The 57671-nt window shown below is 71.9% G+C and carries 45 protein-coding genes (2 of these 45 cut by a window edge); 24 read left to right on the top strand and 21 right to left on the bottom strand.

The annotated features are described in order from the left end of the window. The 4 genes from glnII to ACWCPM_RS21185 form a co-directional block, all read left to right on the top strand. Positions 1 to 564, top strand: partial view of a glutamine synthetase gene (glnII, locus tag ACWCPM_RS21200; RefSeq protein ID WP_450977770.1) — the 3' portion only. 465 nt of this gene lie to the left of the window's left edge; only the last 564 of its 1029 coding nucleotides appear in the window; its start codon lies off the left edge, out of view; its stop codon occupies positions 562 to 564. 385 nt (positions 565 to 949) lie between these two features. Next, positions 950 to 1660: a winged helix-turn-helix domain-containing protein gene (locus ACWCPM_RS21195; protein WP_450977769.1), complete on the top strand. Its 711-nt coding sequence runs from the start codon at positions 950 to 952 to the stop codon at positions 1658 to 1660. An 80-nt stretch (positions 1661 to 1740) separates the two neighbouring features. Next, positions 1741 to 2742, top strand: coding sequence for an SDR family oxidoreductase (locus tag ACWCPM_RS21190; protein WP_450977768.1), 1002 nt, complete (start codon positions 1741 to 1743; stop codon positions 2740 to 2742). Positions 2743 to 3065: 323 nt separating this feature from the next. Beyond that, the gene (locus ACWCPM_RS21185) at positions 3066 to 4652 is read left to right on the top strand and encodes a DUF1996 domain-containing protein (RefSeq protein ID WP_450977767.1); all 1587 of its coding nucleotides are present in this window, start codon (positions 3066 to 3068) and stop codon (positions 4650 to 4652) included. Between the two features lie 70 nt (positions 4653 to 4722). Here the strand turns inward: ACWCPM_RS21185 and ACWCPM_RS21180 are convergent, their stop codons facing one another. Then, complete coding sequence (locus tag ACWCPM_RS21180; protein WP_450977766.1) at positions 4723 to 5163, bottom strand: hypothetical protein; 441 nt, start codon at positions 5161 to 5163, stop codon at positions 4723 to 4725. Between the two features lie 163 nt (positions 5164 to 5326). Between ACWCPM_RS21180 and ACWCPM_RS21175 the strand changes: the two genes are divergently transcribed. Together ACWCPM_RS21175 and ACWCPM_RS21170 are read left to right on the top strand one after the other, a co-directional pair. Then, positions 5327 to 7246, top strand: a complete 1920-nt coding sequence (locus tag ACWCPM_RS21175) for a hypothetical protein (RefSeq protein ID WP_450977765.1) — start codon at positions 5327 to 5329, stop codon at positions 7244 to 7246. Positions 7247 to 7630: 384 nt separating this feature from the next. Then, positions 7631 to 8320 (top strand): TetR/AcrR family transcriptional regulator, encoded by a 690-nt coding sequence (locus ACWCPM_RS21170; protein WP_450977764.1) that lies wholly within the window; start codon positions 7631 to 7633, stop codon positions 8318 to 8320. Here the strand turns inward: ACWCPM_RS21170 and ACWCPM_RS21165 are convergent. The 7 genes from ACWCPM_RS21165 to ACWCPM_RS21135 all read right to left on the bottom strand — a co-directional run bounded on the left by ACWCPM_RS21165 (position 8317) and on the right by ACWCPM_RS21135 (position 20995). Further along, on the bottom strand, positions 8317 to 8691 hold the full coding sequence (locus ACWCPM_RS21165; RefSeq protein WP_450977763.1) for a 5-carboxymethyl-2-hydroxymuconate Delta-isomerase: 375 nt from the start codon (positions 8689 to 8691) through the stop codon (positions 8317 to 8319). The genes ACWCPM_RS21170 and ACWCPM_RS21165 overlap by 4 nt on opposite strands. Before the next feature lie 50 nt (positions 8692 to 8741). Continuing rightward, positions 8742 to 14141: a pullulanase-type alpha-1,6-glucosidase gene (gene pulA, locus ACWCPM_RS21160; RefSeq protein WP_450977762.1), complete on the bottom strand. Its 5400-nt coding sequence runs from the start codon at positions 14139 to 14141 to the stop codon at positions 8742 to 8744. Positions 14142 to 14358: 217 nt separating this feature from the next. After that, positions 14359 to 15744, bottom strand: coding sequence for an alpha-amylase (locus ACWCPM_RS21155; RefSeq protein WP_450977761.1), 1386 nt, complete (start codon positions 15742 to 15744; stop codon positions 14359 to 14361). Between the two features lie 160 nt (positions 15745 to 15904). Then, a complete protein-coding gene (locus ACWCPM_RS21150) occupies positions 15905 to 17587 on the bottom strand; it encodes a glycoside hydrolase family 13 protein (protein ID WP_450977760.1) in 1683 nt (560 codons plus the stop codon). A 160-nt stretch (positions 17588 to 17747) separates the two neighbouring features. Then, positions 17748 to 18656 (bottom strand): sugar ABC transporter permease, encoded by a 909-nt coding sequence (locus ACWCPM_RS21145; protein ID WP_450977759.1) that lies wholly within the window; start codon positions 18654 to 18656, stop codon positions 17748 to 17750. 13 nt (positions 18657 to 18669) lie between these two features. Further along, positions 18670 to 19620, bottom strand: coding sequence for a carbohydrate ABC transporter permease (locus ACWCPM_RS21140; RefSeq protein ID WP_450977758.1), 951 nt, complete (start codon positions 19618 to 19620; stop codon positions 18670 to 18672). Positions 19621 to 19726: 106 nt separating this feature from the next. Next, positions 19727 to 20995 (bottom strand): extracellular solute-binding protein, encoded by a 1269-nt coding sequence (locus ACWCPM_RS21135; protein ID WP_450977757.1) that lies wholly within the window; start codon positions 20993 to 20995, stop codon positions 19727 to 19729. Positions 20996 to 21372: 377 nt separating this feature from the next. On the opposite strand from ACWCPM_RS21135, the gene ACWCPM_RS21130 reads away from it, so the two are divergent. Both ACWCPM_RS21130 and ACWCPM_RS21125 read left to right on the top strand, forming a co-directional pair. Continuing rightward, positions 21373 to 22470 carry a LacI family DNA-binding transcriptional regulator gene (locus ACWCPM_RS21130; protein WP_450977756.1) on the top strand — a complete coding sequence of 366 codons (1098 nt, stop codon included), beginning with the start codon at positions 21373 to 21375 and terminating at the stop codon, positions 22468 to 22470. 68 nt (positions 22471 to 22538) lie between these two features. Further along, on the top strand, positions 22539 to 23393 hold the full coding sequence (locus tag ACWCPM_RS21125) for a phosphatase PAP2 family protein (protein WP_450977755.1): 855 nt from the start codon (positions 22539 to 22541) through the stop codon (positions 23391 to 23393). A 45-nt stretch (positions 23394 to 23438) separates the two neighbouring features. Here the strand turns inward: ACWCPM_RS21125 and ACWCPM_RS21120 are convergent, their stop codons facing one another. Then, on the bottom strand, positions 23439 to 26438 hold the full coding sequence (locus ACWCPM_RS21120) for a bifunctional [glutamine synthetase] adenylyltransferase/[glutamine synthetase]-adenylyl-L-tyrosine phosphorylase (RefSeq protein ID WP_450977754.1): 3000 nt from the start codon (positions 26436 to 26438) through the stop codon (positions 23439 to 23441). Positions 26439 to 26494: 56 nt separating this feature from the next. On the opposite strand from ACWCPM_RS21120, the gene ACWCPM_RS21115 reads away from it, so the two are divergent. Next, complete coding sequence (locus ACWCPM_RS21115) at positions 26495 to 27094, top strand: pyridoxamine 5'-phosphate oxidase family protein (RefSeq protein WP_450977753.1); 600 nt, start codon at positions 26495 to 26497, stop codon at positions 27092 to 27094. Continuing rightward, positions 27094 to 27543, top strand: coding sequence for a VOC family protein (locus tag ACWCPM_RS21110; protein ID WP_450977752.1), 450 nt, complete (start codon positions 27094 to 27096; stop codon positions 27541 to 27543). The genes ACWCPM_RS21115 and ACWCPM_RS21110 overlap by 1 nt, the downstream gene beginning before the upstream one ends. Before the next feature lie 69 nt (positions 27544 to 27612). On the opposite strand, the gene panB is transcribed toward ACWCPM_RS21110, so the two are convergent. After that, positions 27613 to 28488, bottom strand: a complete 876-nt coding sequence (gene panB / locus ACWCPM_RS21105) for a 3-methyl-2-oxobutanoate hydroxymethyltransferase (RefSeq protein ID WP_450977751.1) — start codon at positions 28486 to 28488, stop codon at positions 27613 to 27615. 202 nt (positions 28489 to 28690) lie between these two features. Between panB and ACWCPM_RS21100 the strand changes: the two genes are divergently transcribed. From ACWCPM_RS21100 to ACWCPM_RS21085, 4 genes are all read left to right on the top strand, one after another. After that, the gene (locus ACWCPM_RS21100; protein ID WP_450977750.1) at positions 28691 to 30295 is read left to right on the top strand and encodes an MFS transporter; all 1605 of its coding nucleotides are present in this window, start codon (positions 28691 to 28693) and stop codon (positions 30293 to 30295) included. 217 nt (positions 30296 to 30512) lie between these two features. Next, on the top strand, positions 30513 to 31145 hold the full coding sequence (locus ACWCPM_RS21095) for a TetR/AcrR family transcriptional regulator (RefSeq protein WP_450977749.1): 633 nt from the start codon (positions 30513 to 30515) through the stop codon (positions 31143 to 31145). Between the two features lie 184 nt (positions 31146 to 31329). Further along, complete coding sequence (locus tag ACWCPM_RS21090; RefSeq protein WP_450977748.1) at positions 31330 to 32382, top strand: endonuclease/exonuclease/phosphatase family protein; 1053 nt, start codon at positions 31330 to 31332, stop codon at positions 32380 to 32382. Positions 32383 to 32515: 133 nt separating this feature from the next. Continuing rightward, on the top strand, positions 32516 to 33730 hold the full coding sequence (locus ACWCPM_RS21085) for an MFS transporter (protein ID WP_450977747.1): 1215 nt from the start codon (positions 32516 to 32518) through the stop codon (positions 33728 to 33730). A gap of 183 nt (positions 33731 to 33913) precedes the next feature. On the opposite strand, the gene ACWCPM_RS21080 is transcribed toward ACWCPM_RS21085, so the two are convergent. The 3 genes from ACWCPM_RS21080 to ACWCPM_RS21070 form a co-directional block, all read right to left on the bottom strand. Continuing rightward, positions 33914 to 35668, bottom strand: a complete 1755-nt coding sequence (locus tag ACWCPM_RS21080; RefSeq protein ID WP_450977746.1) for an NAD+ synthase — start codon at positions 35666 to 35668, stop codon at positions 33914 to 33916. Between the two features lie 226 nt (positions 35669 to 35894). Then, positions 35895 to 36521 carry a DUF305 domain-containing protein gene (locus ACWCPM_RS21075; protein ID WP_450977745.1) on the bottom strand — a complete coding sequence of 209 codons (627 nt, stop codon included), beginning with the start codon at positions 36519 to 36521 and terminating at the stop codon, positions 35895 to 35897. Between the two features lie 22 nt (positions 36522 to 36543). Next, positions 36544 to 37209: a DUF3105 domain-containing protein gene (locus tag ACWCPM_RS21070; RefSeq protein ID WP_450977744.1), complete on the bottom strand. Its 666-nt coding sequence runs from the start codon at positions 37207 to 37209 to the stop codon at positions 36544 to 36546. Between the two features lie 301 nt (positions 37210 to 37510). On the opposite strand from ACWCPM_RS21070, the gene ACWCPM_RS21065 reads away from it, so the two are divergent. The 4 genes from ACWCPM_RS21065 (at position 37511) to ACWCPM_RS21050 (ending at position 43518) form a co-directional block, all read left to right on the top strand. Then, complete coding sequence (locus ACWCPM_RS21065; protein ID WP_450977743.1) at positions 37511 to 38872, top strand: glutamine synthetase family protein; 1362 nt, start codon at positions 37511 to 37513, stop codon at positions 38870 to 38872. A 190-nt stretch (positions 38873 to 39062) separates the two neighbouring features. After that, a complete protein-coding gene (locus ACWCPM_RS21060) occupies positions 39063 to 41537 on the top strand; it encodes a SpoIIE family protein phosphatase (protein ID WP_450977742.1) in 2475 nt (824 codons plus the stop codon). 119 nt (positions 41538 to 41656) lie between these two features. Beyond that, positions 41657 to 42676 carry an ATP-binding cassette domain-containing protein gene (locus tag ACWCPM_RS21055; RefSeq protein WP_450977741.1) on the top strand — a complete coding sequence of 340 codons (1020 nt, stop codon included), beginning with the start codon at positions 41657 to 41659 and terminating at the stop codon, positions 42674 to 42676. Continuing rightward, positions 42673 to 43518 (top strand): ABC transporter permease, encoded by an 846-nt coding sequence (locus tag ACWCPM_RS21050; protein ID WP_450977740.1) that lies wholly within the window; start codon positions 42673 to 42675, stop codon positions 43516 to 43518. The genes ACWCPM_RS21055 and ACWCPM_RS21050 overlap by 4 nt, the downstream gene beginning before the upstream one ends. A gap of 41 nt (positions 43519 to 43559) precedes the next feature. Here ACWCPM_RS21050 and ACWCPM_RS21045 read toward each other — a convergent pair whose 3' ends face one another. Further along, the gene (locus tag ACWCPM_RS21045) at positions 43560 to 47255 is read right to left on the bottom strand and encodes an AfsR/SARP family transcriptional regulator (protein ID WP_450977739.1); all 3696 of its coding nucleotides are present in this window, start codon (positions 47253 to 47255) and stop codon (positions 43560 to 43562) included. 164 nt (positions 47256 to 47419) lie between these two features. On the opposite strand from ACWCPM_RS21045, the gene ACWCPM_RS21040 reads away from it, so the two are divergent. Continuing rightward, positions 47420 to 48220, top strand: a complete 801-nt coding sequence (locus tag ACWCPM_RS21040; protein WP_450977738.1) for a site-2 protease family protein — start codon at positions 47420 to 47422, stop codon at positions 48218 to 48220. On the opposite strand, the gene ACWCPM_RS21035 is transcribed toward ACWCPM_RS21040, so the two are convergent. The 3 genes from ACWCPM_RS21035 to ACWCPM_RS21025 form a co-directional block, all read right to left on the bottom strand. Then, the gene (locus ACWCPM_RS21035; RefSeq protein ID WP_450977737.1) at positions 48210 to 48422 is read right to left on the bottom strand and encodes a hypothetical protein; all 213 of its coding nucleotides are present in this window, start codon (positions 48420 to 48422) and stop codon (positions 48210 to 48212) included. The genes ACWCPM_RS21040 and ACWCPM_RS21035 overlap by 11 nt on opposite strands. 62 nt (positions 48423 to 48484) lie before the next feature. Next, positions 48485 to 49207 (bottom strand): NADPH-dependent F420 reductase, encoded by a 723-nt coding sequence (gene npdG, locus ACWCPM_RS21030; protein ID WP_450977736.1) that lies wholly within the window; start codon positions 49205 to 49207, stop codon positions 48485 to 48487. 38 nt (positions 49208 to 49245) lie between these two features. Further along, positions 49246 to 50319: a sialidase family protein gene (locus ACWCPM_RS21025; RefSeq protein ID WP_450977735.1), complete on the bottom strand. Its 1074-nt coding sequence runs from the start codon at positions 50317 to 50319 to the stop codon at positions 49246 to 49248. A gap of 288 nt (positions 50320 to 50607) precedes the next feature. Between ACWCPM_RS21025 and ACWCPM_RS21020 the strand changes: the two genes are divergently transcribed. Beyond that, positions 50608 to 51210 (top strand): hypothetical protein, encoded by a 603-nt coding sequence (locus ACWCPM_RS21020; protein WP_450977734.1) that lies wholly within the window; start codon positions 50608 to 50610, stop codon positions 51208 to 51210. Positions 51211 to 51481: 271 nt separating this feature from the next. Beyond that, a complete protein-coding gene (locus tag ACWCPM_RS21015) occupies positions 51482 to 52789 on the top strand; it encodes an MFS transporter (RefSeq protein WP_450977733.1) in 1308 nt (435 codons plus the stop codon). Here the strand turns inward: ACWCPM_RS21015 and ACWCPM_RS21010 are convergent, their stop codons facing one another. Beyond that, positions 52790 to 53023, bottom strand: a complete 234-nt coding sequence (locus ACWCPM_RS21010; RefSeq protein WP_450977732.1) for a hypothetical protein — start codon at positions 53021 to 53023, stop codon at positions 52790 to 52792. It lies immediately after the preceding gene. A 59-nt stretch (positions 53024 to 53082) separates the two neighbouring features. On the opposite strand from ACWCPM_RS21010, the gene map reads away from it, so the two are divergent. Both map and ACWCPM_RS21000 read left to right on the top strand, forming a co-directional pair. Then, positions 53083 to 53940: a type I methionyl aminopeptidase gene (gene map / locus ACWCPM_RS21005; RefSeq protein ID WP_450977731.1), complete on the top strand. Its 858-nt coding sequence runs from the start codon at positions 53083 to 53085 to the stop codon at positions 53938 to 53940. Between the two features lie 176 nt (positions 53941 to 54116). Next, complete coding sequence (locus tag ACWCPM_RS21000; RefSeq protein WP_450977730.1) at positions 54117 to 54764, top strand: biliverdin-producing heme oxygenase; 648 nt, start codon at positions 54117 to 54119, stop codon at positions 54762 to 54764. 137 nt (positions 54765 to 54901) lie between these two features. Here the strand turns inward: ACWCPM_RS21000 and ACWCPM_RS20995 are convergent, their stop codons facing one another. Next, complete coding sequence (locus ACWCPM_RS20995) at positions 54902 to 55105, bottom strand: hypothetical protein (RefSeq protein ID WP_450977729.1); 204 nt, start codon at positions 55103 to 55105, stop codon at positions 54902 to 54904. A gap of 100 nt (positions 55106 to 55205) precedes the next feature. Beyond that, positions 55206 to 55850, bottom strand: a complete 645-nt coding sequence (locus ACWCPM_RS20990; protein WP_450977728.1) for a PhzF family phenazine biosynthesis protein — start codon at positions 55848 to 55850, stop codon at positions 55206 to 55208. A gap of 233 nt (positions 55851 to 56083) precedes the next feature. On the opposite strand from ACWCPM_RS20990, the gene ACWCPM_RS20985 reads away from it, so the two are divergent. Continuing rightward, entirely contained in the window at positions 56084 to 57091 is a 1008-nt protein-coding gene (locus tag ACWCPM_RS20985) for a hypothetical protein (protein WP_450977727.1), read from the top strand. A 47-nt stretch (positions 57092 to 57138) separates the two neighbouring features. Here ACWCPM_RS20985 and ACWCPM_RS20980 read toward each other — a convergent pair whose 3' ends face one another. Then, positions 57139 to 57671, bottom strand: the 3' portion of a protein-coding gene (locus ACWCPM_RS20980; RefSeq protein ID WP_450977726.1) for a bifunctional DNA primase/polymerase. It continues 205 nt past the right edge of the window; 533 of the gene's 738 nt are visible here — the last part of the coding sequence; its start codon lies off the right edge, out of view; its stop codon occupies positions 57139 to 57141.

The raw sequence follows: 57671 nt of genomic DNA, 5'->3' as shown, positions 1-57671 counted from the left end.
CACCTGGAGAACTGCCTGAAGGCGGGCCTGGGCCTGTCCGGCATCAACGCCGAGGTCATGCCCGGCCAGTGGGAGTTCCAGGTCGGCCCGCTGTCCCCGCTGGAGGTCTCCGACCAGCTGTGGGTGGCCCGCTGGCTGCTCTACCGCACCGCCGAGGACTTCGGCGTCTCCGCCACCCTGGACCCCAAGCCGGTCAAGGGCGACTGGAACGGCGCCGGCGCGCACACCAACTTCTCCACCAAGGCGATGCGCGAGGGCTACGACGCGATCATCACCGCGTGCGAGTCGCTCGGCGAGGGCTCCAAGCCGCTCGACCACGTCAAGAACTACGGCGCCGGCATCGACGACCGTCTGACCGGCCTGCACGAGACCGCCCCGTGGGACAAGTACTCCTACGGCGTCTCCGACCGCGGTGCCTCGGTCCGCATCCCGTGGCAGGTCGAGAAGGACGGCAAGGGCTACATCGAGGACCGTCGCCCGAACGCCAACGTCGACCCCTACGTGGTGACCCGTCTGCTGGTCGACACCTGCTGCTCCGCCCTGGAGAAGGCCGGCCAGGTCTGATCCGTCCGCTCCGCCGTGGCCGCTCCGCGCGGTCGCGTGCTCGGCTCCTTCAGGGGGCGTCCGCCGAACCGGTGGGCGCCCCCTGTGCCGTGGGCGTCGGGCGGCGGGAACCGGCCAAGGAGGAGTCCGAGGTGTGAGAGGCCGGTCCGGTTCCGGGCGGCGTCTGCTTCAATGGCGTACATGGTCGGCTTCCAGAGGTTCTCCGCGACGGGTCGCCATGACCTCGAGCCCTTCTGGCCCTCCCGTCAGCACCACGACTTCGACCGGGTGTGTTGCCGCGCGACGACCGCGCCGGCCCTCTGACGCCGTCCCACGGCCCTCGGTGCCTGCGCGAACAAGGCCCTCTCCCCTGACGGACCTCTCGCGCGAAATGAGCTGACCTCCCATGGCGATCCCTGGTTCTGTGTCCCGCCCCGTCTCCCCTGTCGCCCCCGTCTCCCGCCCTCTCTCCCCCGCCTCCGCTCCCACTCCCGCTCCCGGCGGCCCCCGGCACCGGCTGCGAGCCGTCGACCCGGACGAGGTGAGGGGCGTCCCGGGCCTTGCGGACCTCCTCCCGCCGGGTGCCACCTGGCTGCCCGCACCGCAGGAGACCCTGCCCTCCCTCCCCGGGCGGCCACCCATGGTCGGGTACCTGGTGCTCGTCCCCGCGGACCGGCAGCCGCTTCTCCCGCCGTCGGCGGTGAGCGGCCCCATGTCCGCGGAGCTCCTCATCGGCACCGGCACGGACACCGGCGCCCTCACCGGAACCAGCACCGGCCCCGGCACCGGCACCGGCACCGGCACCGGCACCGGGGCGGACCTCGACACTCCCATCCGTGTCGACCGCCAGCGGCGCACGGCCGAGGTGGCCGGGCGGGAACTCGACCTCACCTACCTGGAGTTCGAGCTGCTCGCCCATCTGGTGGCGCACCCCCACCGGGTGCACACCCGGGACCAGCTGGTCACCACGGTGTGGGGCTACGGGCACATCGGCGACGGCCGCACGGTCGACGTCCACATCGCCCGGCTCCGACGCAAGCTGGGCGCGGAGCACCGGCACGCGATCCTCACGATCCGGCGGGTGGGCTACAAGTACGCGCCGCTCACTAAGAACTGACGGTCCGTCGCACCGCCCCCTGTCTGCCCTCGGCAGAGCGCGCTTCCCCCCGCGCCCCGCCCCGGGGCAGAGTCCACCCCATGAGACTGCTGATGCTGGGTGGTACGGAGTTCGCGGGGCGGGCCGTCGTCGAGGCCGCCCTCGGACGGGGCTGGGACGTCACCGTCTTCCACCGGGGCGGACACGCGGCCCCGCCCGGTGTCCGCGAGGTGCTCGGCGACCGCACCGCGCCGCACGGGCTCGGCGGGCTGGCGGACGGCGAGTGGGACGCCGTCGTCGACACCTGGTCGGCGGCGCCCCGGGCGGTGCGGGACACGGCGCGGCTGCTGCGGGGCCGCGCCGGCCGGTATGTGTACGTGTCGAGCTGCTCGGTGTACGCCTGGGCACCGCCCGCCGGGTACACCGAGGACGCGCCGCTCGTCGAGGGCGCCGAGGCCGGCGCGGACCACACCGACTACGCCCGCGACAAACGGGGCGGCGAGCTGGCGGTCGTCGAGTCCTTCGGCGCGCGGCGTTCGCTGCTGGTGCGGGCCGGGCTGCTGCTCGGGCCGTACGAGAACGTGGGCCGCCTGCCCTGGTGGCTGAACCGGATCGCCCGTGGCGGGCCGGTGCTGGCGCCGGGCCCCCGCGAGTTGCCGGTGCAGTTCGTCGACGTCCGCGACCTCGCCGAGTGGATCCTGGACGGGGTGGAGCGGGAGCTCGACGGTCCCTACAACCTGACCGGCCCCCGCGGGCACACCACCATGGGTGAGCTGCTCCAGGCGTGCGTACGGGCGACCGGCGCGGCGGCGGAACTGCGCTGGACCGCGCCCGAGGTGGTGCTGGGCGCGGGGATCGAGCCGTGGAGCGGGTTGCCGGTGTGGGTGCCGCCGGGCAGCGGGCTGCACGACGCCCTGCACGGCGCGGACGTGTCCCGCGCGCTGGCCGCCGGCCTGCGCTGCCGCCCGGCGGGCGAGACCGTGGCCGACACGTGGCGCTGGCTCGGGGAGATCGGCGGGACGGCACCGCAGCGCCCGGACCGACCCCCGGTGGGCCTCGACCCGGAGACGGAGGCGAAGGTCCTCGCGGGCGACGGGGTGTAGGTCGGGGCGGCCGAGGAATGGGGCCGCGGCACACCGCGTCGCGTCGGATCGTGCGGGCGCGGAAGCCGCCGAGGAGCGCGGACACCGGCGGGCACGGCGCGGGCCCCGCCCCGCGGCGATCGCGGCACCCCACCCGTTCACTCGCCGTGGAACACCGGCAACTCGTGGTGTTCCAGGGGCTGTTGATGCACAGAGTCCTCACGAACTTCTCAACTATTTCCGGGACGGTTGAACACCCGTGGGACGCGTCGCGTATCTGAGGGAGCCGCTTCACTCCTGTCGGGCGCCTCGATGCTGCCCCGCAAGGAAGTCAGAGGAGTTCCATGGGACGCAACACACGCAAACGCCGTACGCCGCTGGCCACCAAGGCCATTGCCGCATCGGCTGCCCTAGCGCTCGGTGGGGGCGGGCTTGTCTGGGCCAACTTCTATGCCTCGGCGGACGAGGACAACGGCTGGAACAGGACGAAGGCGACCGCGGCCCAGGTGGCCACGATCGACTGCCCCGACGTCGGCCAGCAGATCTCCGAGGTGCCGGACCAGGCCCGTGGGGAGGTGGACGGCGAACTGGCGACGCTCGACCAGCAGATCACCGAGGCCTACCAGCGGCTCGCGGCCACGCGGGACGCGCAGGCGAGGGACGGGAGCTTCGTCCAGAACACCATCCTCGGCCCGCTCAAGGACCGGCGGCAGGTGATCATCGACCGCATCCAGCTGGAGATCAACCGGGCCGGCGGCAGCGCCTCCGAGCAGTTGGACAGCCTGTCCCCCTGCACCGGAAAGCCCGCGCAGACCACCGACGGTCAGCAGGGCGACGGGCAGAACGGTGACGGCCAGCAGGGCGACGGCGATCAGAACGGCGACGGCCAGCAGGACGGCGGGGACCAGAACCAGGGCGGCGACGGCCAGCAGGACGGCGGGGACCAGAACCAGGGCGGCGACGGCCAGGAAGGCGACGGCCAGCAGGGCAACGGCGGCCAGGCCGGCAACGGACCGGTGGCCGCGGACTTCCAGGACATCACCACCGTCCAGCCGAACTCCCGCAACCTGCCGAACGGGCTCGCCGCGAACGGCCGGGGCGGCTCACGGGGCAGCTTCACCACGAAGTGCGGCACGAACTCGAACGACAACCACAACACCGACAACGTGATCGTCGCCCCGGGTGTCACCAACGGCGCCCACCACCTGCACGACTACGTCGGCAACCAGAACAACGACGCGTTCGCGAGCGACGACGACCTGGCGGCCGCCGACACCACCTGCCAGAACCGGGGCGACAGGTCGTCGTACTTCTGGCCGGTGCTGCGTCTGCAGGACGGCTCGCAGGACTTCGACCAGAACAACGCCGGCGGTGGCACCGAGGGCAACGTGGGCACGATCCTTGAGCCCAAGGTCGCCCAGCTGAAGTTCGTCGGCAACAGGACCGGCCGGGTCGTCGCGATGCCGCGGGCCCTGCGCATCATCACGGGTGACGCCAAGTCCTTCGTCAACGGTCTGGCGAACGCCAACACCGCCTGGACCTGCACCGGCTTCGAGGACCGCCAGCTGACGGACAAGTACCCGCTCTGCCCCGGCGGCAGCGACGTGGTCCGCCTGTCCAAGTTCCAGAGCTGCTGGGACGGCCAGAACATCGACAGCGCCAACCACCGCACGCACGTGGCGTTCGTCCAGGGCAACGGGGCCTGCCCGAACGGCTTCCGGGCCATCCCCCAGCTCCAGGTCCGCCTGGTGTACGACGTTCCCACGCCGACCATCGAGAACGGGGTGGTTCAGAACCCCTTCGCGGTGGACTCGTTCCCGGAGCAGTTGCACAAGCCGATCACCGACCACAACGACTTCATCAACTTCTTCTCCCAGAAGACGATGAACAAGATGGTCAACTGCATCAACAGCGGCCGCAAGTGCCAGTGACGCGGCGGTAGCACCACGAAGAACCGGCGGCGGGAATGTCCCGCCGCCGGTTCTTCGTGTGCGCGAGAGGTCAGTGATCCGTGTGCGTGGCCCCGCCGGACTTCTCGTGGGACTTCTCGTGCACCGAGTGGTCGGTGCCCTCCTCGATGTCCCCGCCGAGCGTGGTCTGCAACGCGCGTACCACCGGGGTGTCACCCACGGCGACCCACTTGCGGCCGACCAGGTAGTGACCGCCGTAGTCCTTCGCCCCGTTGATCCACTCCCGCTGGCCCCGGTCCGTGGCGAAGGTCGCGAGGACGAACTTGCCGTCGGTGTTCTTGCAGATGGCCTGTCTGATCTCGTCCGCGTCGGTCTGCATGTCGGGCGCGCACTCCACCTCGGCGGCCAGGTGCTCCAGGCTGCCGGTCGCCGTCTCCGGTACGGCCGTCCGGTCGCCGTCGGAGCCACATCCCGCCAGTGCCAGCACCGCCACGGCACCGCTCAGGGCGAGCATCGGTCGGGTCAGCCTCATCTGTTCCTCCGGTCGGTCATGGAGCGGACGCGCCTGCGCCTCAGTTCGATACGGCTGCGGGCGGCGCCGTGCTCAACGCGCGCGCCCCGTGCGTTCGTCAACCCGCGGCGCCCACTCACCCGTGTGGCGGTGACCAACGGCCGATTCGCTCGTTCTGCTGAACGTGCAGTCACAGGATGTCGCCCCGCGCACCACGTCTTCCGCTTCCGACCCGGTCGTCGACGTCGAGCAGGCCGAGGCCGCGCTCGTCGAGCACTATCCGCGGCTGGTCCGTCTCGCCTACCTGGTGCTGCCGCCCGCCCTGGGCCGCAACCGGCGGGTACTGACCGCGCACGCCCTCACCCAGCGCGCGCTGCCCCGCGGCCGTGCCGCGGCGTCGGTCATCCCGGCCCAGTCCACCGGTCGCGACGGCGATCCGGGCTACGCCTTCGTCCGGCTCCAGGTCCTGCGGACGGCGCTGGAGGCGGGTCTGCCGCTGCGGCGCAAGGCGTGGCCCAAGCGGTCCCAGCTGCCGCCGCTGCTCCCCCAGGTGTGGGGCCTGCGCCTGTTCCCGCGCTCGGGCGGCGCCGACGAACTCGCGCTGGACCAGCACCTGTCCGCGCTCTCCGCGCCCGCGCGCGCCGCCTATGTGCTGCGCGGACTGGAGCGGCTCGCCGACAGCGACGTCCACCACGTCCTGCGCACCGCGGGGGTCGCCGACCCGGACACCGCGCTCCAGGAGGCCGACGGCGTCCCCGTGCAGTACACGCTGCTCGACTCCCCCGAGTTCGACCCGTGCTCGCTGCAGGCCCGGCCCACCGACCTGATGCGCCGCCGCCAGCATCTGAAGGCCGCGCTCGCCGCCGCCGCGGCCGTCGCGGTGTGCGGGGCGCTGCTCGCGCTGCCCGACGACGGCTGGGGCGCCGACGGGGCCGCGGCGCCGTCGTACGCGCAAAACCCGTCGGCGCAGGCGGCCCTCGACCCCGACCGGCTGCTGAAGGTCTCCCCCGCCGCCTGGCGGTCCGCCACCCGTACCGACTTCTCCGTCTGGCCGGCCCGCGGCGACCTGACCACCGACCGCACGCTGCTGCGCCGGGCGCTCGCCGTCTGGGCGCGGCCCGGCGGGACGGTCCAGGTCTCGGCGACGCCGGGCACCCCGTCCGGCGGCCCGGCGGGCCCGCCGCAACTGCTGTACGCCGGGCACGTGGACAACGCGCGTGTGGCGATCTTCTACGACGGTCTGCGCATCGCCCGCTACGCCGAGCCGAGGGACGGCACGGCGGGCGCCGCCCTCGACTTCGCCCGTGCCGACGGCGCGGGCCGGGTGGAGTCGAGCGCGGTGGTGCTGAACCGGACGGACGGCAACGTCCGCTATCTGACGGCGCCCTGGGTCGCGAAGGTCGCGGAGCGGGACCTGATGAAGCCGGCCTCCGGAGCGATGGACCTCGCCCTCGAAGGCGGCGTCACGGCACCGCTGGCCAGCCCCGTCGCCCAGTCCGGCGCCTGCACCTCCTGGAACGTCCTCCAGGTCGCCGACGACTCCGGTACGCGGCTGATGACCGACCTCGGTGAACTGGTCCCGGCCCGCCTCACCAACGGCCGGCCGGGCTCGCCGCACGACGCGGCGGGGGCGGAGGCGCTGCGCAGCTGGGCGCCGCTCGGCTGCTCGCTGGGCGGCCTGCGCGGGCAGGGTATGCGGTCGGTGAACGCCTGGCGGTACGCCGAGCAGCCGCTGCCCGACGCGAGCGGCACGGCGGCGTGGGTGTGCACGCGCGGGGAGACCTGGCGGGGCGGCGGCGAGCGGGTGCTGGCGCAGTTCCACACGCCGGGCGGGACCTACGGGGCGGTCGCCGCGAAGGCCGAGAACGTGGCGGCGTGCGGTGCCCGCGATCCGCAGGTGCTCGCCGGGGTGCTGTGGAAGTCGGCGGCCGGTTCCTGGTATCTGCTGGCGGCGGGCAGCCGGGACACCGCCTCGATCAGCGCCACGGGCGGCGTGCGCCGCACCGCGCACGGCAACCTCCTGGCCGCGAAGGCGAAGCAGGGCGCCGAGGCGGAGCTGAAGGCGACGCTGACGGACGGGCGGACGGTCAGCGGCCTGCGCTAGCTGACAGTGGTGTCAACAAGTCGCCGCGCGAGGCTTCCGCGGCGACTCACCCATCAGTAGGCCCTGTCCGACACCCCGTGACGACCGGCCGCGTCCGGACGTCATCGGGTTCGACCGGCTCTTCGAGAAGCTACGCCGGCCGCCGGGGGCGACGCCTTCGAGGGCGAACTCCGGGATTCCGCGGGACCTGCCGGCAGCGGGTGCCGGAGGACGAGGCCGACCAGCGGGACGAACTGCTGACGGACGGGGAGCGGGAGGACTCGATGCCGATCTGTGCATCACGGGCACGAAGTGAGAGACTTGTGCTGGATTTGTGAATGCTCTGCGGGGCGCCTCGATCGGTCCTGTCCGATCGAGGCTGGATCCGATCGGTAAGGTGTCCGTATGTCTACCGGGGTTCGCCGCAGGATGGGTGTCGAGGAGCGGCGGCAGCAGTTGATCGGCGTGGCCCTCGAACTGTTCAGCCGCCGCTCTCCCGACGAGGTCTCGATCGACGAGATAGCGTCCGCCGCGGGCATCTCCCGCCCGCTGGTCTACCACTACTTCCCCGGGAAACTCAGCCTGTACGAGGCCGCGCTGCAGCGGGCGGCCGACGATCTGGCGGGCCGGTTCGTGGAACCGCACGAGGGTCCCCTCGGCGCCCGGCTGCGGCGGGTGATGCACCGCTTCTTCGACTTCGTGGACGACCACGGCCCCGGTTTCTCGGCGTTGATGCGGGGCGGTCCGGCGGTCGGCTCGTCACGGACCAACGCCCTCGTCGACGCGGTGCGGCAGGCGGCGTACGAGCAGATCATGTCGCATCTGCGCGTCACGGACCCGCCCGCGCGGCTGGAACTGGTCGTCCGCTCCTGGATCTCACTGGCCGAGTCGACCGCCCTGATCTGGCTGGACGGCCGGCGCATCCCGCGTGAGGAACTGGAGTCCCAGCTCGTCAACGACTTCGCCGCGCTGGCCGCGGTGAGCGCGACCTACGACGAGGAGACGGCGGCCCTGATCCGCCATGTGCTGAAGGACGAGCCGATGGACGGCCCCTTCACCGACCTGGTGACCCGGCTGATCGCCCTGGCGTCCTAGAGTCCCTCGTCACCGACCCGGTCGAACTTGCGGTACGACGGGTCGAGGTCGCGCACCTCGGCGGAGGCGTGCAGAGTGCGGCCCCCGGTGGGCTTCACATGCCGCCGCAGCAGTTCCAGCACGGCCTCGGTCAGCCGCGCCTTGGTGTCCTCGCTCCGCCCCGCCAGCAGTCCGACCGTGACGTGCACGACCGCGTGCCCCTCTGTCTCGTCCCCGACCGTGGTGACGTCGGACGGGCGGAACTGCGTCTTGCACGACGGGGACTTCGCGGCGGCGATCTCCACGACAGCGGTGTGCAGGGCTCGCGCGAACGCGGGCCGGTCGAAGTCGTCCGCCAGACTCGCGGAGTGGTCGACGGTGATCTGCGGCATGGGTGCTCCTGTTCTGCGTGGGACAGGAGCACCCTAGCCCGCGGTGACCGTCAGCCCGCGCGGGTGAACACGGCGACCGTGCGGCCCGGTACGGCGAACGTGCCGCTGCCGACCTCGTACGACGCGCCCTTGACCACCGCGTCGGCGCCCCTCGCCTGCACCGGGTGCAGCCGGTAGCCGCTGTCGGCGAGCGCGGCGATCCGCTGCTCCTGCCGCGTCGGCGTCGCGTTGAACACGACGACCAGGTCGCCGAGGCGCATGGTGATCACGCCGGGCGTCTCGTCGGTGCCGGACAGCGGGAAGGAGAGCTGTTCCTGGACCTGCCCGGCCGTGCCGAGGGAGAAGGCGCGTTCCGTCGTACGGATCTTCAGCAGGTCCCGGTACGCCGCCGAGGCCCCCTCGATCTGGGCGCACCCGACGCCGACCGAGGCCAGCAGCGGCCTGGCGTAGGGCCACTTCGGGCCGTTGTCGGCGGCCGGCGGCAGCCCGCGGCCGAAGCCGTTGCCGTCGGCGCAGTTCCAGTGGATGGCGTTGAACCAGTCGCCGCTGTCGTAGGAGTTGCGGTCCAGCGACTTGGAGCGCAGCAGGTCGGTGCCGGCCTGGGAGAGCGACGGGCCCTGCGAGAGGGTGGCCGTGGCCATGGCGAGGACCTGCATCCGGGCGCGCTCGGCCGCGCCGGTGCCGGCCGGCAGTTTGAAGGCGAGCGCGTCGAACAGGCTCTCGTTGTCGTGGGCGTCGGCGTAGGCGAGGGCGTCGCCGGGTGCCGCCGCGTATCCGGCGGGCTGTCCGTTGTAGTCGACCTCGGAGCCCTTGACCTGCCTGCCGCCGGTGTCGGTGAAGCGGTAGCCGGCGAGGTTGCCGGACAGGCCGACCTTGATGAGGTCCTGGTAGTGCAGCAGGCGGGCCTTCTGCTCGGCCGGAGTGCCGTTGCTCCGCGAGGAGTTGGGCTCGGTGTGGAGGCCGGAAGCGAAGCCCTGCACGCCGGGGTCCTCGTCGAAGGGGCCGCCGCCGCGGACGGCGTCACGGGCCCGGTCGGAGAAGGTGGCGATCCCGGTGCCGGCCATGTTCTTCTGCGTGGCCTGCTCGAAGCGGACGTCGTCGGCGATCTCGCCGAAGTTCCAGCCCTCGCCGTACAGGATGATCTTCTTGCCGTCGACCCCGTCCTTCTGCGGGGTCAGCGCGTCGAGCGCCTCGCGGACGGCGAGGATGTTGGCCTTGGGGTGGTGGCCCATGAGGTCGAAGCGGAAGCCGTCCACCTTGTACTGCCTGGCCCAGGTGACGATCGAGTCGACGACCAGCTTGCCCATCATGGCGTTCTCGGGCGCGGTGTTGGCGCAGCAGGTGCTGTTCGCGACCGAGCCGTCCGCGAGGAGCCGCTGGTAGTAGCCGGGCACGATCCGGTCCAGGACCGAGGTGCGGGCCTGGCCACTGGCCGCCGTGTGGTTGTAGACGACGTCCATGACGACGCGCAGGCCGTCCTCGTTGAGCGCCTTGACCATCCTGCGGAACTCGACGGTACGGGCGGTGCCGTCCGGGTCGGTGGCGTAGGAGCCCTCGGGGACCGTGTAGTGGAAGGGGTCGTAGCCCCAGTTGTAGGCGTCCTTCGCGGCGATCGCGGCGACGCATTCCTGCTGCCGCTCGGAGTCGGCCGGGAACGAGGCGAGATCGCAGTCCACGCCGGCCTGGTCGGACTTCTTCTCCGGGATGGTGGCGATGTCGAAGGCGGGCAGCAGGTGGACGTACGAGGTGCCGGCCTCGGCGAGGCGGCGCAGGTGCCTGCCGCCGTCGCTCGACCTGTCGGTGAAGGCGAGATAGGTGCCGGGGTGCCGGGCCGTCCTGTCCTCGACGGAGAAGTCCCGGATGTGCAGCTCCTGGATCTGCGCGTCCTTCAGCGGTACGGCCTTCGGCTTGCGCAGTGACGCCCAGCCGGCGGGGGTGAGCGCACGGTCGCCGAGGTCGACGAGCAGGCTGCGCTCGGAGTCGGCGGTGAGGGCGAGTGAGTAGGGGTCGGTGACCTTGTTGGTGACGATCTCGCGGACGCTCGGGGCCCAGACCTTCACGACGTAGCGGTAGGGCTTGTCCTTCCAGGACGCGGGGCCGGTGACGGACCAGACGCCGGTGGTGGCGTCGCGCCGCATCGGCTTCAGGGTGCCGCCCAGTTCGAGGGAGACGCTCTGGGCGGTGGGTGCCCAGACGGAGAGCGTCGGCGTGCCCTTGCGGAACGTCGGGCCGAGCGTCGCCTTCGTCGCGTCGTACAGGTCGTCGAGCACGCCGGCGGTCTGGACGCCGGTGGCGGCGAGCACGGCGCCGTTCGCGGCGTACTGGGCGGCGACGAGCTGGCCGCGCAGGGCGTCACGGACCCGGTCGCGGTCCCTCGGGTCGACGGACCAGGCCGTGTACTCCTTCAGGTGGGGGAACTTCGCCTTCTGGGCGTCGGTGAGGGCCGCCCTGGACAGGCGCAGCCACTGGGCCTCGCCGGTGAGCGTGCCGTTCTCCGCCTTGATCGCGCCGTCGCGCGAGGCGAGCAGCTGGGTGGAGGCGGCCGCTTCGGAGCCGTTCCAGACGACCGTGTCCCGGTCGATCCAGATCGCCTTGGACGTCGTCAGGTCCAGCGCGGCGGCGCTGCCCGCCGGCTGCGGCAGCAGGTACTTCTCCTGGCCGTTCAAGAGCCACACCTCGTGGCCCTGGGCCTTGAGGTCGAGCGACTGGTCGGTGGGAAGGTCCTTCTCGTCGCCCTTGTGGAGGATGTAGCTGAGGCTGGTGGCACCCTCGGTGAGCGGTACCTCGAAGACCGCGCCATAGGAGTCAGTCTTCACCGGCATGAGGGGCTTCGACCAGTCGGTGGGCTGTGCGGCGCCCGACCAGACGTGCAGGCCCCAGCCGTCGTAGGCGCCGTCGGCGCGGTGGTAGTGGAGCACGGCCTTGGACTTGTCCTGCGCCGGGTACTCCGGGCGTTCCGTGCGGACGGTCTCCTTGCCCTGCTCGATCCAGACCTCGCCGGTCTTCGCCAGGTCGATCGTGCGGTCGGCGGCGACGTCCTTGTTGCCGTCCTCGTCGATGACGAGGAAGCCGACGTTCGAGGCGCCGGGCTTGAGCTTGACGTAGGCGAAGGCACCGTAGGCGTCACGGCCGGTGAAGGGGTGGCTGTCCGGCCAGGTGGTCGACTCGCCGTCGGCGAGGTCGCCCCAGGCGTACAGGCCCCAGTCGGCGTAGTTCCCGTCGGGGCGGTGGTAGTGGACGATCGCGTGGTCGCGGGAGGTGGCGGTGGGGGGCTGTTCGGTGGCCGGGGTGCCGGTGGCGCTGGTCGCCGTGGCGCTCGCCGTGCGGCCCTCGGAGTCGACGACGACCGCCTTGTAGCGCAGGGCGGTACCGGGCGCGACGTCCTCGCCGATCGTGTGGGTGACCTTGTAGGGGGCGTGGTCGGCCGAGCCGAGGACGCGCCACTTGCCGTCGCCGGTCTGGGCGGCGAAGACGACACGGTTGCGGGCGCCGCCGTCGACGCCCGCGGTGATCTCGACGGTGCCGGTGGCGCCGGGGGCCGGGACGGCGAGGGTGACCGACGGTTCGGCGGCGGGGGCGGCGGGGGCGCCGGCCGCCCGGAGCACGACGGCCGCGCCGGCCGGGACGGTGACGGTGAGCTTCCCGTCGGCGGCGCTCTTCGCGGAGGTCGTGGTGCCGTACAGGGCGCGGAACGTGGTGGCCGGGGTGTCGGTCGGGAAGGTGGCGGTCCTGGCCTCGTCGGCGTTGTTGAAGGCGACGACGTACTCCGTGCCGCGCTTCGCGTCCGTGCGCGAGACGGCGTAGACGCCGGGGCCGTCGGCCGCGTGGCGCTCGGTCTGGACGCCGTCGGCGAGCGCGGGATGGGCCTTGCGGAGCTTGGCGAGAGCGCTGATCTGCCGGTAGAGCGGTGCTCCGGTGTCGTAGGCGTCGTCGGCGTGCGTCCGGTCGGTGCCGAGCTGGTCGTCGTCGAGGTAGTCGGCGGTGCTGGAGGCGAACATCGTCTGGCGGGCGTCCTTGTCGCCGCCCGCGCCGGTGAAGCCCTGCTCGTCGCCGTAGTAGATCACCGGGTTGCCACGGCTGAGGAACATCAGCTCGTTGGCGAGCCCGGCCTTCCTGACCAGCTCGGCGTCGGTCGCGTCCGGGTCGTCCTGCTTCAGGAACGTGCCGATGCGGCCCATGTCGTGGTTGCCGAGGAAGGTGACCTGCTCGTACGCGTTGGCCGTGCCGGTCGTGTACTTGTAGTCGTCACCGAAGACCGAGGCGAGCCGCTGGGCGCTGCCGCCCTGGGAGGCGTAGGCGCGGGCCGCGTCCTGGAAGGGGAAGTCGAGCGTGGAGTCGAGGCGGCCCTGGGTGACGTAGGGGGAGGTCACGGACGTGTCGGCCGAGTAGACCTCGCCGAACATGAAGAAGTCGTCGCGTCCCCGCTGGGCGGCGTAGGAGTCGAGGGCGGTGGCCCACTGGTTCCAGAACTCCATGTTGACGTGCTTCACGGTGTCGATGCGGAAGCCGTCGATGTCGAAGTCCCGCACCCACCGCCGGTAGATCCGCTCCATGCCCTCGACGACCTCGGGACGCTCGGTCCACAGGTCGTCCAGGCCCACGAAGTCGCCGTAGGTGGCGGACTCGCCGGCCCAGGTGGAGTCGCCGCGGTTGTGGTACATCGTCGGGTCGTTGAGCCAGGAGGGGACCTTGACGTTCCGCTTGGCCGCGGGGACGACGGGTGTGCGCGGGAAGGAGTCCTGGTCGACGGCGGGGAAGTCCCGCTTCCCGTCGGCATGATCGGCGTCGTCGAAGGGCTTCCCGTCCTTCGTCAGATACGGGAAGGCGCCCTTGGAGAGGTAGTCGTAGGACTTCTCCTCGTAGTCGACCACGTCGGCGGTGTGGTTGGTGATGACGTCGAAGAAGACCTTCATGCCCTTGGCGTGGGCCTTGTCGATGAGGGTTTCGAGGTCCTCGTTGCTGCCGAAGTGCGGGTCGACCTGGGTGAAGTCGGTGATCCAGTAACCGTGGTACCCGGCCGAGGCGTTGGCCCCCTCGCCCTGCACCGGCTGGTTCTTGAAGATCGGGGCCAGCCAGATGGCGGTGGTGCCCAGGCCCTTGATGTAGTCGAGCTTCCGGGTCAGGCCCTTGAGGTCACCTCCCTGGTAGAAGCCCTTGTCGGTGGGGTCGTAGCCGGTGGCGAGGCGTGAACCGGTCAGTCCTCCGCGGTCGTTGCCCTTGTCCCCGTTGGCGAAGCGGTCCGGCAGCACGAAGTAGAACTGCTCGCGGGTGAGGTCGTGCCGGGCGGGCTCGGCGGCGAGCCTCGCGTCCGAGGGCGGTGGCGGCGGGGTCGCCGCCCGCGCGGCGAGGGGCTGGACGAGCGCTGCGGCGAGCGCGGCCGCGGTGACGGCAGCGACCCGTCCGGCATGGGCGGTTCGGCGCCTGCGGGGCGCCGGCCAACTCGATATCACGAGCGTGAACTCCTTGTGATTGCGGCTCTCTTGGGTCCGACCCCTGCGCCGCGGCACGGCATCGTCGCCGGGCGTCCGGCGCGACCGTACCGCTCACGAAAGCTTTACAGCAAGAGTGTTGAAACACTTAGCAAGGAATTTCAGCGGATGGTTCGCCGCGCGCGCCGAGGGGCGGCCGGTGCCGCACCGACCGCCCCTCGACTCACCTCAGGTCACCTCAGCAGCTCCCCTTGCCCGCGTATATCGCGAGCGCCGTGTTGCTCCCCAGGGTCGCGGTGAGCTGGCCCGAGCCGTTCACCGACACCGTCGTGTTGTTCTGAACGTTGCAGTACGTCCCCGCCGGCAGCGACGTCTGGTAGGTGCGGCTCAGCGAACCGGACTCGTGGTTGATCGCGACGAAGCCCTTGTTGCCCCGGCCGAAGGCGATCGCGTCGCCGCCGTTGTCCCACCAGTTGGTCACCGACTGGCCCCGGGTGGTGTTGCGGAAGGCGACCATGCGCTGGATCTCGGGCCAGGCGTGCTGGCACTTCCAGCCGTTCTGCCAGCAGGCGTCGACCCTCCCGCCGTTCGGCGGACCGGCGTCGTGGTCGCTGAACTCGTAGCCGGAGTTGATGTCGGGCGCGCCGTAGGGCCAGGCCAGCATGAAGACGTTGGCGAGGGTGTAGTTGGCGTTGTCCTTGTAGCTGAGCGTGGAGCCGTTGCGCTCGGTGTCGTGGTTGTCGACGAAGACACCGGAGACGCCGCTGCTCATATAGCCCCAGCCCTCGCCGTAGTTCCTGAGGTAGGCGAGGTTCTCGTTGTTGAAGACCCGCTTGAGGTCGTAGGCGTAGCGGAACTCCTGGACGTCGCCGTTGCCGGTGTACTCCGTCGGCTGGACGGCCTCCCCGCTGCCGAAGATGACCTCCTGCTTCCAGTAGACGGACGGATTGCTCAGCCGGGACTTGATGTTGGCCAGGTCGGCGCTCGGCATGTGCTTGGCCGCGTCGACGCGGAAGCCGTCGACCCCGAGGGAGAGCAGGTCGTTCATGTAGCGGGCGAGGGCGGAGCGGACGTACTCCTCGCCGGTGTCCAGGTCGGCCAGGCCGACCAGCTCGCAGTTCTGGACGTTCCAGCGGTCCTGATAGTTGGTGATCTGCGAGGTGCAGTTGTCGAAGTCGAAGGACGAGTACAGGCCGGGGTAGTTGTACTTCGTGTACGACGAGCCGCCGGTGCCCGTGCCGTTGCCGGCCGCCATGTGGTTGACGACCGTGTCGACGACCACCTTCACGCCCGCCGCGTGACAGGTGTTGACCATGTTCTGGAACGCGGTGCGATCGCCGAGCCGCCCGGCGATCCTGTAGCTGACGGGCTGGTACGAGGTCCACCACTGGGCGCCCTGTATGTGCTCGGCGGGCGGGGAGACCTGCACGTAGCCGTACCCGGAGGGGCCGAGGGTGCTGGTGCACTCGCGGGCGACGGAGGCGAAGTTCCACTCGAACAGGACGGCGGTGACGTCCTTGGTGCCGGGTGGAGAAGCCTGCGCCTCGATCGGGAGCATGACAAGGGCGGACGTGGTGGCGGCGACCGTGAGGGCGGCCGCCCAGGGGAGGGTTCTGCGTGGCATGTGGGGTTCCTTCACCGTTGAAGGCTCTTGCTGAAAACTTTCAACCATCTTTCGGTGACGGAGATGTTAAAGGCCCGCCGCCCGAAAGGGCAGCGGGCCGTCGCAAGTTGAACGAAGAAACTTGCGAGAGGGCTTTCAGAAAGCCGCGGGGACGCCTGACTCAGGAGGCCGTCGTCCACCAGACCGTGGTGTCGGCCGGCACCTTCACCTCGCCGTGCGCCTCGTCCACCTCACCGCTGGCGAGCAGCAGCCGGCCGTACGCCGGGGTCGTCACCGACTCGCCGCCGGTGTTGGCGACGCACACGAACTCCCCGCGCCGGAAGGCGAGCACGCCCTCGGGTGCCTTGAGCCACTCGACGGACTCCCCGGCTCCGAGGTCGGCCTGCGCGCGGCGGGCGGCGAGGGCGGCGCGGTACAGCTCCAGCGTCGAACCGGCCACCCCGTCCTGCGCGGCCACGCTCAGCTCGCCCCACTCCCGCGGCTGCGGCAGCCAGCTGCCCCCGCCGCCGAAGCCGTAGGACGAGCCGGTGCGCGTCCACGGGATCGGCACCCGGCAGCCGTCGCGGAAGCCGTCCTGCCCCGCGCCGCGGAAGTACGCCGGGTCCTGGCGCACCTCGTCGGGCAGGTCGACGACATCCGGGAGGCCGAGCTCCTCGCCCTGGTAGATGTACGCCGAGCCGGGCAGCGCCAGCATCAGCAGGGAGGCGGCACGGGCACGGCGCAGCCCCAGCTCGCGGTCGCCGGCGGTACGGATCTGGGTACCGAGGCCGGGCGGGTTGGCGAAGCGGGTGGCGTGCCGGGTGACGTCGTGGTTGGACAGCACCCAGGTGGCCGGGGCGCCGACCGGGTGCATCGCCTCGAGGGTGCGGTCGATGACCTCGCGCAGTTCCTTCGCGTCCCAGTCCGTGCTGAGGTACTGGAAGTTGAAGGCCTGGTGCAGCTCGTCGGGGCGGACGTAGTGCGCGGTGCGCTCGACGGTCGGCGTCCATGCCTCGGCGACGAAGATCCGCTCGCCCGCGTACTCGTCGAGGACCAGTCGCCACTGGCGGTAGATCTCGTGCACGCCGTCCTGGTCGAAGAACGGCATGACATCGTTGCCCAGCAGTTTCAGCTGGTCGTGGTCGCCGAGGTCGGGCAGGCCCTCCGCCTTGACCAGGCCGTGCGCCACGTCGATGCGGAAGCCGTCGACGCCCATGTCGAGCCAGAAGCGCAGGATGGAGCGGAACTCGTCGCCGACCGCCGGGTGGTCCCAGTCGAAGTCGGGCTGCTCGGGTGCGAAGAGGTGCAGGTACCACTCGCCAGGCGTGCCGTCCGGCTCGGTCACCCGCGTCCAGGCCGGGCCGCCGAAGATGGACTCCCAGTCGTTGGGCGGCAGTTCGCCGTTCTCCCCCTTGCCGGGGCGGAAGTGGTAGCGCTCGCGCAGCGGGGAGCCGGGGCCCTCGGAGAGGGCGCGCTTGAACCACTCGTGCTGGTCGGAGGAGTGGTTGGGCACCAGGTCGACGATGACGCGCAGGCCCAGCCCGTGCGCGTCGCGGATCAGCGCGTCGGCGTCCAGGAGGGTGCCGAACATGGGGTCGACGGCGCGATAGTCGGCGACGTCGTAGCCGGCGTCGGCCTGCGGGGAGGCGTAGAAGGGACTCAGCCACACGGCGTCCACGCCGAGGTCGCGCAGATAGGGGAGGCGGGAGCGTACGCCCTCCAGGTCACCCATGCCGTCGCCGTTGCTGTCGGCGAAGCTGCGCGGATAGACCTGGTAGATCACCGCGTCCCGCCACCAGTCGCGGTGCTTGGCGACGGTGGCGACGGCGGAGGTCGGTGCCGGGTCGGAGGTGTGCTGGCTCATGGCGTCCTTGCTGTGTAGCCGACTTGAGGTCATCAAGGCGTGGTTGCGGCGGCGGGGGCGGGGTGGGGTGACGAGGCGGCCGCGGTGCCGGCGGGGTCGGAGTGGCACCGCGGCCGCCACCCGCGCCCCAGCGGGCGCGGGGGTCTCCGGACGACGGGCGTCAGCCCTTCGTGCCACCCGCGGTGAGACCGGTGACCAGGTTCTTCTGCACGAGGTAGAAGAACGCCGAGACCGGTATCGCGATGAGTACGGCGGTGGCGGCCATCAGGTTGCGCTGGGCGTCGTGCTCGCTGACGAAGCTCTGCAGGCCGACCGCGAACGTGTACTTCTCGTCGTCCAGCAGGAAGGTGGTGGCGAAGGCGACCTCGCCGAACGCGGTGATGAAGCTGTAGAACGCGGCCACCGCGAGTCCCGGCCGGGCGAGCGGCAGGATCAGCCGCAGGAAGGTGCCGAACGGGGAGAGTCCGTCGACGCGTCCCGCCTCGTCGATCTCGAAGGGGATGGTGTCGAAGTAGCCCTTGAGCAGCCAGGCGCAGTACGGCACCGCGGTCGAGCAGTAGACGAGGATCAGGCCGAGGTAGGTGTCGATGAGCTGGAGCTCCGACAGGATCTGGTACATCGGCACGATCAGCACGGCGATCGGGAACATCTGGGTGACCAGCAGCACCCACATGAACTTGCGGTAGCCGGGGAAGCGCATCCGGGACACCGCGTAGCCGGTGGTGGCGGCGATGATGACGCCGATGAACGTGGTGCCCAGCGAGACGACGAGCGAGCTCGTCAGCCAGTCGAAGAAGTTGGTCTCCGACAGGACGAAGGCGTAGTTGTCGAACGTCATCTTCCCCCAGATGCGCCCGGGGTGCAGGTAGTCGTCCTTGTCGGGGCCGAGGGACAGATAGACCAGCCAGGCGATCGGGAACAGCGCGATCAGGCTGGCGACGGTCAGGATGCCGTGCGAGGCGAGGGTCCCGAGGAGGCCGCGCCGGCCGCGTGGGCGCGTCCGGCGCGCCGGGGCGGGAGCGGGGGCCTGGTCCGCGGCGGAGGACTTGGGTGCGGTGGTGGTGCTCATGGGGACTCCTGCCTCAGATCGCGAGCTGCTGGTCATTGCGGTTCAGCCAGCGGCGGTAGACGGAGGTGAAGACGATCAGGATGGCCAGCAGCAGGATGCCGTAGGCCGCGGACTGTGCGAAGTCGCGTGGCTGCTGTCCGAAGCCCAGGTAGTACGCCCAGGTGACGAGGATCTGCGCATCCGGCGCAGTGGTGCCGAACAACAGGAAGATCACCGCGAACTGGTTGAAGGTCCAGATCACGCCGAGCAGCACGACGGTGGAGCTGACCGAGCGCAGGCCCGGCAGGGTGACGTAGCGGAAGCGCTGCCAGGCGTTCGCGCCGTCCATCTCCGCGGCCTCGTACAGCGTGGTGTCGATGGACTGCAGGCCGCCCAGGAGCGAGACCATCATGAACGGCACACCGCACCAGGTGTTGACCATGATCGCGGCGAACCGCTGCCAGAAGGTGTCCTCCAGCCACAGCGGGGCCGGCAGGTGCAGGAACTCCAGCGCGGAGTTGATGATGCCGCCGTCGGCGAGCATGAAGCGCCAGCCGAAGACGGTGACGAAGGTGGGCACGGCCCAGGGCAGTACCAGGATCAGCCGGTAGAAGGTGCGGCCGCGCAGCTTCTGGTTGAGCAGCATGGCCAGACCGAGGCCGATGGAGAAGTGCAGCCCGACACAGGTGGCCGTCCACACGATCGTCCAGATGAAGTGCGACCAGAAGCGGTCGTAGGCGGTCTCACCCCACAGGATGTCCGCGTAGTTGTCGAAGCCGATGAACTTGTAGGTGGCCTCGATCTCGTTGACGCCGATCGTGCGCGCCGTGTTGAGGCTGTTGGCATCCGTGAGCGTGAGGTAGAGACCGTACCCCAGCGGATACAGCACCAGGACGCCGAGCACGACGACCACGGGGGCGATCATCGCGTAGGCGTACCAGTGCTTCTGGTAGCTGCGCCTCAGGCGCTGGACGGCGACTGTCATGGGTCGAGAACCTTCGTATGGGTCTGCGGATCAAGGGGTGCGACGCACAGGCCGGTGGCCGCCGGTTCCGTCCCCCCGAGGGACGGAACCGGCGGCCACGCGGGGGTCACTTGGCGAAGTCCGGCACCAGCTTGGCGATGGCGGTCTCGGCGTTGCTCAGCCCCTTGTCCAGGGACTCCTTGCCGCCGGCGATCTTCGGCAGCTCGGTGTCGAGCGGGCCCCACAGCGAGCTGTACTCGGGCAGCGCGGGGCGCGGCTGGGCGGCGGCGAGGACGCCCTGGTAGCCGGCGATGCCCGGGTCGGCCTTGACCTCGGCGGTGTAGGCGTCGTCGCGGGTGGGCAGCGTGGAGTTCTTCAGGGCGATGGTCTCCTGGGCCTTCGCCGAGGTCATGAAGTTGACGAACTTCAGCGCGGCCTTCTGGTGGGCCTCGTCGGAGCCGGCGTACACGGAGAGGTTGTGGCCGCCGGTCGGGGCGCCCGCCTCGCCGGAGGAGCCGGCCGGGACGGTGGCGATACCCAGGTTCTCCTTGTCCTTGAACGCGGAGCCCTTGTAGAAGTTCGTGATCTCCCAGGGACCCTGGATGATCGCGGCGACCTTGCCGTTGACGAACGCGTCCTGGATGTGGGCGTAGGCGTCGGCGGTGGTGTCGGCCTTGTGCAGGCCCTTGCCGTCGAAGAGGCCCAGCCAGGTCTCGTAGGCCTTCTGCGCCTCGGGCGAGTTGACCGTGATCTTCTTGGCCTCGGCGTCGACCGTGTCGGTGCCCTCACCGTGGAGGAAGGACTGGGCGTAGTAGGCCGAGGTGGAACCCCAGTAGCCGTCCACGCCGGTCTTCGTCTTGATGGTGGCGGCGGCCTTCTTCAGGTCGTCCCAGGTCTTGGGGGCCTCGACGCCGGCCTCGGCGAAGAGCTCCTTGTTGTAGACCAGCGCGAGCGTGTCGGTGGTGAACGGGACGCCGTAGGTCTTGCCGTCGAACTTGGCCTGCTCGATCAGGCTGGACTGGAACTTGTCCTGCTCGGCGAGGGCGTCGGTGCCGTCCAGCGGCAGGAAGTAGCCCTTCTTGGCGAAGGCGGGCGTCCAGCCGACCTCGGCGCGCAGGATGTCCGGGGCGCCCTTGGAGCCGGCGGCCGTGTCGAACTTGTTCTGCGCCTGGTCGAAGGGCACGTTGACGTACTTGACCTTGATGTCCTTGTTGGCGGCCTCGAACTCCTTGACCAAGGCCTGGTACGTCGGTGCCTCGTTGGTGGCGTTGGAGGTGTCCCACCAGGTGATGGTGACCGGGCCTTCCGCCGAGTCGCCGCTGTCGTCTCCGCCACAGGCCGTCGCCGCCAGGGCGAGGGACGCCACCAGCGCGGTGGCCGCTATGCCACGCCGCATGAGTTCTCCTTGAGGTAAAAGCCCGTGTTACCAGGGATGGTCCCGTCCACCGTCCCTGTCGACTTCGACTGCGCCGTTGCCGCCGCCGGGCGACCGTGAACGTAACAGCGATGCAAGCTTTGCGAAAGACCTTGCAGAAAAAAAGTGCAAGGCATCACTGAAGTTATCCGTGCGTGACCGGTGCTCGACCGGGGTGAGACCGTTGTTCTACGGGGTTGAGCGGGCACGGACCGTGTTGTGCAAGACTCTGCAAGCACTTTCCATCCGTGTCACGAAGGGACGCCATGCCGCAGCAACCGCCAGCGCGCCGGTCAACCGCCCGCACCCGGCGTCCGATTGGTGTGCAAGGCGACATACGGCCGGTACAGTCCGGTGCCGTGACCACACGGCTTGCCGACATCGCCGCCCAGGCGGGGGTCAGCGAAGCGACCGTCAGCCGCGTCCTCAACGGGAAGCCCGGCGTCGCCTCCACCACCCGCCAGTCCGTGCTGGCCGCGCTCGACGTGCTCGGCTACGAGCGGCCGGTGCGGCTGCGACAGCGCAGCGCGGGGCTGGTCGGCCTGATCACCCCGGAGCTGGAGAACCCGATATTCCCGGCCCTGGCGCAGGTCATCGGCCAGGCCCTGACACGGCAGGGCTACACACCGGTGCTGGCGACCCAGACCCCGGGCGGCTCCACCGAGGACGAGCTGACCGAGATGCTGGTCGACCGCGGAGTGGCCGGCATCATCTACGTCTCGGGGCTGCACGCCGACACCACCGCCGACATGCAGCGCTACGAGCAGCTGCGCGCGCAGGGCGTGCCCTTCGTGCTGGTGGACGGCTTCTCCCCGAAGGTGCAGGCGCCCTTCATCTCGCCCGACGACCGTGCGGCGACGACCCTGGCGGTCACCCACCTCGCCTCCCTCGGCCACACCCGGATCGGGCTGGCGCTCGGCCCGAAGCGGTTCGTCCCCGTGCAGCGCAAGATCGAGGGCTTCGTGCGGGCGATGCAGGACCAGTTCGGGCTGGTCCGGGAGACGGTGGAGACGGAGCTCGTCCAGCACTCGCTCTACACCCTGGAGGGCGGTCAGGCCGCCGCCACGGCCCTCATCGCCCGGGACTGCACCGCGGTCGTGTGCGCCAGCGACATGATGGCCCTCGGCGCGATACGCGCGGCCCGCCAGCAGGGCCTGGAGGTACCGAAGGACATCTCGGTCGTGGGCTTCGACGACTCCCCCCTGATCGCCTTCACCGACCCCCCGCTGACCACCGTCCGCAAGCCGGTCCCGGCGATGGGCCAGGCGGCGGTGCGTACGTTGCTGGAGGAGATCGGCGGGACGCCCGCGCCGCACAGCGAGTTCGTGTTCATGCCGGAGCTGGTGGTGCGCGGTTCGACCGCTTCGGCCCCTGGTGACCGGAATCGTCCTCGAGTCGGACAACCCGGCGCCCCGGCTGATACGCGGGGACGAGACGGACGCCTCCCACAGCCGTAGAACGCCCGTGCTGAACCCCACCAGGGGATGATCGGACCGGGGTGGCTTTTCTGGCAGACTCTGTGCCCATGGGTGAGACGACCGTGACGACACCGGAAGGCCGGGAAGAGGCCCTTCCGCACCCCGTCGCGGACGACACGGGGGCGGGTCTCCTGCGCCGGCTGCGGACTCCGCGCCGGCCTCGGCTGTGGTTCGAGATCCTGTTGATCGCGGTGAGTTACTGGACCTACTCCCTGATCCGCAACGCGGTCCCTGAGCAGAAGGCCGCGGCGCTGCGCAACGCGGACTGGATCTGGTGGGCCGAGGGGCGACTGGGCATCGCCGTCGAGCAGTCCGTCAACCATGCCGTGAACTCGGTGACTTGGCTCATCGTGGGCATGAACTACTACTACGCGACACTGCACTTCGTGGTCACCCTGGGTGTCCTCGTGTGGATCTACCGCGGCCATCCCGGGCGCTACGCGGCGACCCGCACGGTGCTGTTCGCGACGACCGGTGTGGCGCTCCTGGGTTACTACCTGTATCCGCTCGCCCCGCCCCGGCTGATGAACGGCGGCCTCTTCGTCGACACGGTCATGGTCCATCAGACCTGGGGGTCGATGGCCTCCGGGGACCTGAAGACCATGTCCAACCAGTACGCCGCGATGCCGTCCATGCACATCGGCTGGTCCCTGTGGTGCGGGCTGACGATCTTCGGGCTGGCGTCCCTGCCGTGGGTGCGGGTGCTGGGCCTGCTCTACCCGACGCTCACCCTCGTCGTCATCGTCGCCACCGCCAACCACTTCTGGCTGGACGCGGTCGGCGGCATACTGTGCCTCGCCTTCGGCTACGGCGTGGCACGCGCCTGGTACGGGAGGCTGCCGCACGCGCTGCCGCGGGTGGCCCCGCAGGGCAGGGCGACGCTGCTGCCGAAACAGGCGTAGCGGCGCGGTCCCGACGCTCCCGCGCCCCGCTGTCCCGCTCCCCCTTCACCCCTCGTAGAACAGCGCGTCCACCACGGCGCGGGCCCGGCGGGCCGTGCGCCGGTAGGCGTCGAGCATGTCGCCCGCGTGGCCCGGTCCGTACCCCAGGTAGCGCCCGACGGCCGCCAGTTCCCGCGCGTGCGACGGGAAGGTGTCCGCTGCTCGGCCGCGCACCAGCATCACCGCGTTGCGGACACGCGTCGCGAGCACCCACGCCTCGTCGAGCGTCCCGGCGTCCACCGCGGAGATCAGCCCCGCCTCACGCGCCGCCCACAGGGCCTCGCGGGTGCGCGTGGTGCGCAGTCCCGGCACCTCGTACCCGTGCCGCAGCTGCATCAGCTGCACCGTCCACTCCACGTCGGACAGCCCGCCCGGCCCGATCTTGGTGTGCAGCTTGGGGTCCGCGCCGCGGGGCAGCCGCTCCGACTCCATACGGGCCTTCAGCCGCCGGATCTCGCGTACGGCCTCGTCGCCCAGCCCGTGCTCCGGGTAGCGCAGCGGAGCGATCAGCTGGACGAAGCGGCGGCCCAAGTCCTCGTCACCGGCGACCGGTTCGGCGCGCAGCAGGGCCTGCGACTCCCAGACCAGGGACCAGCGGCGGTAGTACGCCTCGTACGACTTCAGGGTGCGCACCAGCGGTCCGGTCCTGCCCTCCGGACGCAGGTCGGCGTCGATGAGCAGCGGTGGATCGGCGCTCGGCAGTTGCAGCAGCCGGCGCATCTCGGAGACGACCCGGTTCGCGGCGTCGGACGCCTCCCGTTCGTCGGCGCCCTCCCGGGGCTCGTGCACGAACAGCACGTCCGCGTCGGAGCCGTAGCCCAGCTCGTGCCCGCCGAACCGCCCCATTCCGATCACGCTGAACCGGGTCGGCAGGGTGTCGCCCCAGCCGTCCCGCACGACCGCCCGCAGGGTGCCCGCCAGGGTCGCCGCCGTCAGGTCGGACACGGCCCCGCCGACCAGGTCCACCAACGCGCCCTGGTCGGCGGGGGCGTGATGTGCCTCGGTGCCGTAGGAGCCGACGATGTCCGCGGCCGCCGTACGGAACAGTTCCCTGCGGCGCACGCCACGGGCCGCCGCGACCGCCTGTTCGCCGCCGTCGGCGCGGCCCACCGCCGCGAGGATCTCCTGCTCCAGATGGGCACGGTGGCGGGGCTCCAGTCCGCCGCCGCCGCCGTCGCCGTCGCCGAGCAGGGCCACCGCCTCCGGGGCGCGCATCAGCAGGTCGGGGGCGAGCCGGCCGGCGGACAGCACCCGGGCGAGGTTCTCCGCCGCCGCGCCCTCGTCGCGCAGCAGCCGCAGATACCAGGGCGTCTTGCCCAACGCGTCCGAGACGTTGCGGAAGTTGAGCAGTCCGGCGTCGGGGTCGGCGGAGTCCGCGAACCAGCCGAGGAGGACCGGCAGCAGGGTCCGCTGGATCGCCGCCTTGCGGCTGACGCCGGACGCCAGCGCCTCCAGGTGCCGAAGCGCCGCCGCGGGGTCGGCGTACCCGAGGGCGACAAGCCGCTCACGTGCCGCCTCGGCACTCAACCGGGTCTCGCCCGGGGTGAGTTGGGCGACCGCGTCGAGCAGCGGCCGGTAGAAGAGCTTCTCGTGCAGCCGGCGTACGACGGCGGCGTGCCGCTTCCACTCGCGGTTCAGCTCGGCGACCGGGTCGGCGCGCAGGCCCAGGGAGCGGCCGAGGCGGCGCTGGTCGGCCTCGGCCTCGGGGACGAGATGGGTGCGGCGCAGCCGGGAGAGCTGGATGCGGTGCTCCATGGAGCGCAGGAAGCGGTACGCGTCCTCCAGCTGTGCGGCGTCGGCCCGGCCGACGTACCCGCCCGCGGCCAGCGCGCGCAGGGCCTCGAGGGTCGAGCCGCTGTGCAGCGAGGTGTCCGACCGTCCGTGCACCAGTTGCAGGAGCTGCACGGCGAACTCGACGTCGCGCAGACCGCCCGGACCGAGTTTCAGCTCGCGTTCGACCTCGGCGACCGGGATGTTCTCGATCACCCGGCGCCGCATCCTCTGCACGTCGGCGACGAAGTTCTCGCGCTCGGCGGCCTGCCACACCAGGGGGCCGACGGCGGCGGTGTACTCCTCGCCGAGTGCGAGGTCGCCGGCGACCGGCCGGGCCTTGAGCAGCGCCTGGAACTCCCAGGTCTTGGCCCAGCGCTGGTAGTAGGCGAGATGGCTGCTGAGCGTGCGCACCAGCGGGCCGTTGCGGCCCTCGGGGCGGAGGTTGGCGTCGACGGGCCAGATGGAGCCCTCGACGGTGGTCTCCGAGCAGATCCGCATCATGTGGGAGGCGAGCCGGGTGGCGGCCCGGAGCGCCTTGCCCTCGTCGCCGCCCTCGACCGCCTCCCCGACGAAGATGACGTCCACGTCGGAGACGTAATTGAGCTCGTGCCCGCCGCACTTGCCCATCGCGATCACCGCGAGGCGGCACGTCGCGGCGTCGCCGGGCGCGTCGGAGGCGGCCAGGGCGAGGGCGCGGCGCAAGGTCGCGGTGGCCAGGTCGGCGAGCTCGGCCGCGGTCTCCTCGATGTCGATGGTGCCGCACACGTCGCGGGCGGCGATGGAGAGCAGACAGCGCCGGTAGGCGACGCGCAGCGCGACCGGGTCGGCCGCCTCGGCGAGCCCGCGCTCGAACTCCTCGACGCCACGGTGCAGGTCCCTCGGTTCGTAGGTGACCAGCGCCTGCCAGTCGCCGGAGTGCCGGGCGAGGTGGTCGGCGAGGGCGGAGGAGGCGCCGAGCACCCCGAGGAGCCGGTCGCGCAGCGGCTTGGAGGCCGTGAGGGTGTCGAGCAGTTCACGGCGCGCGGTGGGGTCGGGCTGCGCCTCCAGCAGCCGTGCCACGCCGTCCAGCGCGAGGTCGGGGTCGGCGGTGGCGCCCAGCGCCTCCAGCAGCACCGGATCGTCGCGGACGGCGTCGAGCCCGGCGCCGTCCAGCAGGCGCTCGGCCCCGGCCGGGTCGGTGAAGCCGTGCCGCAGCAGTCGCGTGAAGGTACTGCTTCTGCGCCCCGGCGTCATCCTTCGCCCTCCCGTCGGGATCAACGTGGTACGAGCCGAGCCTAACCGGCCCGCCGGTGACAGGCTCCGATGAGTTCGGCCGCCGTACGGGGCGCGCGCCGTCACCGGCACATCGGCGGCAGGAGGCGGCCGATGACCGGCGCAGACGGCGGACCCGGCTCGACACGCGCTGCAGCGACGCGACGGCCCCCGCGACGCCCTGGCCCGAGGCAGAGGCCCTGTTCAGGGTGGCGGAGCTGTTCCGGATCTCGACGGTACGTCCGGACGGGCGGCCGCACGCGACGCCGCTGCCCGCGGTCCGGTCGGGCGGCGGCGCGCTGCACTTCCGCACCGGGCCCGAGGAGCGCGAGGGCCGCGACCTCGCGGGGAACGCGCAGGCCGTCCCGACGACCGGCACCGGCACCTGGGGCGGGGGCTGCTTCCTGGCGGCCGGGGGCGAGGCCGTCCGCGTGACCGACGAGGGCCGGCTGCGGGAGCCGGCGGCCCGGGAGGCGAGATACGGCGAGTTCTGGCACTTCGAGGTGCGGAACGGCCGCTTCCCCCACAGACCGGGTCACGCTTGTGTCTTCTCGGTGGCGCCGCGTACCGATTTCCGCTTCGGTGAGGGTGAGCCGTTCAGCCAGACGCGTCGGCGATTCGACCTGGAGGAGCACTGATGGACTTCACTCTCGAAGTGATCCCGCTGCCGGTGAGCGACATCGACCGGGCCCGCGACTTCTACCGTGACAAGGTCGGCTTCCACGTCGACATCGACCAGGAGGTCATGCCGGGCATGCGGATCGTCCAGCTGACTCCCCCCGGCTCCGGCTGCTCGATCGCCCTCGGCGACAGCATCTGGGACGTGACCCAGGGTCAGACGAAGCCCGAGCCCGGTTCCTACCAGGGTCTGCAGCTCTGTGTCGCCGACATCAAGGCGGCCCGCGCGGAACTGGTCGAGCGGGGCCTGGAGGTCTCCGAGCCCGTGCAGTACACCCCCGACGACGGCGCCACGTTCATGTACTTCAAGGACCCCGACGGCAACGGCTGGTCCGTCCAGGAGTACCGCGTGCGCGCGACGGCCCCGCTGCACCAGTTCCTCCGGGACCAGGCGGCCGGTCAGGGCTGACGCGGCGCCGGAAGGAAGGCAGCCCGCCGACGGGGGACGATCGGCGGGCTGCCGTGGTACGGCGGTGGCTCAGTGGACGGAGTGATCCTCCTGCGGGAACGCGCCGCCGACGACGTCCTCGGCGAACGCCTTCGCCGCGTTGCCCATCACCTCACGCAGGTTCGCGTACTGCTTCACGAACTTGGGCACCCGCCCGGCGGTCAGCCCGAGCATGTCGGTCCACACCAGCACCTGCGCGTCGGTCTCCGCGCCCGCGCCGATGCCGACCGTCGGGATCTGCAGCGTGCGCGTCACCTCGGCGGCCAGCTCGGCCGGCACCAGTTCCAGCACGACCGCGAACGCCCCCGCGTCCTGCACGGCCTTGGCGTCCCGCAGCAACTGCTGCGCGGCCTCCTCGCCGCGCCCCTGCACCCGGTAGCCCATGGCGTTGACGGACTGCGGGGTGAGGCCGATGTGGGCCATGACCGGGATGCCGGAGTCGACCAGCAGCCGGATCTGCTCGTGCGACCGCTCACCGCCCTCCAGCTTCACGGCCTGCACACCGGCCTCCTTCACCAGCCGGGTGGCCGTGCGCAGCGCCTGCACCGGCCCCTCCTGGTAGGACCCGAAGGGCAGGTCACCGACGATCAGTGAGCGCGTGGTGCCCCGTACGACCGCGGCGGAGAGCATGGTCATCTCGTCGAGGGTGACGGGCACGGTGGTCTCGTACCCGAGGTGGCAGTTGCCCGCCGAGTCGCCGACGAGGATGACCGGGATGCCGGCCTCGTCGAAGACGGACGCGGTCATCGCGTCGTAGGCGGTGAGCATGGGCCACTTCTCGCCGCGCTCCTTGGCGAGGGCGATGTCACGCACGGTGATGCGGCGGGTGCCCTTGCCCCCGTACAGCGCCTTGCTGCCGTCGGAGGGTTTCTGCGGTGCAGTCTGGGCAGCCGGAAGCTGCGTCATTGCAACGGCTCCTTACGTCATCTCGAGGCGCCCTGACGGCGTCCCCGGACCGGTTCCATCGTGGCACCTCGTGCCAGGGACGGCTAGGGGGCCCTCGTCACACGTGGGGCGCGCACGCGCGCACGTAAGGATCGCACCAGGGACGGGCAAAGACTTTTCGATACGGTACCGTCTCGTATCGTAATTTCCTACGCTCGTGAACATGACGACTCCCGCCGTTCCCGGCACCCGTGTCCCGGAAGCGGTGCACCGGCGCCGCTGGGCCATACTCGGCGTGCTCATGCTGAGCCTGCTGATCGTGGTCCTGGACAACTCGATCCTGAACGTCGCCGTCAAGACGATCTCGACGCCCGCGCCGACCGGGCTGGGCGCCACCCAGAGCGAGCTGGAATGGGCGATCAACGCCTACACCCTGGTCTTCGCGGGCCTGCTGTTCAGCGCGGGACTGCTCGGAGACCGGCTCGGCCGCAAGAAGATCCTGCTCGGCGGGCTCGTGGTGTTCGGCATCGGCTCGGCGCTCGCCGCCTTCTCCGGCTCACCGGCGGAACTCGTGACCTTCCGCGCGGTGATGGGCTTCGGCGCGGCCTTCGTCATGCCGGCCACGCTCGCCGTCCTGATGAACGTCTTCGAGCGGGACGAGCAGCCCAAGGCCATCGGCATCTGGGCTGGCGGCGTCGGCCTCGCGATAGCGATCGGCCCGATCACCGGCGGCATCCTCCTCGACCGGTTCTGGTGGGGCTCGGTCTTCCTGGTCAACGTGCCGATCGTGATCCTGGCCGTCGCCCTGATGCTGTGGCTCGTCCCCGACTCCCGGGACCCCGCCCCCGGCCGGATCGACCCCGTCGGCGTGGTCCTGTCCGTCGCCGGCCTGGTCCTGCTGGTCTACGGCATCATCAAGGGCGGGCAGCTCGCGGACTTCACGGATCCCTTGGTGCTGGCGGCCATCGGGGCGGGGCTCGCCGTCCTGACCGCGTTCGTCCTCTTCGAGAAGCGGAGCGACCACCCCTCCATCGACATCGGCCACTTCCGGAACAAGGTGTTCTCGGCCGCGATCGGCGTCATCGCGCTGGTCTTCTTCGCGTTGATGGGCGTGACGTTCTTCGCCGTCTTCTACACCCAGAGCGTGCGCGGCTACTCGCCGCTGGAGACCGGCCTGCTGATGCTGCCCCTGGCCGCCGCCCAGATGATCTTCGCCCCGCGCGCCCGGCTGGCCGTCGACCGCTTCGGCAACAGGGCGACGACCACCGCAGGCATGCTGATCATCGCGGCGACGCTCGGCGCGTTCGCGACGCTGGACGAGAACACGCCGATCTGGGTGCTGGAGGTCGTCTTCTTCCTCATGGGCACCGGCATGGCGCACATCATGACCCCGACGAGTGTCGTCATCATGCAGGCCCTGCCCCGCGAGAAGGCCGGCTCCGCCTCCGCCCTGAGCAACACCTTCCGCCAGGTCGGCGGCGCCCTCGGCATCGCGGTGCTCGGCTCGGTCCTCTCCACGGCCTACCGCACCTCGATCGACGGGCACCTGGCCGCCCTCCCCGCCTCGGCGCGCCACACGGCCGGCGAGTCGATCGAGGCGACCCTGGCCGCAGCCTCCCGCCTGGGCCCGGAGGGCGCCTCCCTGGTGGCCCCGGCCCACCAGGCCTTCCTGGACGCCATGCATGTCACGGCCTGGTGCGGGGCGGGGGTGGCGCTGGTGGGCGCGGCGGTGGTGGCCGCGTTCCTGCCGGGCAGAACCCCCGGCGCCCCGAAGGACGCGCCCCGCGTTCCGCAGGAGGCGCACGCGGGGGCGGACGGCGCGGGATGAGCCCGGCGCGGGCGGGCTGCCGCACGGGCGTCCGCGGCCACGCCCCGCGGACAGCGTTCCCGCGGGCAGCGTTCCCGCGGGGGCCCGTGCGGCTTCGTCGCGAAGAGCGGCGCACCCGCCCGCGCCGCGCCACGGCACCGGCGGTGTCGCCGTACGGCGGCGGCCGGCGCCGCGGGGCTGGGACAATCAGCGCAACGCACGGAAAGGACGCAACCCGGTGAACTCCCTCGCCGCCGGCCACCCCTCGCCCGCGGCCCCCGTCAGGGGCCGTCCCCGCAGCGAGGCAGTGGAACGCGCCATCATCGAAGGCACGATGAGACTCCTGGAGGACGGCGTCCCGCTCGCCGAACTCTCCATCGAGCGCATCGCCCGTACCGCCGGCGTCGGCAAGGCGACCATCTACCGGCGCTGGAGCGGCAAGGAGGAACTCCTCGTCGACGTCGTCCGCGCCGCCGAGCCCGCCGACCCCGAACTCCCCGGCACCTCCCTGCGCGACGACCTCGTCGTGCTCCTCGAAGCCCTGCGGCGGCGCGGTCTGGCCAACCGCACCTCGGCGATCCTGCACAGCGCGTACGCGCAGATGAAGACCAGCCCCCGGATCTGGGCCGCGTACCACAACGCCGTCATCGCACCGCGCCGCCGGCTCGGCCTGGAGGTCCTCCGGCGCGGACAGCGGGACGGTGAACTCCGCGCCGATATCGACGTGGAACTCGCCCACGACATCGTCGTCGGTCCCATGCTCGTGCGCTCCTTGCTGCACCCCGACGCCGAACTGCCCGAAGGCCTCCCGGAACAGCTCGTCGACACCCTGCTCGAAGGACTACGGCCCGTCAGCTCACGCACCGCCTAACCCGAATGTGCGCGTTTCGTCACAGAAGCCACGCACGGCCCTCGAAAACGGAACCCCGGGCGCGGACTTGTTCGTCCTAAGTCCCCGTACGGCCGTCATGTGACGGCAGGATCGGAGCCGGACATCCCCTAGGGTCTTGTGCACGGGGGACGACGGTGTGCACGGCAGGTAGCGAGGCGACGGTATGGCGCAGCAGGCGTACGTGACGGAGACGGCGGACGGCGACTCGGAGCCCCAGCGACGCGGAACTCGGCTTCGGCGCGTGGCGGTCCGTGTGACCGGCGGCCGGCGTGGCGACCCCGGCATCTGGCGGCGCGGTCTCGTCGTGGCCGTGCTCGCCGTGCTGCTCGCCGGTGTGATGGTGGGCCACGCGTACATCCCGAACAGCGTGGGCAACCTCGGCAGTCTCACGGAGACGTTCCTGCCCTGGATCGGCGTGCTCGTCCCGGTACTGCTCCTGCCGGCGCTGCTGCGCAGGTCGGTCGTCGCGCTGATCGCGGTGCTGGTCCCGGCGATCGTCTGGCTCAACCTCTTCGGCGGGCTGCTGACCGACAAGGCCGGCGGCGGCGGCGAACTGACCGTCGCCACCCACAACGTCAACGCCGAGAACGCCGATCCCCCCGGCACCGCCCGCGAGGTGGCCGCGTCCGGCGCGGACGTGGTGGCGCTGGAGGAGCTGACCGCGTCGGCCGTACCGGTGTACGAGGCGGCCATGGCCTCGACGTACCGCTACCACTCGGTGCAGGGCACGGTCGGGCTGTGGAGCAAGTATCCGCTGAGCAACGTCCGCCCCGTCGACATCAAGCTCGGCTGGATCCGCGCCATGCGCGCCACGGTGTCCGCGCCCGGCGGGTACCTCGCCGTCTACGTCGCCCACCTGCCCTCGGTGCGGGTCAAGCTGGAGGCCGGGTTCACGGCCCGGCAGCGCGACACCAGCGCCGACGCGCTCGGCGAGGCCATCTCCGACGAGAAGCAGAGCCGGGTCGTGCTGCTCGGCGACCTGAACGGCACCATGAACGATCGCGCCCTCAACGCCGTGACCGCCCAGATGCGCTCCACGCAGGGCGCGGCGGGCAGCGGCTTCGGCTTCAGCTGGCCGGCGTCGTTCCCGATGGCCCGGATCGACCAGATCATGGTCAAGGGCGTCGAGCCGATGAGCTCGTGGACGCTGCCGCAGACCGGCAGCGACCATCTGCCGATCGCCGCGCGGGTGAAGCTGGGCGAGTCCTCCGACTGAGCGATGTGGGCGGACTCACGCCGTGGGCGGGGTGCCCGCAACCCGGACTTAACCTGCTGGAATACTCGGCCTGACAGTCTTTGTTCCGACGATGAACATACGACGTCCGGAACTCCGCTCTGAAAGGCCCTCCATGCCCCTGGCCCTGCTCGCCCTCGCCGTGGGCGCCTTCGGCATAGGTACGACCGAGTTCGTGATGATGGGGCTCCTGCCCGAGGTCGCGGACGACCTGAACATCTCGATCCCCTCCGCCGGCCATCTGGTCTCCGCGTACGCGCTGGGCGTCGTCATCGGCGCTCCGCTGCTCGCCGCGGTCACCGCCCGGATGTCCCGGCGCACCGTCCTGATCGGCCTGATGGTCCTGTTCGTCGTGGGCAACACCCTGTCGGCGTTCGCCCCGGACCACCACTGGCTGCTCGCCGCCCGCTTCCTCAGCGGGCTGCCGCACGGCGCCTTCTTCGGCGTCGGCGCCGTCGTCGCGGCCGGCATGGTCGCGCCCGAGCGCAAGGCCCGCTCCGTCTCCCTGATGTTCCTCGGCCTGACGGTCGCCAACGTCGCGGGCGTCCCGGTCGCCACGCTCGTGGGGCAGCACCTCGGCTGGCGGGCGACCTTCCTCGGCGTCGGCGTGATCGGCCTGGCGGCGATCGCCTCCCTGGCGCTGCTGATCCCGCACGACCACACGCACGCCTCCACCGGCGGTCTGCGCGGTGAGCTGGCCGCGCTGAGGTCGGTACCGGTGTGGCTGGCGCTCGGCACCACGGTCGCCGGCTTCGGCGCGCTCTTCGCCGCGTTCAGCTACATCACGCCGATGCTCACCGACGCCGCCGGGTACGCCGACACCAGCGTGACGCTGCTGCTGGCGCTGTTCGGCGTGGGGGCGACGATCGGCAACCTGCTGGGCGGCCGGCTCGCCGACCAGGCCATGCGGGCCACCCTCTTCGGCGGCCTGACCTCGCTGGTCGTGGTGCTGGCCGCCTTCCCGGCGCTGATGTCGGACCGGTGGAGCGCCGCACTGGCCGTGGTCCTGCTCGGTACGGCGGCCTTCGTCACCGGCTCGCCGCTGCAGCTGATGGTCATGGAGAAGGCGTCGGCAGCCCCGTCGCTGGCCTCCTCCGCCAACCAGGCGGCCTTCAACCTGGCCAACGCCGGCGGCGCCTGGATCGGCGGCCTCGCCCTGGCCGCGGGCTTCGGCACGACGTCCCCGGCGACGGCGGGCGCGGCGCTCGCGGTGCTGGGCCTCGTGGTGGCGGCGACGGCGTACGCGGTGGACCGCCGGGGCACGGCCCCGAGCCACGAACGCCTGGTCGCCTCCCACGTCCCCGAACCGACAGAGGCCCTGCGCCGCTGAACACCAGTGGGGTCCGGGGCCCGGTCTGGTGCGCGGCGTCCCTCTACGGCTTACGGCCCCTGGAACGCCCCAGGGGCGCGGGGAACTGCGCGACCAGCCACGACCCACCCGCACCCGGCCACGCACCGCACCCCACCCGACCCCACCCGACCCCGCAGCCCCCGCAGCCCCCGCAGCGCAGCGCTACGCCGTCTCGCGCCACCCGTTCGTGATCGGCAGCCGCCGGTCCTTCCCGAAGCCCTTCGGCGAGATCTTCGTCCCCGGCGGGTACTGCCGCCGCTTGTACTCGGCCGTGTCCACCATCCGCAGCGTCTTCGTCACCAGCTCCGGGTCGAACCCTGCCGCCACGATGACGTCGGCCCCCTCGTCCCGGTCCACGTAACGCTCCAGGATGGCGTCCAGGACGGGATAGTCGGGCAGGGAGTCGGTGTCGACCTGCCCCGGCCGCAGCTCCGCGCTCGGCGGCTTGCTGATGGAGTTCTCCGGGATCGGCGGCGTCTCGCCCCGCTCCTCGGCCGCCCGGTTGCGCCACCGGGCGAGCCGGAAGATCGACGTCTTGTACACGTCCTTGATCGGTCCGTACGCGCCCACCGAGTCGCCGTACAGCGTCGAGTACCCCACCGCCAGCTCCGACTTGTTGCCGGGCGCCAGCACGATGTGACCCTCCTGGTTGGAGAGGGCCATCAGCAGCGTGCCGCGCAGCCGGGACTGGAGGTTCTCCTCCGCCAGGCCGGTGAGGCCCAGCGACCCCATGTACGCGTCGAACATCGGCTCGATCGCGACGGTACGGAAGTTCAGCCCCGTACGCCGCGCCAGCTCCGCCGCGTCCCCCTTGGAGTGGTCGGAGGAGTACTTCGACGGCATGGACACGCCGTACACGTTCTCCGCGCCCACCGCGTCGCAGGCGATCGCCGCCACGAGGGCGGAGTCGATGCCGCCGGACAGCCCGATGAGCACCGACCGGAAGCCGTTCTTGCGCACATACGCCCGCAGGCCCGTGACCAGCGCCGAGTACACCTCCGCGTCGTCGTCCAGGCGCTCGGCGTACCCACCCGTGTGCTCCGGCTCGTACGCCGGGAGCGGCTCCTCGGACAGCACGAGCCGCTCGATGCGCAGCCCGTCGTCCACCACACCGGCCGGGGCTTCGGGATCGGCGGCCGGCAGGTCGAGGTCCAGGATCAGGCACTCCTCCGCGAACTGCGGACCCCGCGCCACGACCTCGCCGTCCCGGTCGACCACGATCGAGTCGCCGTCGAACACCAGCTCGTCCTGCCCACCGATCATGGCGAGGTAGGCGGTGGTGCAGCCGGCCTCCTGGGCGCGCTTGCGGACCAGTTCCAGCCGGGTGTCGTCCTTGTCGCGCTCGTAGGGCGAGGCGTTGACGGACAGCAGCAGTCCGGCGCGCGCCGAACGCGCCGCCGGCACCCGGCCGCCGTCCTGCCAGAGGTCCTCGCAGATGGCGAGGGCCACGTCGACGCCGTGCACCCGCACGACCGGCATGGTGTCACCGGGCACGAAGTAGCGGAACTCGTCGAAGACGCCGTAGTTCGGCAGGTGGTGCTTGGCGAACGTGAGCGCCACCTCGCCGCCGTACAGCACCGCCGCCGCGTTCTGCGGGGCACCGGCCGGCTGGCCGAACCTCGGCTGCGCGCGCTCGCTGCGGTCGAGGTAGCCGACGACCACGGGGAGTTCCCCGAGGCCCTCCTGGGCCAGGCGGGCCGCGAGCGAGCGCAGTGCCGTGCGGGAGGCCTCGACGAAGGACGAGCGCAGGGCCAGGTCCTCGACGGGATACCCGGTCAGCACCATCTCCGGGAACGCCACGAGGTGCGCTCCGCGCTCGGCGCAGTGCCGGGTCCGGTCGAGGATCGTCTCGGAGTTCCCGGCGATGTCGCCGACGCGCGAGTCGATCTGGTTCAGGGCGAGACGTAGTTGAGGCACGGGACCAGTGTAATCGTCAGAGCGACGCGATGGGGGGTCACGGGGTGTGGGCCGCCCCACGCGCCACCACCCCACCCGGCCGGAAACCGGCGGGACGCACGTGAGACCGGTCCAGCCGCTGCCTGACGAACCCACGCGACACCAGTCCGCCCGCAGCCCGACGGAACCCACGAACGACACCACCGAGTCCCGGTCCCGGCCGTGTGCGGCCCGACGCGGCGCCGTACTACCGCCTGGCCGCCGCGCCCCGCTCCTCGAGCATGTCCGCCATCAGCCCGATCTCCGACTGCTGCCCCTCGACCATCCCCTGCGCGAGACGCTTCTCCACCTCCACCGAGCACTTGTCCGCACAGCCCTCGGCCATGTGGATGCCGCCCTTGTGATGGTCCGTCATGAGCTGGAGGTAGAAGACCTCGGCCTGCCTGCCGTTCAGGGTGCCGAGCCGCTCCATCTCGGTGTCGGTCGCCATCCCCGGCATCAGCGCGCCGTCCTCGCCGGAGGCCATGCCGCCCATGCCCATCCAGTCCATCGGCTCCGGCGACACCTTCGGCAGCTCCCACAGGTCCAGCCAGCCCAGCAGCATGCCGCGCTGGTTGGCCTGCGTCTGCGCGATGTCGTACGCCAGCCGCCGCACCTCCACGTCCTCGGTGCGGTCCCGCACGATGTACGACATCTCCACGGCCTGCTGGTGGTGCACCGCCATGTCACGCGCGAAGCCGGCGTCCGCGGAGTCGGCGGCGGGCGGGCCCGACTCGGACCCGCCGTCCTGGGCGACCGCGTACGTGATCCCGCCGACCCCGGCGAGCAGCGCCGCCGCGGCCCCCGCGATCCATCCGGCCTGCGCGCGCCTCACGGTTCCCGCCTCACTGCCGCCGTCACTTCGCCAGTCCGCCGGTGCAGGCGGCGCCCGGCTCGGGGGTCTGCTTGCCCTGGACGTAGGTCTGGAGGAACTTGTCGACGGCCGCGTCGTCCGCGCCGGTCACCGCGCGCTGGTGGCCCCACGCCGACAGCATGATCGGCGACTTCTGGTCCTCGACCGGGCTCATCAGCGTGTACGGCGTCTTCTTCACCTTCGCCGCCAGCGCGTCCACGTCGGCCTTGCCGGCCTTGCTCGTGTACGTCACCCAGACCGCGCCGTGCTCCAGCGAGTGCACGGCGTTCTCGTCGGGGATCTCGTCGGTGTAGACGTCGCCGTTGCAGTTCATCCACACCTGGTTGTGGTCACCGCCGACCGGGGGCTTCATCGGGTAGCTGACGCTCTTGGCGACGTGGTTCTGGGTCAGCTTGCCCTTCCACGTCCGCACACCGTCCGCGCCGGCGACGAACTTGCCGGAGTTCTTGGAGTCACCGGCGGCGGCATCGGAGTCGTCCGACTGCGACTGGAGCAGTACCACGCCGCCGACGACGAGACCGGCGACGACGACCACACTGGCCGTGATGGTCAGGATCCGGCTGCGACGCTCGCGAGCACGCTCCGCGCGCCGCATCTCCTCTATGCGTGCCTTGCGCGACGCATCGGTCTTGTTCTTGGCGGAACCCATGGGGCTGGCCCTTCTGGGAAGCGGAGGACGGACGGGTGCGCTGATCGTAGTGGGCGGGGCCGACGATGCCGTAGGGAGGGCACGGAAATGGCCGGGCATTACGGATGCCGGGCCGAGCAGGCAAGATGGGCTCAAGAGCCGTACACCCGCCGTACCGGCGGCGTTCAGGGCGGGATCGGCCGGGCGATCAAGGTGCGCAACGCGCATGAAACGGTGTTGTGGTGGGATGCTCAGATGCCCGACCGTCCCGTGCGCGGGCGGGTGACGGACCGCCTGACCAGCAAGGATGGGGAATCGGAAGATGGACAAGCAGCAGGAGTTCGTGCTCCGGACCTTGGAGGAGCGCGACATCCGGTTCGTACGCCTGTGGTTCACGGACGTGCTGGGCTTCCTGAAGTCCGTGGCCGTGGCCCCGGCCGAGCTGGAGCAGGCCTTCGACGAGGGCATCGGCTTCGACGGCTCCGCGATCGAGGGTTTCGCCCGCGTCTACGAGTCCGACATGATCGCCAAGCCCGACCCCTCGACGTTCCAGATCCTGCCGTGGCGCGCGGAGGCGCCCGGCACGGCCCGCATGTTCTGCGACATCCTCATGCCGGACGGCTCCCCCTCCTTCGCCGACCCGCGCTATGTCCTCAAGCGCGCCCTGGCCCGCACCTCCGACCTGGGCTTCACCTTCTACACCCACCCGGAGATCGAGTTCTTCCTGCTGAAGCACAAGCCGGTCGACGGCTCGGTGCCCACCCCGGCGGACAACTCCGGCTACTTCGACCACACCCCGACCAACGTCGGTATGGACTTCCGCCGGCAGGCGATCACCATGCTGGAGTCGATGGGGATCTCGGTCGAGTTCTCCCACCACGAGGGCGGCCCCGGCCAGCAGGAGATCGACCTCCGGTACGCCGACGCGCTGTCCACCGCGGACAACGTCATGACCTTCCGCCTGGTCATGAAGCAGGTGGCGCTGGAGCAGAACCTCCAGGCGACCTTCATGCCGAAGCCGTTCTCCGAGCACCCCGGCTCGGGGATGCACACCCACCTGTCGCTGTTCGAGGGTGACCGGAACGCGTTCTACGAGTCGGGCGCCGAGTTCCAACTGTCGAAGGTCGGCCGGTCGTTCATCGCCGGGCTGCTGCGGCACGCGGGCGAGATCTCCGCGGTCACCAACCAGTGGGTGAACTCGTACAAGCGCATCTGGGGCGGCTCGGAGCGGACCGCGGGCGCGGGCGGCGAGGCGCCGTCGTACATCTGCTGGGGGCACAACAACCGCTCCGCTCTGGTGCGCGTCCCGATGTACAAGCCGGGCAAGACGGGTTCGGCGCGGGTCGAGGTCCGCTCGCTGGACTCCGGCGCGAATCCCTATCTCTCCTACGCCGTGCTGCTCGCCGCCGGTCTGAAGGGCATCGAGGAGGGTTACGAGCTGCCGCCGGGCGCGGAGGACGACGTCTGGGCGCTCTCGGACGCGGAGCGCCGCGCCATGGGCATCGAGCCGCTTCCCCAGAACCTGGGCGAGGCGCTGTCCCTGATGGAACGCAGCGACCTGGTCGCCGAGACCCTCGGCGAGCACGTGTTCGACTTCTTCCTCCGCAACAAGCGCGCCGAGTGGCACGAGTACCGCTCCGAGGTCACCGCGTTCGAGCTGCGCAAGAGCCTGCCGGTGCTGTAGGCCCGGCCCGGAGCGGGGCACCCGCCCGGTTGGCCGCCCATCCGCGCGAAGGGGGCCGACGGTCTTTGACCGTCGGCCCCCTTTGCGTCGTTTGTCACAGATCGAAGAACCATCCGGTCGATGTCAGGTAAGGGGAGGGTTTCAGAGATATTTCACAGTTCATCCTTTTCCAGTCGTCGGAGGTCACCCGATGCGCAAGGCCACCACCACCAGCGACCGAGTGACACTCGGTAGGCAGATACACGCGTCCCTCATATCCGACACCGCCTTCGCGCTGCTCGACGAGCGGGGGACCGTGGTGGCGTGGACCCAGGCCGCCGAACAGCTCGTCGGGTACTCCTCCCGGGAGACCGTGGACCGGTCCGCCGCGCTCTTCCTGCCCTCCTTCGGCACGGCGGGGACGATGTCGGCCTTCGTGAACCGCCGCCGTGCCCAAAACGGCTGGCCGGGCGCTTCGGCGGTGCGCCACCGGGACGGGCGCGTGCTCGACGTCGGCCTGCGGATCTCGTCGGTGCGCGGGCAGGGCGGAGCGGCGCGGTGGCTCGCGACCACGACCGAGTTCGGCGTGGCGTCCGAGGACGCGACGGACGCGTCGGTGCGGGGCTCGATCCTCGACCGCACGCCGATCGGCGTCGTCATCCGTGACCTGGACCTGCGGTGCGCCTGGGTGAACGACACGAAGGAGAGCCACGACGACATCTCCAACGACCGGCGCCTCGGACACCGGATCACCGACGTGTGGCACGGGGTCGACGCCGAAGCCGCCGAGGCGGTGATGCGGCAGGTGCTGAAGAGCGGCAGCACCACGGTCCACGAGTACCGGACGTGGCTGCCGACGGATACGGATGAGAAGCGCGCGTACGCCAACTCGTTCTCCTGCCTCCAGGGCGCCGACGGCCGGGCGCTGGGCGTGTGCTCCCTGAGCGTGGACCTCACCGAGATCCGGCGGGAGCGCGAGCGCCTGGCCGTCCTCGACGAGGCGGGCACGCGTCTGGGCAGGACCCTGGACATGATGCAGATCGGTCAGGAACTGGCCGATCTCGCCGTGCCTCTGCTGGCCGACTTCGTCACCGTGGACCTGGAGCAGTCGGTCCAGGTCGGCGAGGGGCCCCCGATCCGCGTCGGCTTGCTCGGCGAGCGCTTCCCCGTTCTCCGGCGGGTCGGTCTGGCCTCGGTCCGCCAGGGCGCTCCGGAAGCCGTATGGGTGCACGGTGCGAAGGTCCACCTGCCGCCGGGCTCGCCCTACACCGAGGTCCTGCGCACGGGCAGGTCGCAGATGGAGCCGGTCCTGAGCACCGAGCCGGGCACCTGGATCGACCGGGACCCGGTGCGGGCGCGGAAGATCGAGGAGTCCGGCATGCACTCCATGATGGTCGTGCCCCTCCGCACGCGGCGGGTCCTTCTGGGCCTGGTGCTGTTCGTCCGCACGGAGAACGCCGCACCGTTCCATGAGGACGATCTGCTCCTGGCCGAGGAGCTCCTCAGCCGCGCCGCGGTGTCGCTCGACACGGCCCGCCGGTACTGCCGCGAGCAGACCACGGCCCTCGCGCTCCAGCGCATCCTGCTCCCGCACCGTCTGCGGGGCGGCGCGGCGGTCGAGGCCGCCTCGCACTACCTGCCCGCCGACATGGACAGGGGCGTCGGGGGCGACTGGTTCGACGTGATCCCGCTGTCCGGCGCGCGGGTGGCCCTCGTGGTCGGCGACGTGGTCGGACACGGCCTCGACGCCGCCGCGACCATGGCCAGGTTCCGCACCGCCGTCCACACGCTCACCGACATCGATCTGCCCCCCGAGGAAGTGCTATCCCGCCTCGACGACACGGTCCAGCGGCTGGGGGAGGCGGACGCCTTCGCCCCGGAGCAGAACCTCGCGGTGCTGGGCACCTGTCTGTACGCCGTCTACGACCCGGCCACCCGCCGCTGCACCATGGCGACGGCCGGGCACCCGCCTCCCGCGATCATCGACGCGCGGGGACGGGTCGAGTTCCCCGACCTTCCCACCGGCGCCCCCCTGGGCATCGGCGGAGTCCCCTTCGAGTCCACGGAGCTGGAACTGCCCGAGGGCACGCTCCTCGCCCTCTACACCGACGGCATGATCGAGACCCGCGACCAGGACATCGAGCAGGGCATGGATCGCCTGGGGGCCGCCCTCGCCCGGCCGGAGCTGTCCCTGGAGGAGCTCTGCACCCGCGCGATGGCACCGGTCGAGGCCCGGGAAGCCCTCGACGACGCCAGTCTGCTCCTGGTCCGCACCCGCTCGCTCAGCCCGGCCCACGTCACCTCCTGGAGCCTGCCCAGCGAGGACACCGCCGCCTGCCAGGCCCGGAACCTGACCGCCGAGCAGCTGGCCGCATGGGGCCTGGAGGGACTCGTGGACGCCCTGAAGCTGATCGTCAGCGAGCTGGTCACCAACGCGGTCCGGCACGGCACCGGCTCGATCAGCCTGCGCCTGGTCCGGCACAAGGTCCTGACCGTCGAAGTGACCGACGCCGACGCCTCCTCCCCGCGTCCGCGCAACGCGCGCACCGGCGACGAGCACGGCCGCGGCCTCGCCATGGTCGCCCAGCTGTCCCGCAGATGGGGCAGCCGCCCGACGCACGACGGCAAGGTCGTCTGGGCCGAGGTGGACCTCGCCCACACCCAGGAGACGCGTCGAGCCGCCTGACGACGGCGGGGCGGGCGCGGGGGCGGGCGCGGGGACCACGCTCCCGCCGTCCGCTCTCGTCGGAGCGCTGTCGGGTGGCTGTCGGGGGTTTGTCGGTGGGGGCTGGGAGTGTCTGCCGTATGACACGAATCGACAAGAAGCCCAGCAGCGCGGCCGTGACCGTGCGGGGGCTGGTCAAGCACTACGGCGAGACCAGGGCGCTGGACGGTGTCGACCTGGAGGTGCGTGAGGGCACCGTGATGGGGGTGCTGGGACCGAACGGGGCCGGCAAGACGACTCTCGTGCGGATCCTGTCCACGCTGCTGGTGCCCGACGCCGGCGAGGCGACCGTCGCCGGCTACGACGTCGTACGGCAGCCCCGGCAGCTGCGCCGGGTGATCGGGCTCACCGGTCAGTACGCCTCGGTCGACGAGAAGCTCCCCGGGTGGGAGAACCTGTACATGATCGGGCGCCTGCTCGACCTGCCCCGCAAGGAGGCCCGCTCCCGCGCCGACGAGCTGCTGGAGCGGTTCTCGCTGACGGACGCGGCCAAGCGGCCGGCGTCGACGTACTCCGGGGGAATGCGGCGGCGGCTCGACCTGGCCGCGTCGATGATCGGGCGTCCCGCGGTGCTCTTCCTGGACGAGCCCACCACCGGCCTCGACCCGCGCACCCGCAACGAGGTGTGGGACGAGGTGAAGGCCATGGTCGGCGACGGTGTCACCGTCCTGCTGACCACGCAGTACATGGAGGAGGCCGAGCAGCTGGCCTCGGAGCTGACCGTCGTGGACCGGGGCAAGGTCATCGCGAACGGCGGGATCGAGGAGCTGAAGGCCAAGGTCGGCGGGCGGACGCTGCGGGTGCGGCCGGCCGATCCGGCGCAGCTGCGGCCGCTGGCCCGCGCCCTGGACGAGCTGGGCATCACCGGGCTGGCCACGACGACCGTGGACACCGAGGGCGGCACCGTGCTGGTGCCGATCCTGAGCGACGAGCAGCTGACCGCGGTGGTCGGCGCCGTCACCGCGCGCGGTATCACGCTCGCCGGCATCAGCACCGAACTGCCCAGCCTCGACGAGGTGTTCCTCTCCCTCACCGGCCACCGCGCCAGTGCCCCGCAGGACTCCGTGCCCGCCGACGACCGCGAGGAGGTCGCCGTATGAGCGCCACCACCGCCGCCACCGACACCACGGCGACCACCGCCGTTCCCGGCCTCCAGGGCGACGCGCGGATCTCCCTGCGCGGGCATCTGCGGCACACCGGGGCCCTGGTCCGCCGCAACCTGCTGTGGATCCGGCAGGACCCCGAGTCGATGTTCGACGCCCTGCTGATGCCGGTCGTCTTCACCCTGCTGTTCGTCTACGTCTTCGGCGGCTCGATCGGCCAGGCCCTGGGCGGCGGGCAGCACGGGTACGTGCAGTACGTGATCCCCGGCATGATCGCGATGATGAGCATGACGTTGTCGCAGGGCGTCGGGACCGGCTTCAGCCAGGACTTCAACTCCGGTGTCATGGACCGCTTCCGGTCCCTGCCGATCGGGCGCGGCTCGGTGCTGTTCGCGAAGGTCTCGGTCGAGCTGATCCGGATGCTGTTCGCGACGACTGTACTGATGATCGTCGCCGTGCTGGTCGGGTTCGACATCAACAGCTGGCTCGGGCTGTTCGCGGCCGTCGGTCTGTCCACGGCGTTCGCCTCGTCGATCATGTGGGTGTTCCTCACCCTGGGCGTGGTCCTGAAGAACGCGCAGTCCGTGCAGGCGATGGGCTTCCTGGTGCTGTTCCCGCTCCAGTTCGGCTCGTCGATCTTCGCGCCGACGGCGTCGATGCCGGGCTGGCTCCAGGCGTTCACCGACTACAACCCGCTGTCCACGCTCGCGGACGCGGCCCGCGGGCTGATGGTGGGCGGCCCGGTCGCGCACGACCTGTGGGTGACGCTGGCCTGGTCGGCGGCGATCACCGCGGTGATGGCGCCGGTCGCGATCCACAAGTTCAAGACGAAGAGCTGAGAGGCCGGGGCGGAGAACCGGACGGTTCGCGCCACGGCCGGTCACACCAGGGCGGCGGCCTCCTGCGGGGAGAGACCGCCGCCTTCGGCGTACGCCGCCGTGAACTCCCCGGCGGACAGAGCCTCCTGGACCGCCGCGGTGGCACGCTCGCGGGCCCGGCGCTCCAGGGAGGAGTACAGATGACCGGGGGGCAGCAGCGCGTCGGCCGCGCCCAGGCAGCGGGCGGCGTCGCGGGCGGTCCGGCCGCCGTCGGCGCCGACCAGGGCCAGCGCGGCGACGACCAGGTACGAGGAGAAGAGCTGTGGGGCCATCGCCTTCGACAGCGGGTCGTCGGCCTGGGCGAGGGCGCTCCGGATCTTCTCCCTGGCCGCCTCGTAGTGGCCCTCGGCGGCGTCCACCCATGCCTCCTGGCCGAGGATGAACGCGTCGAAGACGACGAAGTGGGCGATGGTGAACTCCTCGCGCAGCAGCCGCAGATGCTCGCGGGCCTCGGCGGTCCGGCCGGTGATGCTGAGCCACCCGGCGAGGACGAGCCGGCCGAACGGCATCGCCTCGTTGTGCGCGCCCTCCCCGGCGGAGAGCACCTCCCGCAGCAGCCGCTCGCCCCGTTCGGCCTCGCCCGCCTCCAGCAGGGCGCTGCCGAGCCGGGCGGTGAGGATCGCGTGCTGGGCGCGGGCGCCGAGCCGCTGGGCGTGTGCCATGGCGGCCACGTAGTCGGCGGCGGCCTCCAGGTGGCGCCCCTTGCGTTCGAGGGTCTCGGCCCGCGCGGAGAGCGCCTCGGCGCTGCCCCAGGCGTCGCCGAGACGCTCGTAGATCGCCAGCGACTCGTCGGCGTCCCGGCCGGCCTCGGTCGCCCGGTCGGGGCGGTTGGCGCGGATGTTGGCGCGGATCTGCAGACTGGCGGCCAGTTCCCAGTCGAAGTCGGGGGTGGCGCGGCAGGTGTCGACGGCGGCGTCGACGAGCGTGGCCAGCCGGTCCATGTCGCCGGTCAGCATCACGGCGTAGAAGGACAGCATGCCGGGGCTGCGGCAGGTCTGCGGCAGCCCCGGTTCGTAGACGTCGGCGATGGCGCGCAGCTTGCGCTGGGCCTCGGGGGTCTGCCAGGCGTCCAGTTCGGTGTCCATGCAGGCGAGATGCCCCAGGTGGACGCCGCGCCGGGCCTCCTGCAGCAGCTCCCCGGTCATGGGGGGCGGCTCGGCGGTGCAGCGCTCGCGCACGGGGGCGGCCCGGGTGACCGGTTCGGCGAAGGGGTCGGGACCGAGGTCCATGACCGCGCGGCACCAGGTGCGGGCCTCGATGCGCAGATCACGCATCTGCCAGTACCAGAGCAGCGACAGCACCAGGCACAGCGCCTCCTGCTCGTCGCGTTCGGCGACGGCGTGCCGCAGCGCCGTGCGCAGGTTCTCGTACTCGCGCTCCAGCCGCTCGATGGCGGCGAGCTGGCCGGGGCCGCGCAGCAACGGGTCGCTGGTGCGGGCGAGTTCGCGGTAGTGCGTCAGGTGGGCGCGCTCGGTGGCACGGCGTCCGCCGGCCTCGTCCAGGCGTTCGCCGGCGTACTCGGCGACGGTCTCCAGGAGCCGGTAGCGCATCTCGCCGCCGGCGGTCGGGGCGGCGACGACGAGGGACTTGTCGACGAGGGAGCCGAGGGCGTCCAGGGCGGCCGGCCCGCACACCGCCTCGGCGGCGGCGAGGTCGCAGCCGCCGGCGAAGACGGACAGACGGCGCAGCACCTCCCGTTCGTCCTCGTCGAGGAGGTCCCAGGACCAGTCGACGACGGCCCGGAGGGTCTGCTGGCGGGGCAGCACGGTCCGGCTGCCGGAGGTGAGCAGGCGGAAGCGGTCGTCGAGGCGGTCGGCGATCTGGCGGGGCGTGAGCATCCGCAGCCGGGCGGCGGCGAGCTCGATGGCGAGGGGCAGGCCGTCGAGACGGCGGCAGATCTCGGCGCAGGCCTCGGGGTCGTCGTCGACGCGGAAGCCGGGCCGGGCGGCGGCACCGCGGTCGGCGAGCAGCCGCAGGGCGTACGGCTCGGGCAGCGGCTCCACGGGCCGCAGCACCTCCCCCGGCACGCCGAGGGGTTCCCTGCTGGTGGCGAGGACGGTGAGGTGCGGGCAGCGGGCCAGCAGTTCCTCCGCCAGGCGGGCGGCGGCGTCGACGACGTGCTCGCAGTTGTCGAGGACGAGCAGCATACGGCGGCGGGCGCAGTGCTCGACGAGCCGGGCGACGGGGTCGTCGAGCCGCTCGGCGACGGCGGCCCGGAACTCCTCGGCGCCGGCGCCGTGCAGGACGGTCTCGCGGGCCCCGATCGCCGTGAGCACGGCCTCGGGGACGGCGGCGGGGTCGTCGACCGGAGCCAGTTCGGCCAGCCACGCGCCGTCGGGGGCCGTGTCGCGTACGTTCTCGGCGGCCTCCTGCGACAGCCGGGTCTTGCCGGCGCCGCCGGGCCCGAGCAGGGTGACGAGCCGGGCGCCGGCGAGGTCGTGGCGGATGGCCTCGATGTCGTCGGCCCGCCCGACGAAAGAGGTGAGCCGGGCACGCAGATTTCCCGGCGCCGGGGTGCGGCCGCCGACGGCAGCCACGCGGTGGTCCCCCGCGCCCGCGACGGGGAAGGGGGGCGAGGGAGCGCGGGTGGCGGGGGCGGTCGCGTCGTCGCCGTGCGGCAGGGTGGCCGCCGGGGCGGCGCGCGGCACAGGGGCCGTGGGTACGGCACCGGAGTCGGCGGGCGACGCGTCCGCGCCGGGCGCGGGGGGCGTCGGGAAGGCGCCGGGCAGCGGCGTCGGTGGCACGGAGGGCAGCGGCGTCGGCGGCACGGGGGGCAGCGGGCCCGCACCGGGCAACGGCGTCGGCGGCACGGAGGGTGACCGGCCCGCACCGGGCGGCAGGGGGGCGGCACCGGGATCGGGCGCCGGTGAGGCCCCACCCGGCGCGGGGTTCGGAGAGGTGGCAGAGCCCGCGCCTGGCGCCGGGGGCGTCGGGAGGGCGCCGAACGCCGAGGGTGACGCGCCCGCACCGGTCGGGTTCAGCAGTTCCGCGTGCAGCGCGCGCAGCTCCGGTCCCGGATCGGCGCCCAGCCGGTCCGCGAGCAGCCGTCGTACGTCCTCGTAGGCGGCCAGTGCCTCGGCGGCGCGGCCCGCGTCGCGCAGGGCGCGCAGGCGCAGGGCCTGGAGGGGTTCGTCGAAGGGATGGCTGCCGCACAGGGCGGTCAGCTCGGGCAGCACCTGCTCTGCATGGCCGAGCGCGAGGGCGGTGGCGAGCCGGGCACGCCGGGCGTCGAGCCGGCGGGCGGCCCAGAGGGCGGCCTCCACGGTGCGGTCGGGGAGGTCGGCCAGGGCGGGGCCGTGCCACAGGGCGAGCGCGTCGTCGAGGAGCACGGCGGCCTTGGCGGGGTCCCCGTCGGCCAGCGCCCGCGCGCCCTCGCCGGCGAGCCGCTCGAAGCGGTGCAGGTCGACGTCGTCGGGCTCGGCGGCCAGCCGGTACCCGCCGTCGGCGGAGGCGACGGCCTGCGCTCCGAGCGCCCGCCGCAGCCGTCCGACGAGCGCCTGGAGGGCCCCGGCCGCGTCGGCGGGCGGGTCCCCGTCCCACACCTCGTCCACGAGGAGCCCCGCGGGCACGGCCCGTCCGGCCCGCAGCGCCAGCACGGTGAGCAGCGCGCGCAAGCGCGCCCCGCCGATCGAGAGGACCGAACCGTCGGGGCGAACCGCCTGTGTGGTGCCGAGGATGCGATAGCGCACGGAACCCATTGTCACCGCTCCGGCCAAGTCACCGCCTCCAGGTTTACGCGGGCATGAACCGCGCGTGCCCGTTCCGGGAGCCGCCCGGGAACCCCGCACCGCCCGGTGACGTTCCTCCGGGGCCACCGGTACGGTCGACTCCGCACCGCCCGCCTCGTCCCAGGAGCCGTCCCATGACCACCGCCGCCTCCCGCCGCGCCGAACGGCGGATCAGCCCCGTCTTCCTCGGGATCCTGGCCGTCACGGCGGTGACCGGCTGGGCCACCTGGACCGGGTTCGCGGCGCTGCCCGGGGTGGCCGTGTTCCTGTTCGTGACCGGCGCGTGGGTCGTGTCGCTGTGTCTGCACGAGTACGCCCACGCCCGGACCGCGCTGCACGGCGGAGACATCTCGGTGGGCGCGAAGGGGTACCTCACACTCGACCCGCTGAAGTACACGCACGCGCTGCTGAGCATCGTGCTGCCCGTGCTGTTCGTGATCATGGGCGGGATCGGCCTGCCGGGCGGCGCTGTCTTCATCGAGCGGGGGCGGATCCGGGGCCGCTGGAAGCACAGCCTGATCTCGGCGGCCGGCCCGCTGACGAACGTGCTGTTCGCACTCGTGTGCACGGCGCCCTTCTGGCTGGACGCGCTGGACGGCGTGCCGCAGGACTTCCGGTACGCGCTGGCGTTCCTCGCACTGCTCCAGGTGACGGCCGCGATCCTGAACTTCCTGCCGGTGCCGGGGCTGGACGGCTACGGCGTGGTCGAGCCCTGGCTGTCGTACAACATCCGCCGGCAGGTGGAGCCGTTCGCGCCGTTCGGGCTGCTGTTCGTCTTCGCGCTGCTGTGGATCCCGGCGCTGAACGGCGCGTTCTTCGACATGGTCGACGCGGTGCTGCGCGGCCTCGGCGTCGGCGAACCGGACACCTACTGCGGCTATGAGCTGTACCGCTTCTGGCTCGGGACGAACGCGAACTGCTCGGTCAGCCCGTGACCGAGTCGCCCCGGGAGGCCCTGGCGCGCCTGCCGTAGTACCAGGCCATGTTCGACGACAGGCCCGCCAGCAGCACCCACACGACGCCCAGCCAGCTGCCCTGCGTGAAGGAGATGACGGCCGCGGCCACCGCGAGCAGGCAGACGACGAGGGCGTAGAGGGCGAGTCGCCGGGCCTGGCCGGGCGGGGGCAGGGGAGGCATGGGGGTCGGCTCCTGTCGGGGGACGCTGGTCACGGTGCTGTCGACCAGTGTCCCCCATGAGGTCATACGTCCGTGACGCGCAGGCCCGCGTGGGCCTTGTAGCGGCGGTTCACGGAGATCAGGTTGGCCACCAGGGACTCGACCTGGTGCGCGTTGCGCAGCCGCCCGGCGAAGATGCCGCGCATACCGGGGATGCGGCCGGCCAGCGCCTGCACGATCTCCACGTCCGCCCGCTCCTCGCCGAGCACCATGACGTCGGTGTCGATCTCCTCGATCCCGGGGTCCTGGAGCAGCACGGCGGACAGGTGGTGGAAGGCGGCGGCGACCCGGGAGTCCGGCAGCAGGGCGGCGGCCTGCTCGGCGGCGCTGCCCTCCTCCGGCTTGAGCGCGTAGGCGCCCTGCTTGTCGAAACCGAGCGGGTTGACACAGTCGACGACGAGCTTGCCGGTCAGCTCCTCGCGCAGCGACTCCAGCGTCTTGCCGTGGCCCTCCCACGGCACGGCGACGATCACGATGTCGCTGCGCCGGGCGCACTCGGCGTTGTCGGCACCCTCGACGCCGTGCCCCAGCTCCCCGGCGGCGGCCTGGGCGCGCTCGGCGGCGCGCGAGCCGATGATCACCTTCTGGCCGGCCCGCGCGAGCCGGTAGGCGAGGCCCTTGCCCTGCGGCCCGGTCCCGCCGAGCACACCGACGACCAGCCCGGAGACGTCGGGCAGGTCCCAGGGGTCCTTCGCGGGGGCCTTCGCGGGCTGCTTGTCGGCAGCGGCACTGTCCGTAGAGGTCATGGACCTGACTCTACGTCCGCTCCCGCGGGCCCGCGGGCTCAGGTGAGGCGCGTCACGGGCAGTCGCCGGAAGGCGATTCGTTCGTACGCCCCGAAGTCCCCTGTCTCGTACAGGAGTCCGACCGTGTCGTCGTCGACGCGGACGAGGTCGGAGTAGGCGGCGGGGAGTCCGTCGACCGTGTGGGCCTCGCGCCAGGTGGTGCCGTGGTCGGTCGAGGCGCGGACCGTCATCAGGCCCCGGCCGCCGGGGAGGGCCGGGCCGGAGAACAGCAGCACGTCGGGCTCCCCGAGGTGCAGCAAGGCGGCCTGGCAGACGGGTCCGGCGAGGCCCGCCTGGGGGCGGAAGGGCCGGCGCAGCGTCCTGCCGCCGTCCTCGGAGTGGGCGTCGGCGCGGTTGCCGGGGGACGGCGAGTCGTTGCGGGTGTTGAAGTAGACCCGGCCGTCGGGGAGTTCGGCGGCGGTGGTCTCGTTGGCGTTGATGTAGCCGCCGGTGTTCTGCTCCAGGTAGCCCAGGTACCAGCTCTCCCCGCCGTCGTCGCTCAGCAGGCAGTGGCCGCTGTTGTACTTCGCCTCGTCGCCGACGTCGGTGCCGGTGGGCGGGAGTGTGTGGTTGCCGGGTACGACGACCCGTCCGGTGGCCAGCTGCAGGCCGTGGCCGGGGGTGGTGGCGTACCAGCGCCAGCCGGGCCGTCTGACCTGCTCGGTGATCTCCCTGGGCTCCGACCAGGTCAGTCCGTCGTCGTCGCTGTGCTGCACCCACACCCTTCTGCCGTCGGCCTCGCTCACCTCGCCGCGCAGGATGAGGTGTTCGGAGGCGGAGGCGGCGGAGCGGACGTGGACGAGGAGGACGCGGCCGGTGCCGAGCACGACGGGGGCGGGGTTGCCGGCCAGGCCGGTGCCGTTGTCGGCGGCGACCTGGAGCGGGCCCCAGGTGCGGCCGCCGTCGGTGGAGCGCTTCAGCACGATGTCGATGTGGCCCCAGTCCTTCGCGGAGTCGACCCTGCCCTCGCAGAACGCGAGGAGCGTGTCTTCACGCGTGCGGACGACGGCCGGGATGCGGTAACTGGCGTACCCCTCCCGACCGGCACGGAAGGGGACGGTGGCTGCGGACATGGACGGCTCTCCTCTGGCGTCGGAGCTGCTGCGGAGCTTCTTCGGGTCTGGCGTCGAAGCCTGCGGGTCTGCTGCGGGTCTGCTGCGGGTCTGGCTGGCGTCGGAGCTGCTGCGGGTCTGCTGCGGGCTTGCTTCGCCCTACTGCTTCCCCGTTCGCCCCGCCGGCGATCCGCCGGTGATCTCCGGTGATCTCCGGTGAAGGGCGGTAATGCGGCTCCGTGCCCAACCTGGGGGAATTCGTGGTGAACTCAGGGCCAAGGGTTGCCGGTTGCGGCAGGATGCCGTGGCATGGATGCCGTACGGGTCGCGCTGCTGCGCGAAGTGCTCGCCGGGACCGAGTGCTTGGGGGCCACGCGGAGGTTCGCCGGGGTGCTGCGGGGCTCCGTGGTGGCGCACGGCGGCGGGCTGCTGCTGGTCGGCACGCGGGAGTACGAGCCGTGGCACCTGGCGGCGCACCTCGCGGACGAGGCGGCGTGGTCGGGCACGCCCGAACTGACGCCGACGCTGGTACGCCATGACGCCCGCCCCACGGACCCGGCGCACCTGGCCGTCGGGCTGGGCCGGATCGAGGCGGCCCGGCGGGGCGAGACGCTGCTCGTGATCTCGCCGGAGGGACCCGACGAGATCCTGCTGGAGCGGGTGCACGACGCGCGGCGGGCCGGCGCGACGGTGCTGGCGCTGGGCGCCGCCGAGGGGGACCTGGCGACGATGGCGCACGACACGCTGGCCGTCGGGACGCCCTCGGAGCTGGACCTGGACACCGTGCAGCACCTGGTGAGCGCCGCCGCGGGCGAGACCGCGCTGCCGGTGGCGCGGGGCCGGCGCCGTTTCCGGGACCACCTGTCCCGCCTGGCCGACGAACTGACGTCCCCGCCGCCGCCCCGCTGGTGACCCGGGTCCGCCACCGGACACGTGTGCGCCTCCGGGCCACCGCCGCCCCGGGAAGCCGTGCGCGCCCCGGCCACGGCCCCGCCCGGAAACCTCCGCGCTCCCCAGCCACCCCCACCCCTGGACAGGCGGCCCTTCCCCTCGGCTTTCCCTGCCCACGCCCTGACGACGTCCGGCCACCGGCGAACCGGGCCCGCCCCCGCGCGCAGGGCGCCGCCGCCCGCCCCGAAAACCGATTGCCTCAGGCCCCCACCCCGACCGAGCATGGCCGGTCGTGAACGACGACGCCCCGCCCCGGCCCCCCACCGGCTTCCGTGCCTTCCTCCCGGACCTCGCCCCCTGGCGGAGCTCGCCGGACTTCCGCAGGCTCTGGGTCTCCGGCCTGATCACCAACTTCGGCAGCTTCCTGACCTTCGTGGCGCTGCCGGTACAGATCAAGGAGCTCACCGGATCGGCCGCGGCCGTGGGGGCGATCGGGGCCGTGGAGCTGGTGCCGCTCGTCGTGTTCGGGCTGTACGGCGGGGCGCTCGCCGACGCCTGGGACAAGCGGAAGCTGATCCTGTGGACGGAGGCCGGACTCGGCCTGCTGTGCGTGGTGCTGCTGGTGAACGCGTCGCTGCCGGACCCGGCGATCTGGCCGCTGTACGTGGTCGCCGCGCTGTCCTCCGCGCTGGTGTCGGTGCAACGGCCCGCGCTGGACGCGCTGACGCCCAGGATCGTGGCCCACGAGCATCTGCCGGCCGCCGCCTCGCTCAACGCGCTGCGCTGGCAGGTCGGAGGCATCGCGGGCCCGGCGCTGGCAGGCGTCGTGGTGGCTTACGCCGGACTGGCCTGGGCCTACGCGCTCGACCTGGTCACCTTCGTCGCCTCGGTGGTGCTGGCGCTCGGTCTGGCCGCCTCCCCCGCGTCCCACGAGGCGGCGAAGCCGTCCCTGTCCTCGATCGCGGAGGGCGCCCGGTACGCGTGGAGCCGCAAGGAGCTGCTCGGCACCTACACCGTCGACCTGGCGGCGATGTTCCTGGCGATGCCGCTCGCCGTGCTGCCGTTCCTCGCGGACGAACTGCGCGCCGAGTGGTCACTGGGTCTGATGTACGCGGCGATTCCCGCGGGTTCCCTGGTCGTCGGTCTCACCAGCGGCTGGACGTCGCGGGTGCACCGGCACGGGCGGATGGTGGTGCTGGCGGCGGCCGGGTGGGGCGTGGCCATGGCCGCCGCGGGCATCGCGGGGAACGTGTGGCTGGTGCTGCTGTGCCTGGCGCTCGGCGGCGCCTGCGACATGGTCAGCGGCATCTTCCGCGCGTCGATGTGGAACCAGACGATCCCCGACGAACTGCGCGGCCGGCTCGCCGGCATCGAGCTGCTGTCGTACTCGGTGGGTCCGCAGCTCGGTCAGGTCCGCGCGGGGGGCATGGCCGCGTGGGCCGGGGTGCGGGCGTCGGTGTGGTCCGGCGGGCTGCTGTGCGCGGGCGCGGTGGGGCTGCTGGCGCTCTGCCTGCCGAAGCTGATGACGTACGACGTGCGCACGAACGAGCACGCGACGCGGCTGCGCGAACAGCGCGCGGCCGCGTCGACGCCGGCCTGATCAGTCCTCGTCGCGCTCCCCGCGCCCCACGGTGTCGTGCCACCGGGGGTCGTTCTCCCATTCGAGGTTCCGCTCGCGGGCCGTCTCCATCGCGTGTTCCGCCTCCTCGCGGCTGGTGTACGGGCCGAAGCGGTCCTTGTTGGGGCACTCGGGCCCCTCCTCGACCTTCTTGTGCTCCAGGCAGTAGTACCACTCGCCCGGTTTGCCGACGGTGCGCTTCTTGAACAGGGCCATGACCGGCTCCTTTCGCCAGGGGACATGGTCTCGTATGCCCGCTGGTTAGACTCGCTGGCATGTCTGGCCAGTCGCTGCTCGTTCCAGGGGAGCTGTCTCCCACCCGTTCCGTGCCCGGAAACATCCGGCGGCCCGAGTACGTCGGCAGGCCCGCGCCGACGCCGTACACCGGGCCGGAGGTGCAGACGCCGGAGACCGTGGAGGCGATGCGGACCGCCGGGCGGATCGCCGCGCGGGCGATGGCCGAGGCGGCGAAGGCGATCGCGCCGGGCGTGACGACGGACGAGCTGGACCGGGTCGCGCACGAGTTCCTGTGCGACCACGGTGCCTACCCCTCCACACTCGGATACCGGGGTTTCCCCAAATCCCTGTGCACCTCCGTCAACGAGGTGATCTGCCACGGCATCCCCGACTCGACGGTCCTGCGGGACGGCGACATCGTCAACCTGGACGTGACCGCGTACATCGGCGGGGTGCACGGCGACAACAACGCGACGTACCTGGTCGGCGACGTGGACGAGGAGAGCCGGCTGCTGGTCGAGCGCACCCGGGAGTCGCTGGACCGGGCGGTCAAGGCGGTCCGGCCGGGCCGCCAGATCAACGTCATCGGCCGGGTCATCGAGTCGTACGCCAAGCGCTTCGGCTACGGCGTGGTGCGTGACTTCACCGGTCACGGCATCAACACGTCCTTCCACTCCGGCCTGATCGTCCCGCACTACGACGCCCCGCACGCGACCACCGTGATGCAGCCGGGCATGACCTTCACCATCGAGCCGATGCTGACGCTCGGGACGCACGAGTACGACATGTGGGACGACGGCTGGACGGTCGTCACGAAGGACCGACGGCGCACGGCGCAGTTCGAGCACACGCTGGTCGTGACGGCCTCCGGCGCGGAGATCCTCACGCTGCCGTAGACCTCGCCGCCACGCGGGCCCGCCCTCCGTCGAGGGCGGGCCCCTTTTCGTGCGCGGGCGGGGTGCGGGCGGGGCGCATCCGGGGTGCATCGGGTGAAGATGAGGGGTAGAGAGTTACCGACAGCTTGTCGGAAAGCCCGTTGACTTAGGTAAGCCTAACCATAGAAACTGAGCTCATGGACTCCTTCTCGACCCTCATCCGCACCGCCTCCCACGAGCAGCATGTGGAGGCGGAGACCTCGACGTTCATGAGCGATCTGCTGGGCGGCCGGCTGGGGGTGGACGCGTACGCGCGCTACACCGAGCAACTGTGGTTCGTGTACGAGGCCCTGGAGGCCGGCGCGGACCGGCTGGCCTCGGACCCGGTGGCGGGCCCCTTCGTGCAGCCGGGGCTGTTCCGGCTGCCCGCCCTGGAGCGGGACCTCGCGCATCTGCGGGGCGACGGCTGGCGGGCGACGCTCACCGCGCTGCCCGCCACCCGGACCTACGCGGACCGGGTCGCGCGGTGCGCGCGCGAGTGGCCCGCGGGCTATGTGGCCCACCACTACACGCGCTATCTCGGCGACCTGTCCGGCGGTCAGATCATCCGTGACAAGGCCGAGCGGACGTGGGGCTTCGCGAAGAAGGGCGACGGCGTCCGGTTCTACGTCTTCGAGGAGATCGGCAACCCGGCGGCTTTCAAGCGGGGTTACCGCGAACTGCTGGACGCGATCGAGGCGGACGAGCTGGAGCGGCAGCGGATCGTGGCCGAGTGCCGGGATGCCTTCGCGCTCAACACCGCCGTGTTCCGGGCGCTGGGCGAGGAGTTCCCGCTGTCCGCGTGAGCGGCGCCGCGACGGCCGCGACGGGCCGCGATGTGCGCCACGGCGGGCCACGACAACGAAACGGGTCCCCCTCGCCCGGTGCGAGAGGGACCCGGGGCCGGCCCGGGCGGGTGCCCGGCGCGCCTGGCGTGTGCTGCTCAGAAGTCGAAGACCCCGTTGTGGCAGACCGCGCCCGCCCACTCGATGTCGGCGGTCTCCGCGTCGATGGAACCCGCGTACGGGCTGCACGGAACGGTCTCGTCGGCCGCTACCCGGTCGTCGAGGGCAGTGGCCGTCGCGGCGCCGGTGACGGTCAGGGCGGCGGCCAGGAAGGTCGCGGCCAGGGCAGATCGGATGCGCATGGGGTTCCTCTCACGATGCCGAGTGGTCACGCCCATCGGTCCCCCTTCACCCGGCCGCGCACACGCTGTTCCACCCGTACGGGCGCTTGCCCGTCGCCGCTCAGCGCTCCAGCAGGACCCGCCCCCCGATCTCCACCCACCCCTCCGGCTGAGGCGCCGTCAGAATCTGTGAACCGGCGCCCTGCGCGATGTTCAGGGCGCGGCCCAGCCGGGCCGTCAGCAGCAGGGCCGCGGCGCCGGTCGCCTCGTCCTCCACGATGCCGTCGCCCCGGCCGGGGAAGCCGCGCGCCCGCACCCGGCCCGCCGCCTCGTCCTCCCAGGCCCACGCGTACACCCACTCCCCCGGCGGCGGCGCGGGCAGGGCGTCGACCTCGGCGGCGGTGGCGTACCGGCGCAGGGTGCGCGGCTCCGGCCACTCCGGGCGCGCCTCGATCCAGCTGAACTCCCCGTCCTGCCGGGCTCCCACCACCCCCGCGGGTGTGACCAGCTCGGGCACGTCGAGCAGCCAGGCCGCGCCGACGCAGGGGTGCCCGGCGAACGGCAGGCGCGCGCCGGGCGTGTAGATGTCGATGACGCCGCGCTCGGGGTCGTCCACGAACACGGTCTCGCTGAACCCGAGCTTCGCCGCGAGCGCCTGCCGTTCGCCGCGTCCGGGAACGACCGAGCCGTCGCGGACGACGCCCAGTTCGTTCCCGTAGCCGCCGTTCGCCGCGCAGAAGACCCGCAGCACGTCGTAGTCAGTCACTGCGGCATTCAAACACCACCGGCGCGACGGGACGGCTCTCCGGCCTCGCGTCCCGGCCTCACGCCTCGGTGCGCCGCCTGCGCATCGCGACCACCACACCCGTGCTGGTGGCCCCGCGCCGGGACCCGTGACGTCCATGTCACGGTGTGGCCGCTGTACCCGGAACCGGCCGTCCGCGCACCCGGGCACCCCGGTAGGGTTCGCCTCCGGGAAGGGGACGGTGAAAGGACCCGATGACCAGGGATCGCGGCCCTCGCAGGCTTCGCAGGCTGGACCGGAGCGCGCTGACGGCCGCTTCGCTGACCGCTTTGTCGTTGACGGCGAGCGGATGCGTGGTGGTGCACGGTGAGCGGGAGGTGCTGCCGGGCGCGACCCGGGACGAGGCGGCCGGGGCGCTCCAGGAGTTCACGAGCGCGTACAACAGGGCGGACAAGTCGTACGACAGCACGCTCGACGCCGACCACGTCACGGGGCCGCTGGGCGCCATCGACGAGGCGCGGCTGAAGGCCGGCCACGTCAACGAACCGGGCGGCAACCCCGACCACTCCCCAGTGGAGTTCAGCGACGTCAAGTACACGATCCCGAAGAAGGCGGGCTGGCCGCGCTGGTTCCTCGCGGACGCCAAGGCCAACCGGGGCGGGGAGGCGCGCTGGCTGCTGGTGTTCACCAGGGACGGCCTGGAGGAGGAGTGGGAGGTGTCCTATCTGACGCTCGTGGCGCCCGGGAAGGTGCCGGAGTTCAAGAAGGACAAGGACGGCTGGGCCGAGGCCCTGCCCGTCGACTCCGCCGAATTCGCCGTACGGCCGGACGACTTGAGCAAGGACTACGTCGCGTACCTCCAGAACGGCGGCGGCGGCTTCGCGCCGGGCTCGCACACCAGCCAGTGGCGCCAGGCGCGGGAGAAGAACGAGGAGCGGCCGGGTCTGGTCACCCAGTACCTGGACGAGCCGCTGACCGAGGGCGACTTCGCGCCGGTCGCGCTGCGCACCGCGGACGGCGGGGCGGCGGTGTTCTTCACGACACGTCACTACGAGAAGCAGACCGCCGCCGCGGGCACGGCGGTGCCGGAGCCCGACAAGGACGTGGAGGCGCTGACCACCGGCGAGATCAAGCAGTCCCTGACCATGGAGTTCGTCTCCAACCAGGTGGCACTGGACCCGAGGAAGGGGTCCGGGGCGGCCGGTGACCAGGTGACCGTACTGGGCCGGATCCAAGGGCTGACGTCCGCGAAGGGCGAGTAGCCGCGGGGTCGAGCCACGGCCCGGGGGTATCGCGCCGCGGCCGGGGCTCAGCGGTGGCGCAGGGGCCAGGCCGGGGCCGGGTGGTCGGGCTCCGTGACCGCGTGCCGGGCGCAGGCGTCCGTGAGCGACTCCAGCAGGGTCAGCGGGTCGGGCAGCGGGTGCTCGGGGCCGCGCAGCCAGCGCACGGACTGATCGTCACCGGGGAGCCGGGCCGGGGGGACGAGGACGTAGGAGCCGCGGCAGTGCCAGCGCAGGCCGGGATGCTCGTCCATGGTCTCGGGGTGGCAGTCCAGTTCGCACGGCCACCACTCGTCCTCCTCCTCGGGCGTGCCGCGGGTGAGGGTGAAGAACAGCATGCGGCCGTCGTCGCTGGCGGCGACCGGGCCGACCTCGACGCCGGAGGCGAGCAGCCGGTCCAGGGCCTCGTGGCCGGCCTCGAGCGGCACGTCGAGCACGTCGTGCGTCATGCCGGTCGCGGTGATGAAGTTGGCCTGCGGCTGGTGGAGGGCCCAACGCTCGATCTGGGCCCGGTCGGTGGTCGACTGCGTCTGCCAGGCGAACGACACCGGGTGCCGGGCGG

This window comes from Streptomyces sp. NPDC002309 (assembly GCF_053593375.1).
The sequence above is the reverse complement of the archived record's forward strand: the minus strand, read 5'-3'. Positions and strand labels throughout refer to the sequence as shown.

Excerpts from the sequence above, each read along its gene's own strand:
- ACWCPM_RS21025 (WP_450977735.1), bottom strand. The coding sequence starts at position 50,319 with ATGTCCGCAGCCACCGTCCCCTTCCGTGCCGGTCGGGAGGGGTACGCC.
- ACWCPM_RS21000 (WP_450977730.1), top strand. The coding sequence starts at position 54,117 with ATGGACTCCTTCTCGACCCTCATCCGCACCGCCTCCCACGAGCAGCAT.
- ACWCPM_RS21195 (WP_450977769.1), top strand. The coding sequence starts at position 950 with ATGGCGATCCCTGGTTCTGTGTCCCGCCCCGTCTCCCCTGTCGCCCCC.
- ACWCPM_RS21140 (WP_450977758.1), bottom strand. The coding sequence starts at position 19,620 with ATGACAGTCGCCGTCCAGCGCCTGAGGCGCAGCTACCAGAAGCACTGG.
- ACWCPM_RS21050 (WP_450977740.1), top strand. The coding sequence starts at position 42,673 with ATGAGCGCCACCACCGCCGCCACCGACACCACGGCGACCACCGCCGTT.
- ACWCPM_RS21135 (WP_450977757.1), bottom strand. The coding sequence starts at position 20,995 with ATGCGGCGTGGCATAGCGGCCACCGCGCTGGTGGCGTCCCTCGCCCTG.
- ACWCPM_RS21055 (WP_450977741.1), top strand. The coding sequence starts at position 41,657 with ATGACACGAATCGACAAGAAGCCCAGCAGCGCGGCCGTGACCGTGCGG.
- ACWCPM_RS21155 (WP_450977761.1), bottom strand. The coding sequence starts at position 15,744 with ATGCCACGCAGAACCCTCCCCTGGGCGGCCGCCCTCACGGTCGCCGCC.
- npdG (WP_450977736.1), bottom strand. The coding sequence starts at position 49,207 with ATGACCTCTACGGACAGTGCCGCTGCCGACAAGCAGCCCGCGAAGGCC.
- ACWCPM_RS21070 (WP_450977744.1), bottom strand. The coding sequence starts at position 37,209 with ATGGGTTCCGCCAAGAACAAGACCGATGCGTCGCGCAAGGCACGCATA.
- ACWCPM_RS21150 (WP_450977760.1), bottom strand. The coding sequence starts at position 17,587 with ATGAGCCAGCACACCTCCGACCCGGCACCGACCTCCGCCGTCGCCACC.
- ACWCPM_RS21100 (WP_450977750.1), top strand. The coding sequence starts at position 28,691 with ATGACGACTCCCGCCGTTCCCGGCACCCGTGTCCCGGAAGCGGTGCAC.
- ACWCPM_RS21170 (WP_450977764.1), top strand. The coding sequence starts at position 7,631 with ATGTCTACCGGGGTTCGCCGCAGGATGGGTGTCGAGGAGCGGCGGCAG.
- ACWCPM_RS21185 (WP_450977767.1), top strand. The coding sequence starts at position 3,066 with ATGGGACGCAACACACGCAAACGCCGTACGCCGCTGGCCACCAAGGCC.
- ACWCPM_RS21060 (WP_450977742.1), top strand. The coding sequence starts at position 39,063 with ATGCGCAAGGCCACCACCACCAGCGACCGAGTGACACTCGGTAGGCAG.
- ACWCPM_RS20985 (WP_450977727.1), top strand. The coding sequence starts at position 56,084 with ATGACCAGGGATCGCGGCCCTCGCAGGCTTCGCAGGCTGGACCGGAGC.
- ACWCPM_RS21125 (WP_450977755.1), top strand. The coding sequence starts at position 22,539 with ATGGGTGAGACGACCGTGACGACACCGGAAGGCCGGGAAGAGGCCCTT.
- ACWCPM_RS21110 (WP_450977752.1), top strand. The coding sequence starts at position 27,094 with ATGGACTTCACTCTCGAAGTGATCCCGCTGCCGGTGAGCGACATCGAC.
- ACWCPM_RS21180 (WP_450977766.1), bottom strand. The coding sequence starts at position 5,163 with ATGAGGCTGACCCGACCGATGCTCGCCCTGAGCGGTGCCGTGGCGGTG.
- ACWCPM_RS21010 (WP_450977732.1), bottom strand. The coding sequence starts at position 53,023 with ATGGCCCTGTTCAAGAAGCGCACCGTCGGCAAACCGGGCGAGTGGTAC.
- ACWCPM_RS21085 (WP_450977747.1), top strand. The coding sequence starts at position 32,516 with ATGCCCCTGGCCCTGCTCGCCCTCGCCGTGGGCGCCTTCGGCATAGGT.
- ACWCPM_RS21190 (WP_450977768.1), top strand. The coding sequence starts at position 1,741 with ATGAGACTGCTGATGCTGGGTGGTACGGAGTTCGCGGGGCGGGCCGTC.
- ACWCPM_RS21120 (WP_450977754.1), bottom strand. The coding sequence starts at position 26,438 with ATGACGCCGGGGCGCAGAAGCAGTACCTTCACGCGACTGCTGCGGCAC.
- ACWCPM_RS21165 (WP_450977763.1), bottom strand. The coding sequence starts at position 8,691 with ATGCCGCAGATCACCGTCGACCACTCCGCGAGTCTGGCGGACGACTTC.
- ACWCPM_RS21020 (WP_450977734.1), top strand. The coding sequence starts at position 50,608 with ATGGATGCCGTACGGGTCGCGCTGCTGCGCGAAGTGCTCGCCGGGACC.
- ACWCPM_RS21045 (WP_450977739.1), bottom strand. The coding sequence starts at position 47,255 with ATGGGTTCCGTGCGCTATCGCATCCTCGGCACCACACAGGCGGTTCGC.
- ACWCPM_RS21090 (WP_450977748.1), top strand. The coding sequence starts at position 31,330 with ATGGCGCAGCAGGCGTACGTGACGGAGACGGCGGACGGCGACTCGGAG.
- ACWCPM_RS21035 (WP_450977737.1), bottom strand. The coding sequence starts at position 48,422 with ATGCCTCCCCTGCCCCCGCCCGGCCAGGCCCGGCGACTCGCCCTCTAC.
- ACWCPM_RS21065 (WP_450977743.1), top strand. The coding sequence starts at position 37,511 with ATGGACAAGCAGCAGGAGTTCGTGCTCCGGACCTTGGAGGAGCGCGAC.
- ACWCPM_RS20995 (WP_450977729.1), bottom strand. The coding sequence starts at position 55,105 with ATGCGCATCCGATCTGCCCTGGCCGCGACCTTCCTGGCCGCCGCCCTG.
- map (WP_450977731.1), top strand. The coding sequence starts at position 53,083 with ATGTCTGGCCAGTCGCTGCTCGTTCCAGGGGAGCTGTCTCCCACCCGT.
- ACWCPM_RS21145 (WP_450977759.1), bottom strand. The coding sequence starts at position 18,656 with ATGAGCACCACCACCGCACCCAAGTCCTCCGCCGCGGACCAGGCCCCC.
- ACWCPM_RS21040 (WP_450977738.1), top strand. The coding sequence starts at position 47,420 with ATGACCACCGCCGCCTCCCGCCGCGCCGAACGGCGGATCAGCCCCGTC.
- panB (WP_450977751.1), bottom strand. The coding sequence starts at position 28,488 with ATGACGCAGCTTCCGGCTGCCCAGACTGCACCGCAGAAACCCTCCGAC.